Raw genomic sequence first — 56151 nt, 5'->3', positions numbered from 1 at the left:
AGATGCTGGTGCACGGTGGCGGTGACGCCCGGCGGGTTGACGATGTAGCGCAAGCCTGAGGAAGCCTTGTGGTTGTAGGTGTCGGCGATGATCAAGTGACTCAGTTTCGAGCCGGCGTACTTGAGCATCGAGGCGATATCACCCACGCCATCGTCATAGAAAAACGTGTGCGGCGCGGCGTAGAGGTAGTTGATCCAGTCGCGGTCCAGACCGCGAATGATGTCCACCGATTCGTTGTTGCGCTCGCAGAAATCATAAGGATGGGCCTGGATATCGAGCTTGATGCCTTCGCGTTCGAACTCGGGGATCAGTTCGTCCATGGAACGCATGAACTGGTTCTCGCAGACCAATGGGTTGTCCGACTGGCCGGTGAACTCGGTGTTGACCAGCTCGCAGTCCATCTCCACGGCAATCTGGATCGCCCGCTTCCAGTTGCGCACGGCGGCCACGCGCAAACCTTCATCGGCGGCGGCCCAGTGGTACATCGGTAATAAAGAAGAGAGTTTGACCCCGGTGTCGCTCAGGGCTTTGCGAAATTCCTTGATCCGCGCCTTGTCGACCCGCGGGGCTTTGTAGAACGGCAGAAAATCTTCCCGGGGCGACAGCTCGATATGTTCGTAACCGAGCTCGGTGACCTTGTCGACCATCTTGCCCAGGGACAGGTTGCGGTACATGTAGGGGTCTAGTGCGATGCGCATTTTTTCTCCTTAACCAGAGTCGACGCCGTCCCCTGTAGGAGCTGACACCGATTTCAGGGTGAGTGTCAGCGGGGCCGGGGTTGGTTTTAGCCGTAGAAGCGTGGGCGATCCGGTAGGCCGACTTTGACGATCTGGCCGCTGTTCTGCGCCTCGATGCAGGCATCCGCAGCGACGGCGGCGGCGAAACCGTCCCATGCCGATGGCCCGCCGACCTGCCCGGCCCGCACGCCATCGATGAACGCCTGCAACTCGACGTCGTACGCCGCGATGAACCGATCCTTCCAGTCCATCAGAATCGCATTGGACAGTTTCGCTCCGCTGCGCAGCTGAACCTGCGACGGCTCCGGCAGTTTGGCGATGCCCGTCTCCCCTACCACTTCGCACTGGATGTCGTAGCCGTACTGGCAGTTGACGAACACTTCCACGTCGATGCGCGTGCCCTTGGCGGTTTCCAGCAACACGATCTGCGGGTCTTTCAAATGGGCGTGGGCCTTGCTGGTCTTGCGCGGGAACACCACTTGCACCGACACATAGTCGTCGTCGAGCAACCAGCGCAATACGTCCAGCTCATGGATCAGCGTGTCGGTGATCGCCATGTCGGTCTTGTAGTTTTCACCTACGGTCGGGTTACGGTGGGCGCAGTGCAGCATCAGCGGTTCGCCGATCTGGCCACTGTCAATCACCGATTTCAATGCCCGATAACCTTCATCGTACGGGCGCATGAAACCAACCTGCACCAGTCGCTTGCCGTGGGCCACTTCGGCCTCGACGATCTTGCGGCAGCCTTCGGCGGTGACCGCCAGCGGTTTCTCGCAGAACACCGGTTTGCCCGCCGCAATGGCCGCCAGCACGAACTCTTCGTGGCTCGGGCCCCAGGAGGTGACGAGGATTGCGTCGACGTCCGGCGCCTTGATCAGCGCGTGGCCGTCGGGATAGACCTCGGCGGTCAGTTTCAGGTCGGAGACGACCTTGGCCGCTTGCTGCAAATTGATGTCGGTGACCGCGACAACCTGACTGTTGAGCAAGGTCTGGCTGCAACGACGGATATGGTCCTGGCCGATGGCCCCGGTGCCGATGACGCCGATACGCAACGAATTGGAAAGCGAAGACATATAAACACTCCTGTTGTTCGTTTCAGGGCAATCAGTATTGACGGGCCTTGGCCAATCGTTCGTTGAGGGTCTTGGCCACTGCGTCAGTGCGTGCGCTGGTGGAGACTTGCGCCACGCCGACCCGCCACCACGACAGGTATTTGTGAATCATGGTTTTGGGCAGGACCTTGATGTCGATCAGCGTCGACACCGTCTGCAAGCGTGCATCGGCCAACGCGGCTTGCAGCTCCTCGACGGTGTTGACCTTGTAGGTCTTGCAGCCGTAAGCCGCCGCGCTCATGGCGAAATCCACCGGCACGAAACCGCCATCGAGCTTGCTGGTTTCAGGATTGCGGAACCGGAACTCGGTGCCGAAGCTGTCCATGCCGTGTTCCATTTGCAGGTTGTTGATGCAGCCGAAGGTCATGTTGTCCAGCAGCACCACGTTGATCTTGCGTCGCTCCTGGATCGAGGTCGCCAACTCCGAGTGCAGCATCATGTAGGAGCCGTCGCCCACCAGCGCATAGACCTCGCGCTCAGGCTCGGCGAGCTTCACCCCCAGTGCGGCGTTCACCTCATAACCCATGCACGAATAACCGTACTCGACGTGGTAGGTGTTCACACCCTTGCTGCGCCAGCTGCGCTGCAAGTCGCCGGGCAGGCTGCCGGCGGCGGCGACGATCACCGCATCATCGGCCAGGGTTTCATTGAGCACACCGAGCACCCGGCTCTGGGTCAGGCAGGAACCGGTCAGCTCGATGAATTCGCGCAGCACCGCCGGGTCCAGGTGGTCGTTGATTTCCGGGACGAAGTCTTGAGTCTGGTATTCGACCTGATAGATGCGGTTGACTTCCTCGTCCAGCTGCGCCCGGGCCTGTCGGGGTTGATCGCCCCAGCTGGAGCGGTAGTCGCCCAACACAGCGGCCAACGCTTGCAAACCGGTCTTGGCATCCGCCAGCAGTTGCACGCCATCGAGTTTCAGGGCGTCGCAGGGGCTGATGTTGAGATTGAGGAATTGCACATCCGGGTGTTTGAACAAGGATTTCGACGCGGTGGTGAAATCGCTGTATCGGGTGCCGACGCCGATGATCAAATCAGCGTCCCTGGCCAACAGGTTCGCCGCCAGACAACCGGTTTCGCCGATCCCGCCGACGTTCAGCGGATGGCTGGACACCACCGCGCTCTTGCCGGCCTGGGTTTCGGCGAAAGGAATATCGAAGCGCTCGGCAAAGGCCTGCAACGCTGCATTGGCACCGGAATACTTGACCCCGCCGCCGCAGATGATCAGCGGTTTGCGCTTGCCTTTGAACAACGCCACGGCATCGCCGAGCATCGCTTCGGTGGCCGGACGGCGCTCGATGCGGTGCACGCGTTTTTGCAGGAAGTAATCAGGGTAGTCGTACGCCTCGGCCTGCACGTCTTGCGGCAGGGCCAGGGTGACGGCGCCGGTTTCGGCGGGGTCGGTGAGCACGCGCATGGCGTGGATCGCCGCGGTCATCAGTTGCTCGGGACGGTTGATGCGGTCCCAGTATTTGCTCACGGCCTTGAACGCATCGTTGGTGCTGATGCTCAGGTCGTGGAACTGCTCGATCTGTTGCAACACCGGGTCCGGTTGGCGGCAGGCGTAAACGTCGCCGGGCAACAGCAGCAAGGGAATACGGTTGGCGGTGGCCGTCGCGGCAGCAGTCAGCATGTTCGCCGCGCCCGGGCCCACCGATGAAGAACAGGCGTAGATCTTGCGCCGCAGGTGTTGCTTGGCAAAACCGATCGCCGCGTGGGCCATGCCTTGTTCGTTGCGACCCTGATGGACGATCAGGTCGCCGCTGTCCTGTTCCAGGGCTTGCCCCAGACCCAGCACATTGCCGTGGCCAAAAATGGTAAAGATCCCGGCGACGAATTTGCTCTGAACCCCATCGACCTCGATGTACTGGTTATCGAGGAATTTCACCAGAGCCTGGGCCATGGTCAGTCTTGTTGTGGTCATGCTTGCACCTTCCTTTGAAGCTAAATCCGGTGTGTGCTGTGGAATGCAATCCACTGTGGGAGCAGCGGTGCGGCGATCCGACTTGCCCGCGATAGCGATCTACCTGACACATCAATGTTGAATATGCTGCCGCCATCGCGGGCAAGCCCGCTCCCACAGGGTTCTCCATTAACCCAGGGATTTCTGCAGGTGATCCATACTCGCGCCGATCGCTGTCTGGATATCCGCCAGGCCATGGACGCTGTCGGCAAACGGTTCGAACGACAGGTAGCCGCTATAGCCGCTACTGAGCAAGGTGTCGATCTGCGCCGCGTTGCCGAGGATGTCGCCCTCGCCCACCAGCACCCGATGCCCATCACGAATGGTCGCCAGTGGCGCCTCGGCATCTTCGACGCCGGAGATGTGCACCAGCCCGGTCAGCTCAGGGAAGAATTCATGCTCGCTGGCCAGGTGATGGTGGAAGGTGTCATGCACCAGACGGAACACATCCAGCCCACCGATGGCCTTGATCGCATCGACTGCCGTGCGTTTGCGCCGCAGCGAGCACTCTTCGAAACCCAGCGGTTCGATGAAGCCGAGAATGCCGTGATCGCGCAGGATCGGCGCCAGTTCACTCAACGCCGTGCGCAGGCCGGACGCGCGCTGCGCTTCGGTTCGTGGATCGGCGCGGTCGTTCAACGGGCACATCACCAAGCCCCGTGCGCCACAATCACGGGCATAAGCGGCAAGTTTCAGGGCGTGTGCGCGGCGCTCGTCATTCCAGACATCGAACGGATACAGCGCGTTGATCGACAGCACAGTGATGCCTTTGGCGGCACACAATTCACGGACGTGCTCGGGTGCGGTGCCATCCTCAATCTCGATGCCTTTTAGGTCATTGCGGATCTCGATAGCCTCGGCCTTGAGGGTCACCGCCAACTCGATGAACGCCGGCAGGGACAAACGTGGGGCGACCATACGGTTCAAGGCGAAACGCAGGGGTTTGCTCATTTTTTGTTGTTCTCCGCACACGTGAATTATTTGGCTGTCGGCATGCTGAATTCAGGGCCCTTGGCGATGCTGTCGGGCCAGCGCTGCATCACGCTTTTGTAGCGGCTGTAGAAGCGAATGCCTTCTTCGCCATACGCGTGGTGGTCACCGAACAGCGAGCGCTTCCAGCCGCCGAAGGAGTGCCAGGCCATGGGCACCGGAATCGGTACGTTGATGCCGACCATGCCGACCTTGATGCTGCGGGCAAACGAGCGGGCAATGCCGCCGTCGCTGGTGAAACAGGACACGCCGTTGCCGAATTCATGGGCGTTGATCAGCGCCACGGCGCTGGCGAAATCCGGTACGCGCACGATGCCCAGCACCGGTCCAAAGATCTCTTGCTGGTAAATGCTCATCTCGGTCGTGACCTTGTCGAACAACGTGGCGCCGACGAAGAAGCCGTTCTCGGCACCCGGCACCTTGAAGTTGCGCCCATCGACAATCAGCTGCGCGCCCTGGGCCACGCCTTCGCCGATAAAGCCCTCGACCTTGGCCTTGTGTTCGGCGGTCACCAGCGGCCCCATGTCGCTGTCGCCTTGCATGCCATTGCCGACCTTCAATTGATCGATACGCGGCAACAGTTTGGCAATCAACTGGTCACCGACATCACCGACGGCCACGGCAATCGAAATCGCCATGCAACGCTCACCGGCCGAGCCGTACGCCGCGCCGATCAGCGCGTCCGCCGCTTGATCCAGATCGGCATCGGGCATGACGATCATGTGGTTCTTCGCCCCGCCCAGCGCCTGTACGCGTTTGCCGCGCGAGGTGGCTTGCTGGTGGATGTACTCGGCAATCGGCGTCGAGCCAACAAAGGAAATCGCCTCGATGTCCGGGTGTTGCAGCAAGGCATCGACCGCCGCCTTGTCGCCCTGGACCACGTTGAACACACCGTCCGGCAACCCGGCTTCGGTGAGCAAACGAGCCATCAACAAACTGGCGGATGGATCACGCTCAGACGGTTTGAGGATGAAGCAGTTGCCGGTGACCAGCGCCAACGGGATCATCCACAGCGGCACCATCACCGGGAAGTTGAACGGCGTAACGCCCGCGCAGACGCCCAATGGCTGGCGCAGGTTCCAGTTGTCGATGCCACCGCCGATGTTGTCGCTGAAATCGGTTTTCAGCAGGTTCGGCGCACCGCAGGCGTATTCGACGATTTCGATGCCACGGGTCACTTCGCCCTTGGCGTCGGAGAACACCTTGCCGTGTTCGCGGCTGATGATTTCGGCCAGTTCGTTGTGATGACGATCGAGCAATTCCTTGAACTTGAACATCACCCGCGAACGGCGCAGGGACGATTGCTCGGCCCAGGCCGGGAACGCCTTCATGGCCGAAGCGACGGCCTCGTCCACGGTCTTCTGGCTGGCCAGCCCGACCCGCGCCTGAACGCTGCCGGTGGCCGGATTGAAGACATTGCTGAACCGCTCGCTACCACTGTCCTGCACCTGACCGTCGATGTAATGGCCTATGACCGGGGCGTCGCTCATTGTTCTTGTTCTCCGTTCGAATATTGGAATGCAGGCGTTGTAATTCAGAGATCCAGAAGCCAGCTGTGCTGCGGATCGTTATGGAACTGCCAGACGCGTTTCGGGCCGGCCATCACGTTCAGGTAATACGACTCATAGCCGTAGGGCACGCTGACCGGGTGATAACCCTTGGGCACCACAACCAGATCGCTGTTTTCCACCGCCATGGCCTGATCGATACTGCGATCGTCGGTGTAGACCCGCTGGAACACGAAGCCCTGGGGCGGGTTGATCTGGTGGTAATAGGTTTCTTCGAGAAAGCTCTGGTGCGGCAGATCGTCGGTGTCGTGCTTGTGCGGCGGGTAGCTCGACGAGTGACCGGACGGCGTACGCACTTCCACCACCAGCAGCGAATGGGCGGGCTCGGTGTCCGGCAAAATGTCGCAGACATAACGGGTGTTGGCACCCTTGCCGCGCACGCTGCGTTTCATGCTGTCGGGCTTGATCAGCCTTGGGCCGAGGTTTTCGGCGGTGGAACCGGGCGCCGCGCAGACAGCGATTTGCACGTCGCTCAACGCCACCACTTGGGCCTGGCTGCCGGGTGGCAAATACACGGCGAACGGCGATTTGTCTTCGAACACCGACTGACGATCGCCGATGTTGTCCCAGTCGAACGCGCCCTGCCCCGGTGCTTCACCCTTGATGCCGACCCGACCGCTGAGCAGCACCAGGCACAATTCCTTGTCGCCCGCGCTGACCGGAAGGGTTTCGCCAAGACTCAGGCGGTAAGCGGCAAAACCGACGTATTCCAACGCACCCTGACCCAGCTCGACCATGGTCCGACCGCGGGCATTGCTCTTGACCAACAGGCTCATTGCGCGGTCCTCTCGTCGAGCAAGGTCCGCAGGGTGTCGTAGCCTTTTTTGGCGTAGACGTAACTCGGTGCCACCGCCGGATCCTGCTCAGCTTCCACCACCAGCCAGCCGTGGTAATCGGCGCCCAGTAGCACGTCGAGCAAGGCGCCGAAGTCGATGTCGCCATCACCAGGCACGGTGAAGGTGCCGTTGATGATGCAGTCCGGGAAGCTCCAAAGATTGTTGCGCGCCAGTTGCACCACCGGTTTGCGCACGTCCTTGAAATGCACGTGGCAGACCCGTTCGATGTGTTTGCGCAATACCTGCAACGGCTCGCCGCCGCCCATGTAGCAGTGGCCCGAATCGAACAACAGGCCGACTTCGCTGCCGGTCAATGCCATCAGTTTGTCGATGTCGGCCGGGGATTCGACGTAGGCACCCATGTGATGGTGATACGCCAGACGCACACCCTGGGACAGGGTGAAACGCGCCAGTTCGGTGAGTTTGTCGGCGTATTCTTGCCAGGCCTGCTCGGTGTGGAAACGCGGGCGCTCGACCAGTGGAATGCGCTGGCCTTGAATGGAGTCGGCGACTTCGCCATAGACCAGCACCTTGGCGCCGTTCTTCGCCAGCAGCTCGACATGGCTGCCGATGGCGTCGATTTCCTCGGCCACGGAACGGCGGGCCAGACGGCTGGAATACCAGCCCGACACCAGCGCCAGGTCGTAAGGCCGCAGCACATCGCCGACGCCCTTGGCGTCCTTGGGAAACTTGCCGTTGAGTTCGAAGCCCTCGTAGCCGATGTCCTTGCCTTCGCTGAGGGCGGTGCTCAACGGCGTCTCGCCACCGAGGGACGGCAGGTCGTCGTTGCTCCAGGAGATCGGGTTGATGCCAATTCGGATAGCGGGCATGGCTGCACCTTTTATTGTTTTCTCAAAAATGTTCAACCGATCACCTGTGGCGAGGGAGCTTGCTCCCGCTGGACTGCGAAGCAGTCCCGAATCAATCAGCCCGGTGTATCAGGTAAACCGCATTCACAGGTTTGCGACTGCTTCGCAGCCGAGCGGGAGCAAGCTCCCTCGCCACAAAAAGCCCAATCGACCACATAACTTTGTTCAGGCTCGGGCCGTGCGCCAGGCATCGATCAGTTCGACGAAGGTGCCCTGCACCTGGCGAATCAGCGCCTCGTCGTCGATTTCACCGGCCAGCCACGCGCGGCTCGGTTCCTGGAAGATCGTCCGGCCCACGGCGAAACCACGGCAGGTCTGGCTCTGGCTGGCCTGTTGGAACCCTTCGGCCAGGGTCGCCGCCGGGGCATTCAGGCCCAGCAGCACCACGCCACGGCAATACGGGTCGCGTTCCTGGATCAGCTCGTCGAGTTGTTTCCACTCCTCGGCGCTTTGCGCTTCGATCTTCCACCACGCCGGGTAGATGCCCAGGTTGTAGAGGCGCTTGAGGGCGCGATAGAGCACGTCTGGATGCGGTGATGGGTGATCCTTGGGCGGGATGATCTCCAGCAGCAACTCATGCCCGCTGACTTGCGAGGCCTGATACAGGCCCTTGATCTGCGCTTCCTGCTCCAGACGCAGCAGCGGCTCGTCGTCGGGATGGAATTGCACCAGGCACTTGATGATCTGTTCCTGCGGCCAGGCGATCAGGTTGCTGCCGATCGAACGCCCGTGTTCGAACGCCAATGGCCGCGAACCCTGCACTTCCACCGGCCGTGCCACCCACCAGCCGCGACCGGTGGCGGCATTCAGCGAGTCCTGGCCGAAACGTTGATCGGCCAGCAAGCCGACATCGGCGTCGACGCCCTGCTCACGCAAATCCGCCTCGACCCGTTCCACGGCCTTGATAAAGAGTTGTTTGAGTTCGCAGATAGCGCTCAGGTCGCGTCCGCCCTTGTGGGCCAGCTCTACCAGTTGCCCGCGATGATCGAAGGCAAAGATAAACAGTTGCTTCCACTGTTTACGCGGCACGCTGACCTGATGCAGACGCTGCAATGTCACGTCCTGATCCGGCCGGGTGATCGGCACCGGGCTGTTGAACAGGTAATCGAGTTCGGCGCGGGTCGGCATCGCCGGAGCGCAGGCATGGCGCGATACCACCAGACCGCCGCAGGCATTGGCCAACTGGCAGCAGCGCTCGTCGCTGGCGTCCTCCAGCCAGCCACTGAGGAAACCCGACATGAAGGCATCGCCGGCGCCCAACACATTCAGCACTTCGACGCGCACACCGGGATAGATCGCGCCGTCTTCGAGACGCACCGGGATCGCTCCGTGGATCACCGTGCAACCTTGCGGACCGAGCTTGACCACCAGGGTTGCCGCGCTCAGGCGCCGGACATTGCGCAGCGCGGTGAGCAGATCCTCGGCGCCGCCGGCGATCAGGAATTCTTCTTCAGTGCCGACGATCAGGTCGAAACGCGGGAGGATTTTCTGCACGTGCTGGCTGACGTTCTGGTCGGCGACGAAACGGGTTTCGCCGTCTGCCTTGCCGGCCAGACCCCAGAGCACCGGGCGGTAGTCGATGTCCAGCACCCGTTTGACGTTATGCTTTTCGGCATAGTCCAGCGCCTGAATGCTCGCCTTGTAGACGCCGTCGGTGGAGAAATGGGTGCCGGTGATCAGCAGGGCTTTGCTGGAAGCGATAAAGGCTTCGCTGATGTCTTCGGCGCGCAACGCCATGTCGGCGCAATTTTCGCGATAGAACACCAGGGGAAAGGTTTCGCGATCCTTGAGGCCCAGCAGGACCATGGCGGTCAGGCGTTCCGGATCGACCTTGATGCCGCTGACGTCGCAGCCTTCGCGGACCAGGGATTCAACGAGGAAACGGCCCATGTGGTCGTCCCCTACCCGGCTCAGCATCGCCGACTTCAGCCCCAGCCGCGCGGTGCCGAAGGCGATGTTGGCGGACGAACCGCCCAGGTACTTGGCGAAGCTGCTCACATCCTCCAGCCGCGCCCCGACTTGTTGCGCATAAAGATCGACGCCAAGGCGTCCGAGGCAAATCAGATCCAATTGACGCCCACTGGCAAAACGAGTCTGGCCCATGCTGGCTCCTGTTATTTTTATCAGCCTGCGTTCGGGGCGATGAAGGCGCCGAACACTCTTGGTGGATGCAGACTAAAACGACCGGGGCCGAACAATCAATATTTATTCTATATATTTTTTACGTGGAATATTTTTTCCAATAAACTTTGATACAAGCGTTCCAGACACCGTGCATCGTTTCAGCAGACCCCAGGCCGATTGCAAGCTCAAGATTTTATTCCGGCCTACCCTGTAGACTGCGCACAGCCAACCTATTGTCAGGGGATGACGAGAACCGTCATCCCTATAAGAACAAGCCAGAAGGATTTCTTATGTCCCGCACCGATCAGCCGGCTACGACCGAGAGCTCGCCCGACAGCGATCTCGCCAGCCCTCCGATCAATGCCGAGCGTCTGTTGCAGCTGATCACCGAGGAGTACGAAAGTCTGCCGCGCCAGCTCAAACGCATCGCCAGCTACATGAGCCAGCAGAGCGACCGGATCATGGTCGACCGCATCAGCGACATCGCCCGCGAATGCGAAGTGCACCCGTCGGCCATCGTGCGCTTTTCCCAGCGCTTCGGCTTCAGCGGGTTCAGTGAAATGCAGGCGCTGTTTCGCGAGGCCTACACCCACAAGACCACGCCGGTGCAGAACTACCAGCAACGCATCCGCAGCATGATCGCCAACAAGTCGCAGAAGGCCAGCGGCGGCGACCTGGCGCGCGAATGCATCAACGCCACCCTGTCGGGTATCGAGCGTTTGGGGCTGGAACTCGATGACCAGGCTTTCGACAAGGCCGCGGACCTGGTGGTGAATGCCGACAACATCTACGTGGTCGGGGTGCGTCGCTCGTTCGCGGTGGCCGATTACCTGGTCTACAACCTGCAACACACCAACAAGCGCATCCACCTGGTGTCGGGCCTTGGCGGCAGCTACCGCGAGCAGATGCGCAGCGTGCGCGCCAACGACCTGGTGATCGCCATCAGCTTCACGCCCTATGGCAAGGAAACCCAGCACTGCCTGCGCATCGCCCAGCACCATCAGGCGAAAACCCTGATCATCACCGACAGCAACCTCTCGCCATTGGCCAAGCGCGCCAACACCGTGCTGCTGGTCAACGAGGGCAGTTCGTTTGCCTTCCGTTCATTGAGTGCCACCCTGTGCCTGTGCCAGGCGCTGTTCATCGCCGTGGCTTATCGACTGGAATTGAAGGTCGATGAGATTCATGAACAGGCAGGCTTTGAGGATTAGCCTTCGAGGATGAACAATAGGCCTGAGAATTAGCGCGAAACCGCTTGCAGGTCGCTGAACCTCGGCTAAGGTTGTCCCTCCCCAAGGACCGTCTGTAAGGAGAGGCTCAATGAAACTGATCGGCATGCTGGATTCGCCCTACGTGCGGCGCGTCGCCATTTCCGCCAAATGCCTGGGCATCCCGCTGGAACACGCGTCGGTTTCGGTGTTCAGGCACTTCGAGCAGTTCCAGCAGATCAACCCGGTGGTGAAGGCGCCGACGCTGGTGCTGGATGACGGTGAGGTGTTGATGGATTCAACGCTGATCATCGATTACCTCGAAGCCTTGGCCGCTCCGGGTAAAAGCCTGATATCCGACAATCCGGTTCAACGCTTGCGCTCGCTGCGGCTGATCGGCCTGGCATTGGCGGCGTGCGAGAAGTCGGTGCAGCTTTACTACGAACGCAACCTGCGGCCAGCGGAAATTCAGTACGCGCCTTGGGTGAAACGGGTCGAAGGGCAATTGGCGGCAGCGTATTCGGCGCTGGAGCGGGAGCTGGAAAAGCAGCCGCTGAAGACCGATGGCTCGATTGCGCAGGACGGGATTAGCTTGGCGGTGGCCTGGAGCTTTACCAACCTGGTGGTGCCGGATCAGGTGGAGGCCAAGCAGTTTCCACTGATCAACGCGTTTACGGCGTATGCCGAGGGGCTTGAGGTGTTTGTCGATACACCGATCGAGTAGGCGGATGGGTTGCGCCTGAACTGCCGTCTTCGCGGGCAAGCCTCGCTCCTACAGGATTTTGCGCATAACTTGTAGGAGCGAGGCTTGCCTGCGAAGTTTGTCGATCAGCGGGCAGTGTGGCTTATTGCTTGGCCAATTCCATAATCATCCGCGACAGCAAATAAATCCGCGGCGCCACACTTTCTACCTCGGCATATTCCTCGGGCGTATGGATATTGCCGCCGACAATCCCGAACCCGTCCAGCGTCGGCGTACCAACACCCGCGGACAAACTCGCATCTGCCGCCCCGCCGCTGCCTTCTTCCGTCAACTTGCGGCCAATTTCGCCGTAAATGCCTTGAGCCATGGCCATCAAGCGATCCGATTCCGCCGTTTGCGGCATCGGTGGCAAGCCGCGCTTGAGGCTGGTGGTGACTTGCGTATCGGCAATCAGTTTGTCCTTCGACACCCGCGCCAGGTCCTTTTCGATCCGGTCGAACTCCTCCGGCACCGCCGCCCGCACATCAGCCTTGGCCGTAGCCTGATCCGGAATCACGTTGGTGCGGTCGCCGGCCTTGAGCACGGTGAAGTTGATGGTGGTTTTCTTCGCTTCATCGCCCAGTTTGCCGAGTTGCAAAATCTGGTGCGCGGCTTCCATGGCAGCGTTACGCCCCAATTCCGGGGCAACGCCCGCATGCGCAGCCTTGCCTTTGACCTCGACCACGGCAGTGGCGCTGCCTTTGCGCCAGACCACCAGGCCATCGGCCGGGCGGCCCGGTTCGAGGTTGAGGGTCACATCGTGGGCCTTGGCGGTTTTCTTGATCAGGTCGGTGGCGACGTCCGAGCCGGTTTCTTCACTGGCATCGAGCAGGAAGGTGATCTGCGCGTAGTCCTTGAAGTCGAGGTTCTTGAGGATTTTCAGCGCGTAGATCCCGGCGACGATGCCGCCCTTGTCGTCCATCACGCCCGGCCCATAGGCGCGGCCGTCCTTGATGTGGAACGGACGCTCGGCGGCGGAGCCTTCCTTGAACACAGTGTCCATGTGCGCCATCAGCAGGATTTTCGCCTTGCCGGTGCCTTTGAGGGTAGCCAGCACATGGTTGCTCTCGTCCGGGGTGTTGGGCACCAGTTCGATGGTGGCACCCAGTTTCTTCAACTCTTCGATGGCGATGTCACTCACCTGGGTCAGGCCCGGTTCATAGCCGGAGCCGGAGTCGATGTTCACCAGCCGTTCCAGCAGTTTCAGGGCTTCAGCCTTGTACTGTTCAGCATCGGCGAGGACTTGTTTGTGGGGTTCGGCGAAGGCTGCCGGGGTGAAGGTGCCGAGGGCGAGGGTCAGGCCAAGACTGGTGGCCAGGAAGGAACGCGGGAGCTTGAACGTCATGAATCGATCCTTGTTTCGTGTCGGGGTCTTTAGACCCTACCTGACTACGACGCAAGGCTCTACACCGGATGCGACACATACACACTTGATTCACCGAAGAACCAATGTGGGAGCGGGCTTGCTCGCGAAAGCGGTGTATCAGCCAATGATAATGTCGGTTGACACTCCGTCTTCGCGAGCAAGCCCGCTCCCACAGGGGACTTGTGCGATGGGATTAAACAGAGTCGAGCAGCTCTTTATGCGGCTTGCCGTTACTGTGGCAAATGACGCGATTACGTCCGGTGGTCTTGGCTTCGTAGAGCGCCTGATCGGCGTCGTTGAGCCACAGGGTCGCGTCGTCATGGTCCGGGTTGAAGGCCGCCAGGCCGATGCTCAAGCTGACTTTCAGCGCCGGGTTGCGCTCATAACCCAACGTGGCGAATCGGGCACGCAGCGCATCCATCGCCACAGCGGCGCGCTCCAGTGGCAGGTCCGGCAGCAACACGCAGAATTCGTCGCCGCCATAGCGCCCGGCGACATCGGTGGCACGCAGGTTCTGCTTGAGGATTTTGCTCAGCTGACGCAAGACGATATCCCCGGCGACATGGCCATAGGTATCGTTGATGGTCTTGAAATGGTCGATGTCGATCAACGCAATCGCCCCGCCCTGCTGCTGGCGTCGGCAACGCTGAAACTCGATTTCCAGCTGGTCTTTCCAGGCGCCGTGGTTCAACAGGCCGGTCAGGCTGTCGGTGCGGCTCAGGGCCAGCAATTCTCGCTTGTGTTGGCCGAGGGTGTGGGCCTGACGGAAGCAGATCCAGCCCAGGGACAGCGGATAAATCGACAGTAAAGGTAAACAGGCGTATAGCTGAAATGGACTGGTCTGCGGGACAAAAGCCGGCATGAACACCAGCAGCCCGAGGCCTATCCCGAGGATCTGCGCGACGGCGCCCGCCAACAGAAAACGCAAGCCACCGATGGCCACGTTGTGCATCGCCATCATCGACAGCGTGGCCGCGCTGGGCAGCGGATTGAACTGCATGGCGGCCACCCAGAAACCACCGAGAAACGCATCCACCAGGATGTTGCGGTGTTCGGCGTGGTAAGGAACCTTCGCCCGACGTGCCCATTGATAGGCCACATGCGGCCAGATGATGCCATTGAACAGCATCACCACCCAGACCCAGGGCGCCGGGTCGAGTGGATACATCCCCGCACCGACGCACAACAGCCCGAGGGCCAGACCGAGGATGCGCGACCCATAAAGCCTCCTGGCCAATGAAAGTCCCTTTCCTCCCTTTTTTTCCATAGAGGCCTCTGTACTACTGAACCGAGCCTGACAACACATGGGTGAAAGTGTTTGAAGTCTATCAGGGGAACGGCGAATAGCCATCACCGGATGACGGTCTGACAGCTGGTAGCTCCAATAGTGTGGCATCGCGATGAGGCGAGTGCCCAATGTTTGTCTATACATGAAGTAAGGGATCGATAAACCACGATAAACAGGAGGCCGCTGCAGAGGCTCCGCCAACCACCCTCCGTCCTGATCACTGCAAAAGGAATAGCCCGATGCTTTTGTTGGTTGTCGTTATCGCCGTTTTCGTGGCCTGGAGCTGGTTAAGCTATCCGGCCATCGGTTACTGGCTCTATGACTTGAACATGGCGCTGGAGGCCCGGCTGTATCGGTTGCACAAGCTTATCGTGCCGATCACCGAAATGACCGTCTCGACCTGGCAAGGCGGCCCCTACGAAGCCTCCAGCAACATACTGATGCTGCACGGCTACAGCGCCGACAAGAATATCTGGCTGCGCTTCGCCCGGCATTTCGTCAACGACTACCGGGTGATCATCCCCGACCTCGCCGGCCATGGCGAAACCGGCTTCAAGGCCGGTGGTGGCTACGACATTCCGGTCCAGGCCAAACGATTGATCCAGTTGCTCGATGTTTGCGGCGTCGAGAAGGTGCACGTGATCGGCAATTCCATGGGTGGCTACATCGCGGCATGGCTGGCGGTCAATTACCCCGAGCGTATCGTTTCACTGGCGCTGCTCGATCCGGCTGGCGTCACTGCTCCTGAACCCAGCGACATGGAGCGCCACCTGGCTCGCGGCCATAACCCGTTCCTGATTCATTCCCGTGAAGAGTTCCAGCATTTCTACGCCATGACCATGGTTTCGCCGCCATGGGTGCCGGGGATCGTGCTGGACGCCGTCGCCCAGCGCTATGAACAGCAGCGCGACGAGCTGGAAGAAATCTTCAGGGACTTCCGGGCCAGCCCGCCGATGGAGCCAAAACTGCCCGATATCAAATGCCCGGCGCTGCTGCTTTGGGGGCGCAAGGATCGTTTGATCGACGTCAGCAGCGTACCGGTCTGGAGCAAGGGCATCGCCGATCTGCGGGTGGAAATCTGGGACGGTGTCGGCCACATGCCGATGGTTGAGCAGCCGACCAAAACAGCACGCTTGTACCGAGAGTTTTTGCGGGCGCATCACATGACCCCCACCGCCTCATAGCAGCTGCCGAGCCTGCGAGGCTGCGTTCGCCGGTAGCAGCTGTCGAGCTTGCGAGGCTGCGTTCGGCTGCGCAGCAGTCGTGAATCCGGCTGACGCAGTTTGCCTGATGCACTGCAAGCTCTGGTTTTACGACTGCTACGCAGCCGAACGCAACCTCGCAAGCTCGGCAGCTGCTACGGGTTGGCAGATAATTCGGGGGGGATGCTCGGCGATTCATACGAGGCGCGATTGATGAACATTCTTTACGACGAACGCATCGACGGCGCCCTGCCCAATGTCGACAAGGCCGTGTTGCTCAAGGCCTTGCAACAGCAGGTGCCGGACCTGGACATCCTCTGGCGCGAGGAAGAACTCAAGCCCTACGAATGCGACGGTCTCTCGGCCTATCGCACCACGCCGATGCTGGTGGCCCTGCCCCGGCATCTGCAACAGGTGCAGGCGCTGCTCAGGCTGTGCCATGCCCGGAACGTGCCGGTGGTGGCGCGCGGGGCCGGCACCGGGTTGTCCGGCGGTGCGCTGCCGCTGGACAAAGGCGTGTTGCTGGTGATGGTGCGATTCAACAACATCTTGCACATCGACCCCGCCGCCCGCACCGCACGGGTCCAGCCAGGGGTGCGCAACCTGGCGATTTCCCAGGCAGCGGCGCCCTTCGGTTTGTATTACGCACCGGACCCGTCCTCGCAAATCGCTTGTTCAATCGGCGGCAACGTCGCGGAAAACGCCGGTGGCGTGCATTGCCTCAAGTACGGCCTGACCGTGCACAACCTGCTGAAACTCGAAATTCTGACCCTTGAAGGTGAACACCTGACCCTCGGCGCCGACTCGCTGGACGCGCCGGGGTTTGACCTGCTGGCGCTGTTCACCGGCTCCGAAGGCTTGTTGGGGATCATCACCGAAGTCACGGTCAAACTGCTGCCCAAACCCCAGGTCGCCAAAGTCCTGCTGGCCAGTTTCGATTCCGTGGAAAAGGCCGGTCGCGCGGTGGCCGAGATCATCGCCGCCGGGATCATTCCCGGTGGCCTGGAGATGATGGACAACCTGGCGATCCGCGCCGCTGAAGACTTCATCCACGCCGGTTACCCGGTGGATGCCGAAGCGATCCTGCTGTGCGAACTGGACGGCGTCGAAGCCGATGTCCATGACGATTGCGAACGAGTCCGCGAGGTCTTGCAACAGGCCGGCGCCAGCGAGGTGCGCCAGGCCCGGGACGAGGCCGAGCGTGTGCGGTTCTGGGCCGGGCGCAAAAACGCCTTCCCGGCCATCGGCCGTCTCTCGCCGGATTACTACTGCATGGACGGCACCATCCCCCGTCGCGAACTGCCCGGCGTACTCAAGGGCATCGCCAACCTGGCGCAAGAATACGGCTTGCGGGTGGCCAACGTGTTCCACGCTGGCGACGGCAACATGCACCCGCTGATCCTGTTCGACGCCAACCAGCCCGGCGAACTGGAACGGGCCGAAGCCCTTGGCGGCAAGATCCTCGAACTGTGCGTGAAAGTCGGCGGCAGCATCACCGGCGAGCACGGCGTGGGCCGGGAGAAAATCAATCAGATGTGCGCGCAGTTCAACAGTGATGAGTTGACCTTGTTTCACGCGGTGAAAGCCGCGTTCGATCCGCAGGGTTTGCTCAACCCCGGCAAGAACATCCCGACCCTCCACCGCTGCGCGGAATTCGGCGCGATGCACATTCACGCAGGAAAACTGCCGTTCCCTGAGCTGGAGCGTTTCTGATGGCGGATTTCGATGCCAGTGAAGCCCTGCTCGATCAGGTCAGGCAGGCGCTGGAAAACGCCACGCCGCTGCGTATTCAGGGGGGTAACACCAAAGCCTTTCTTGGCCGTGAAGTGGCCGGCGAAGTGCTCGACACCCGCGCCCACTGCGGCATCGTCAGCTATGACCCGACGGAACTGGTGATCAGCGTTCGCGCCGGCACACCGCTGAGCGAACTGTTTGCCGCGCTGGATGCCGCGGGGCAAATGTTGCCCTGCGAGCCGCCGTCGTTCGGCGAAGGCGCCACGGTCGGCGGGATGATCGCGGCGGGGCTGTCCGGGCCACGGCGCCCGTGGGCCGGCTCGGTGCGGGACTTTGTCCTCGGTACGCGGGTGATCAGCGGTCTGGGCACTCACCTGCGCTTTGGCGGCGAAGTGATGAAAAACGTCGCCGGTTATGACCTGTCGCGCCTGATGGTCGGCAGTTACGGCTGCCTTGGCGTGCTGACTGAAGTCTCGCTCAAAGTGCTGCCCAAACCCCGGCAATGCCTGAGCATCAGCCTGGACATCGACTGCGCCCGCGCCTTGGCCAATCTGGCGCAATGGGGCCAGCAACCGCTGCCCATCAGCGCTGCCAGCCACGATGGCCAGCGTTTGTACCTGCGCCTGGAAGGCGGCGAAGGCTCGGTCGCGGCGGCCCATCAACGGCTCGGCGGCGAGCCGCTGGACTCGGCCTATTGGTCCGACCTGAACGAACAACGACTAGACTTTTTCAATGAAGGCCTGCCGTTGTGGCGCTTGTCATTGCCCAACAACCTCGGGCCACTGGACTTGCCCGGCGAGCAGTTGATCGACTGGGGTGGCGCGCAACGCTGGTTGAAATCAGCAGCCGATAACATTCAATCACTGGCTCAGCAGCACGGCGGCCACGCCACCTGCTTCAGTCATGGCGTCACAGAAACGCCTTTCCAGCCCCTGGCCCCGGCGCTGCTGCGCTATCACCGGCAACTCAAGGCGCAACTCGACCCCCAAGGGCTGTTCAACCCCGGCCGGATGTACGCGGAGTTGTAAGATGCAAACCAATCTCAGCGAAGAGGCCCGACAACTGCCCCGCGCCGAAGAAGCGGACAAGATCCTGCGCACCTGTGTGCACTGCGGTTTTTGCAACGCCACCTGCCCGACCTACCAACTGCTCGGCGACGAGCTGGACGGACCGCGCGGGCGTATCTACCTGATCAAGCAAGTGCTCGAAGGCGCCCCCGCCACGGCCCAGGCCCAATTGCACCTGGATCGCTGCCTGACCTGCCGCAACTGTGAAACCACCTGCCCGTCCGGGGTGGATTATCACAACCTGCTGGACATTGGCCGCGCCGTGATCGATCAAGCAGTGCCGCGCCCGGCCAGTCAACGGCTGTTGCGTCAGGGCCTGCGGGCACTGGCGCCGAACCCGAACCTGTTCAAGACCCTGCTGCAGATCGGCGCCACTTTCCGGCCGTTGTTGCCACGGGGGGTAGAGGCGAAGTTACCCCACGACCTCCCTGCTCCGGGCGAACGCCCTGTCCCTCGGCATGCTCGCCGGGTGTTGATGCTCGAAGGCTGCGTGCAGCCCGGCCTGTCACCAAACACCAACGCCGCGACGGCGCGGGTGCTGGATCGGTTGGGAATCAGTGTGATTGCGGCGCCTGAAGCCGGTTGTTGCGGCGCGCTGGACTATCACCTCGACGCCCAAGCCATGGGCCTGGACCGCGCCCGACGCAACATCGACGCCTGGTGGCCGCACCTGGAAAGCGGCGCCGAAGCCATCGTGCAAACCGCCAGCGGCTGCGGCGCATTCATCAAGGATTACGGGCATCTGCTGGAGCGCGACCCGGTTTATGCGGCCAAGGCCCGGCGAGTCAGCGAAATGGCCCTGGACCTGGTGCAAGTGCTGGCCGATGAGCCGTTGGAGCGAGTCTGCGCCGCCACCGACCGACGGATCGCCTTTCACTGCCCCTGCACCTTGCAGCACGCACAGAAACTCGGCGGCGCGGTCGAGGCCGTGCTGACGCGGTTGGGCTTCAATCTCACAGCTGTGCCCGACAGTCATTTGTGCTGCGGCTCGGCGGGCACCTATTCGATCACCCAACCGGAGCTGGCCCGGCAACTGCGCGACAACAAACTCAACGCCCTGGAAAGCGGCCACCCCGACGTCATCGCCACCGCCAACATCGGCTGCCAGAGCCACCTCAACAGCGCCGGACGCACCCCAGTCAGGCACTGGATCGAATTGGTGGACCAAGTGCTGCGTTGACCGAACACTTCCGCGTTGCAAGAACAGTCCTTGGCAGAATGAAGTTCGTCAGAAACTTCGTTTGTCGGCGCCGCCGAAGGCTGCGATCTTTTCCGGCATCCGTTACGTCACTGCGCCAGGAATTTTTTTCATGAGCCACCCGAATTTCGTCAGCCCTGACCTGATCCGCCAACGCTTCTCCAAAGCGATGTCCGACATGTACCGCGAAGAAGTGCCGCTGTACGGCGCGCTGATGGAACTGGTGGAACAGACCAACCGCCACGTGCTGGACAGCGACCCGCAAATCGCCCGCCAGCTGCACAGCACCGGGGAAATCCAGCGACTGGACCTGGAACGCCACGGTGCAATCCGCGTCGGCACCGCCACTGAACTGGCAACCCTCGCCCGCCTGTTCGCGGTGATGGGCATGCAACCGGTGGGCTATTACGACCTGACCCCGGCCGGCGTGCCGGTGCATTCCACCGCGTTCCGTGCCGTGCATGAGGCGGCGTTGCAAGTCAGCCCGTTCCGGGTGTTCACCTCGCTACTGCGCCTGGAACTGATCGAAGACACCGAACTGCGGGCCTTTGCCCAATCAGTGCTGGACCAGCGTTCAATCTTCACCCCGGCTGCGCTGACGCTCATCGAGCGCGCCGAAACCCAGGGAGGGCTGACCGAATACGAGGCGCAGGACTTCGTCGCACAAGCCTTGGAAACCTTCCGCTGGCACCACAGCGCCACCGTCACCGCCGAGCAGTACCAACAACTCAGCGCCCAGCATCGACTGATCGCCGACGTGGTGGCGTTCAAAGGCCCGCACATTAACCACCTGACGCCGCGCACCCTGGACATCGACATCGTCCAGGCACAAATGCCCGCCCATGGCATTACCCCCAAAGCGGTGATCGAAGGCCCACCCCGCCGCCAATGCCCGATTCTGCTGCGTCAAACCAGCTTCAAGGCGTTGGACGAGCCGATTGCTTTTACCGATCAAGCCGAGATGCGTGGCAGCCACAGCGCCCGCTTCGGTGAAATCGAACAGCGCGGCGCAGCGCTCACGCCTAAGGGCCGGGCGCTTTACGACCGTTTGCTCAACGCTGCCCGGGATGAGCTCAAGGAGTTCCCCAACGAAGCCAATGCCGCACGCTACAATGCGCTAATGACGCAGCATTTTGGCGAATTCCCTGACACCGTAGAAGAAATGCGCCAACAGGAACTGGCGTACTTTCGCTACTTCGTGACCGAAAAAGGCCTGGCGGCGGATGGGCTGAAAGACGCGTCTCTGGAGGATTTGCTCCGCGACGGGTATGTGCGGGTTGAACCGCTGGTGTACGAAGATTTCCTGCCGGTCAGTGCGGCGGGGATTTTTCAGTCGAACCTGGGGGACGCGGCGCAAACCCACTATGGTGTGCACTCGAACCAACAGGCGTTCGAAAAGGCGCTGGGACGGTCGACGATTGATGAGTTGGGCTTGTATGCCGAGACGCAGCGGCGATCGATCGAACAGTGTTTTGCAGCATTGGGCTTGAAGGTTACCGATTAGGCGTTATGGCCGCGAAAAGATCGCAGCCCTGCGGCAGCTCCTGCAGAAATACGTATTTCATGCAGGAGGGGCCGCCCCGTCGTTCGTCGCGTCGTTGCCGGCACGGCACGTTTTCGACCTTTTAAGCCGCACCGCCCTTGGCCTGTTGCTCCAGGTGCAGTTGCAGCTCTGGATCGATCTTCAGCGCAGCGGCCAGTTCGTCCAGATAATTGCGCTCGGCATCCTGCTGATCGTCCACCAGCATCACGCTGGCCAGGTACATCTCGGCGGCCATGCCCGGGTCCTGGGCGGACTGCGCCACATCGGCGGCATCCAGCGGCCGGGCGACTTCGTCATCGAGCCATTGTTGCAGTTGCGGGTCGTCGGTATGGCGGCCGATTTCAGTGCTGATCATTTGTTTCTCGGCGTCGTCGATACGGCCGTCGGCCTTGGCGGCGGCGATCAAGGCGCGAAGGATGGCGTGGCTGTGGTCTTCGATTTCCGGACCGGACAACAGATCAACGGTACGCGGCGCCTGTTGGGGTGCCGAAGCCTGGCTGCGTTGCCATGCCTGATAGGCCTGGAACGCCATCATCCCCAAAGAGGCCAACGCCGCATAGTTGGTGCCGCCCGAGCGCGTTTGGCTTGAACCGCCCGAAGGGGAACCGCCGCCCAACAGACCACCGAGCAAACCTCCCAGACCTCCGCCGCCAGCACCTCCACGCGCGCTGCCACCCAACAGGCCACCGAGCAAGCCACCCAAATCGCCCAAGCCGCCTTGAGTCGACGCCGCACCACCACCTTGTTGCGACAACGAGCCCTGGCCGGCCCGCAGTAATTGCTCAAGCAAATCGCTGGTGTTCATGACGACGTCCTCATTGATGGGCAGAAACCAAGTCAGGCAACGATAGTCCTCGCCGGACATTCCGCCAACTCCGTCTGGCTGACGTCAAAAGGTGCCCCTTCACACTCCTGACAGAAACTGACAGCGCCTCCTTTTATGCTGCGTCCACCTTCTAATGGAGCAACCCCATGATCACTCCCCGTTTCATTTTGCTTTTCGTGGACAATCCCGCCGTCAGTGCACGGTTTTATGAGTTTCTGCTGGAGCGCAAGCCCGTGGAAGAGTCGCCGACCTTCGCCCTGTTTGTCCTGGACGACGGCTATAAATTGGGGCTCTGGTCGCGGCATACCGCCGAACCTGCAACGACTGTAACGGGCGGCGGAACCGAGCTGGCGTTCCCGGTGGAGTCCGCCGAGCAGGTCGATGCACTGTTTGCCAAGTGGAGCGCCCTGGGGCTGACCATGCTGCAAACACCGACCGAACTCGATTTCGGTCGCACCTTCGTCGCCCTTGACCCGGATAGCCATCGGCTGCGTGTGTTCTTTCCTCATTAAGCTGACAACACAGGCAGACAACGCTCATGACGTACCCCGGATATTTCCGGGGTATTTTTTTGCGCGGCGTCTAAGATTCAAAGGTGGTGAACCTTATCCCCGAAAATCCGGTCGATACCTGCAACCCGATCCGGTTTGCCGACGCCCTCAATAGCAGGGTGATAACTGGCTTGCTTCATTTTCTGGAGAACGCCCCCGTGATATCCACCGTACACATCGCCAGGCTCAAAGCATGGGGCGCCCATGGTTTTACCGCCACCGGCGTGGTCACTGCTTTCCTCGCGACCCTCGCCCTGCTGGAGAACCAGCCCACCCATTGCCTGCTGTGGCTGGGCGTGGCGCTGATCGTCGACGGGCTGGACGGCGCGCTGGCACGCAAGGTCAATGTGCAATCGGTGCTGCCGAGTTTCGACGGCTCGATCCTCGACCTGGTGATCGACTACCTGACGTATGTGTTTATCCCGGCGCTGTTCATCTACCGTTACATCCCGTTGCCGGACTACACCCTGCTGCTGACCGTGTCGCTGATTCTGGTGTCGTCGCTGTTCTGCTTCTGCAACGTCAACATGAAGAGCAAGGACAACTACTTCCAGGGCTTCCCCGCTGCGTGGAACGTGGTTGCGCTGTGCCTGTACATCATCGGTCCGTCGCCGTGGATCACGTTGCTCACCGTGATCGGCCTGGCGCTGTTGACCGTGACTCGAATGAAATTCCTGCACCCGTTCCGCGTGCGCCGCTTCATGCCGATCAACATTGCCGTGACGGCCATCTGGTTGCTGTGCAGCTTGTCGCTGGTGCTCAACCATCCGGTCATCAATCCACTGGTGATGGGCCTGTGGCTGCTGATGTCGGCGTACTTCCTGGGGATCTGCATCTGGCGCACGGCGCTGGAGTGGTTCGACGGCTCGCGGCTCAAATAGGCACTACGATCATGCCCATCCATATCGTGCGACTCGGCTCACCCCGCACCGCAAATGAAGGCCTGCGCCTGGGCACGGTACGCCGCCCGCCCCGTGGCGTACCGAAGGCCGAATTCGCCAGCCGTGATTTCTATGATGTGTGGCAACCGCTGCTGTCCCCCAGCCCCGAACTGGTGGCCGAAGCCAAAGCGGCAGAAGATGCCAAAGCCTGGGAGAACTTCAAGCGCAAGTTCAAGGCCGAGATGAACCATCCCGCGCCCAGTCAGCTACTGGACCTGTTGGCCGCCCTCTCCCATCAAACCTCACTGGCCGTGGGGTGTTACTGCGAAGACGAGGCGCACTGCCATCGCTCCGTATTACGGGAGTTACTGGAGGCTCGGGGCGCAAAGGTTGTTTAGATAAAAAGAACACCAAAATCCCCCTGTGGGAGCGGGCTTGCTCGCGAAGGCTGTCTGTCTGGCACATCGATGTTGGATATGCCGACGCCTTCGCGAGCAAGCCTGCTCCCACATTAGAACCGGACGAGGGGTTGATCATGGTCAATAATCAAAGGATTGAGATGTATTGAACGACCACCGTCTGCTCGTTTACCCACGGGAGGTTTGTCATGTCTGGTCAACCGCGCTTCATGCTGGTCGCCTCACCGCTGATGGAACACAGCCCCGCCTTCGACCGGGCCGCGATGCTGGCCAAGGCCGAGGGGGCGGCCCTGCACATCGTGGCCTTCGACTATCTGGAAGGCCTGGCGACCGCCAGCCTGGTCAACGAAAAGGCCATGGAGCAGATGCGCTTGGGCTATGTCGAGCGCCACCGCCAGTGGCTTGAAGAACAGGCCCACCCCTTGCGCAAGATAGGTGTGAACGTCACCACCGAGGTGGCCTGGGTCGAGAATCCGCTGGAGGAGATCCTGATTCACCTCAAAGAGCAGCCGATGGACGTACTGATCAAGGCGCTGGATCATCCATCGCGGCTGTCGCGGCTGGTGTTTACCCCCCTCGACGTGCATTTGTTGCGTGAATGCCCGGTGCCGCTGCATTTCGTCAGCCATGCCACTCGCGCGTTGCCGCGTAAGATCGTCGCGGCGATCGACCCGTTTCACCGCGATGATCAATACAACAGTTTCAACGACCGGATCCTTCACGAAGCCTCAAAACTGGCGAGCGCCTGCAATGCCGAACTCGATGTGGTCTACGCCTATGACCTTTCATCCATCAGCGCGGACGAGTTCAACTTCTATAACGGTTCGGCGCTTTTCTCTTCGGACCAGGTCAAGACCCTGTTCGACCTCCAGGAGAATGCCTTCAACGAACTGGCCGCGCGCAACGGCATCGCGCCGGAGCAGCGGCACATGATCATGGGCAACCCCACCAAGGTACTGACCCACTACACCGAGACCCATGATGTGGATGTGATCGTCATGGGCAGGATCGGCCATCGCGGCATGGGCCGGTTGATCGGCAGCACGGTGGAGCATGTGCTGTACAAAATGCCATGCAGCGTGTGGGTGGTGTATACCGAATCACTGGATGAGTGACAATGCCATTAAGTTAAGGCACAGAGCCTGTAGGAGCGAAGCTTGCCCGCGAAGAATACACCGCGGTTTTTCAGGTATTACGCGTCATCGTTCTTCGCGGGCAAGCCTCGCTCCTACAGGATTTTCGTCGCTCCGTTCCCGGTTCAACGCCGGGTGATCACCACCTCCAGGTATTCGCTTGGCACCACCAACGACCGCTCCCCCGCTCGGTTCAGGCGCTTGAGCAGTTCCGTCAGGTCGTTTTCCAGGGCGGCGGCCCCTTCAGGTGGCAGGGTCGCAAAGGCCTTGTGAACCGGGCCATACCAGGTGCGGAAGGTGTCGATGAAATGAGCCGCCGAGCGATAGCGGAAATTGAACAATCGCCGCGCTACCTGAAGCACAAAGTCACGCTGGTCGAACTGTGAGTGCAACCATGCTTCGGAGCCCCAGTTTGAAGGCGGTTGCGCGCCCACGGGTGGCGGCATGTGGCGCCCCAGCACCTTGAACATCTGCCCGACAAAGCCTTCGGGCGTCCAGTTGGCAAGGCCGATCCGGCCTCCCGGGCGGCACACCCGCGCCAATTCCGCGGCAGCCTTTGGCTGATCCGGGGTAAACATCACCCCAAAGGTCGAGAGCACGGCATCGAAACTGGCATCCTCGAAAGGTAGCGCCTCGGCGTCGGCCACCTGAAAGGTCACGTTCAGGTGTTCCGCCCGTGCCCGGTCTTCGCCGCGCTCAAGCAGCTTGGCCACATAGTCGGTGGACGTGACCTTACAGCCCCGGCGCGCAGCGGCAAGCGTGGCATTACCGTTGCCCGCAGCGACGTCCAGCACGAGCTCATCGCAAAGCAGGTCGCAGGCTTCAGCCAGTTGTTCGCCGACGATCTGTAACGTGGTGCCGATCACGGCATAGTCGCCGCTGGCCCACGCAGTCATCTGACGGTTTTTCAGGGCGGTGAGGTCAATGGGTGTACTCATGAAGTCTGCTCCGCTGCGGGTTGTAACGGGTCCCGGCTCACTCCGCCGTGGTGGGGTCGATGATGCTCATGACTCGGGAGACGCTGTTGATCGGAAAGCCACCTTGTTTGGCATGCTCCCTGATGAGTTCCTCACTCGGCGCGATATAAACGCAGTAAATCTTGTCGCCCGTGACATAACTCTGCTGCCATTGCACTTCTGGCCCTAACCCGCGCAATACATCGCAGGATTTTTGCGAGATCGCTTTGAGTTCCTGTTGTGGCAGTGCGCCGGCTCCCGGAAGCTCGCGTTCAATAATGAACTTAGGCATAACCCTCTCCCTTTCATGATCGTGATGGCAGGGTCGCAAGTGACCCCGTCCACAAACTAAAGCTCCCGGATAGGTATCCGTCCTGCCCGGTCGTCCGGCAGACTCACGAAATGCAACGATCTCCGATGCATGGTCATGCATCTGTAACACCGGATTAACACCCCGGAACCCGGAATTGCCGATGCGCCCTGAATCAGCTCTTATGGGCCACCGTTTTTTGAAAGGATTCCCCCATGCCTCACCTGGACTGGCTCGCTCACCACATGCACCACAGCGACATCTTTGCTTCATGGATTCACCAACAATTCCACTATGAATACGCCGACCAGCCCTTGCCTCAGTGGCAACGGGAATTCGCTGACGGCCAATTAGACGGCACGTGGCAATGTTTGATCGCCCTGGATGAAGACCGCCTGCTGGGTGGTGCGGCACTGGCCGCCGCCGATCTGACTCAACGGCCTGACCTCGGTCCTTGGCTGGCCTGTGTGTTCGTCACACCCCAAGCGAGAGGAAAAGGATTGGCGGAGCGATTGATTGAGGGGATATGCGCGCAGGCCAGGGAACGTGGCGTGGCGAAGATCTATTTGCACACCCGGGACCAGAGCGATTACTACGCCAGACGCGGGTGGACAGTGCTGGAGCGTTTTCAGGCCTGGGAAAACGATCAATGGCTCATGGTGCGCAACCTGTGAGCCATTGATTGAAAAGGTTACGCTGCAGGCGCCTTGGCCTCTTCCAACAGCTGCCGGATCATCTGCTCCTGAGTCTCGTAGCGACCCTCGCCAAAGTGGCTGTAACGCACCTGCCCCTTGGCATCGATCAGGTAGTGAGCCGGCCAGTATTGGTTGTCGAAGGCGCGCCAGATCGCGTAGTTGTTGTCGATCGCCACTGGGTAGGTGATGCCGAGCTTTTTCACCTGATCGCGAACGTTGTCGAGGATGCGTTCGTAACCGTATTCCGGGGTGTGCACGCCGACCACCACCAGGCCGTCCTTTTCATATTTTTTCGCCCAGTCCTTCACGTAGGGCAAGGTGTGCTGGCAGTTGATGCAGTCATAGGTCCAGAAATCCACCAGCACCACCTTGCCGCGCAGGGAGTCGTTGCTCAGCGCTGGCGAGTTGAGCCATTCGACTGCGCCGGAGAGTGACGGCATCGCACCTTTGGCCGCGTCCATCGGGTCGGCCTTGACCTTGCTGACCAGGTAATCGACCACTTTCGGCACGGTTTCCAGCACCTGCTGTTCCACCGAGGTAACACCTTCGGAGGAGGTGCCAGCGAGCAATCTGTTATCGGTTCCGGTGGCGATGACCGCCGCCGCGACCAACACCCCAGCACCGGCGCCGCGACGCAGCCAACCGGTGACCGGAATCGACGGTTTCAAGCGATTGACCAAGCCGCGACCGGCGAAGATCAAGGTGCCCAGTGACAACGCGCTGCCCAGGCCATACGCCACCAGCAGCAAGCTGGTCTGGGCATTGGCGCCTTGCAGCATGGCGCCGGTGAGGATCACCCCGAGGATCGGCCCGGCACACGGTGCCCAGAGCAGCCCTGTGGCGACACCGATCATGAGCGAACCCAGCGGGCCGGACATTTTGCGGGTGTTGGGGTCGAGGCGATTGCCCAGCAACACGAACGGCCGCGCCAGCCAGCCGCCAATACGGGCGGAGATCAGCGACAGCGCAAACAGCACCATCACGATCAACGCCACATGGCGACCGGTGTTGTTGGCTTGTATCACCCAATCGCTGCTGACCACGGCCAGGCTGGAGATCAGGGCGAAGGTCAGGGCCATGCCGCCGAGGGTGAGCAGGATCGAGGTGCGTGTGCGTTTAACACCGGCAAACAAAAACGGCACGACCGGGAGGATGCAGGGGCTGAGGACGGTCAAAATGCCGCCCAGGAATGCGATGAGAAACATGGGTTCACCTTGAGAATACAAGTCCCATGTGGGGGCTAGCCTGCTCCCACACTGGGAATATTGAGTTCATCAGAACAGTGCCTGGCTTCAAGCCATCTGGTTTTCCAACTGCTGGCCCTGTGGCGTCCGGCTGTAACCGTTCTCTGCAAGCAATTGCCCCTGCGGTGTGCGGCTGGAACCATCCTCAGCCACCAGCGGCGTCAGTTGGAAGCAGGTGCTGCTGCCACAGCTGCTCTGTTCAACAGCCGCGTTGGCATGGGCGGCGACGCCGGCTACGGAGAAAACGATGGCGGTTAAAAAGCGGGTGACGTTGTTCATGGGGTTCTTCCTGTTTCAAAAAAAGGAATTGAGAACGGGTGAGCAAGGGACTCAGTTGTCTTCGTTGCAGTTGTCCGCGAATTTGCTGTAATTCAGGGCTTGGGTTTTGCCTTGGGAATCCAGGTAGGTCATCCGCGCATTCACAATCCCGCAGGAAGGCGTGGCGTCCTCTTTCATCGACAGCACTTTCTGGATGTCCAGGTGCGTGCCATAGGTGTAGGTTTGCGGGGTGACATTGGCTTCGGCCCGGGCCGACAAGGTGCAGATGTTCAGGGCTGCAAACAGGCAGGCGGCGTAGACGGCTTTGGTATTCATGGTGGTTTCCTCGGGGCTTCAATGGGTCAATCGTTGCCAAATCGTTGATGGGGCCGAGGCGGTTTGGGTTTGCCTCGATGGAAGCCATTAGAAGCCCGCGAGGTATCCCGTCTGTGTCTGGAACAGGCGCGAGTAAATTGCTATGTATCAGCACCGGCCGGCGATACACAGCGATACAAAACCCCTGAAACCGGCTGTTTTTGCGTCCCCGTGTATCCGCCGACAGGCCAGATACACTGCAATACAAACCGCTGCGGGCGAGCGAGCCTTGACTCGGTAGACTGCGCGAAAACTCCTACTCAAGAGGCATGGCGACCATGGAACACGTCGATCACATTCTCATCGTGGACGATGACCGCGAGATCCGGGAACTGGTAGGCAATTACCTGAAGAAGAACGGCCTGCGCACCACCGTGGTGGCGGATGGACGGCAGATGCGCGCGTTTCTGGAGACCACGCCGGTGGACCTGATCGTGCTCGACATCATGATGCCGGGCGACGATGGCCTGCTGCTCTGCCGTGAGCTGCGCGCCGGCAAACACAAGGCCACGCCGGTGCTGATGCTCACCGCCCGCAACGATGAAACCGACCGCATCATCGGCCTGGAAATGGGCGCCGACGACTACCTGGTCAAACCGTTCGCCGCCCGTGAACTGCTCGCCCGGATCAACGCCGTGCTGCGCCGTACGCGGATGCTGCCGCCGAATCTGGTGATCACCGAAAGCGGTCGCCTGCTGGCGTTCGGTCGCTGGCGCCTGGACACCTCGGCCCGGCATCTGCTGGATCAGGATGGCACCATGGTCGCCCTCAGCGGCGCGGAATACCGTTTGCTGCGGGTGTTCCTCGATCATCCTCAGCGGGTGCTCAATCGCGACCAGTTGCTCAACCTGACTCAAGGGCGCGACGCCGATCTGTTTGACCGCTCCATCGATTTGCTGGTCAGCCGCTTGCGTCAGCGCCTGCTGGACGACGCCCGGGAACCGGCCTACATCAAGACCGTACGCAGCGAAGGCTATGTGTTTTCCCTGCCGGTGGAAGTGCTCGGTGCGCCGTCATGAACCTTGCGCTGCACTGGCCCCGCACGCTGGCCTCGCGGCTGTCGCTGATTTTCCTGATCGGCCTGATCCTCGCCCAGGCGCTGTCCTTTGGCGCGCAGTACTACGAGCGTTATGAAAGCGCGAAAAATACGATGTTGGGCAATCTGGAAACCGACGTTTCGACCTCCCTCGCCATCCTCGACCGCTTGCCTGCCAACGAACGAGCGAGCTGGCTGCAGCGCCTGGAACGCACCAACTATGGTTATCTGCTGAATGAAGGTTCGCCCGGCACACCGATGGCGCCCAGCGATGTGCCGATTGCAGTCCCCTCGATTCAGGACGCCATCGGCCATGAATATCCGCTGACTTTTACCGACATCCCCGGCCCGAAGAAACACTTCCAGGCCCATCTGAAACTGAAGGACGGCAGCCCCGTCACCATCGACGTGCGACCCGCGATGGTGCCTTTGTCCCCGTGGTTACCGGCGGTATTACTGGGGCAACTGGCGCTGCTGATCGCCTGCACCTGGCTGGCCGTGAGAATCGCCATCCGCCCGCTCACCCGCCTCGCCCAAGCCGTGGAAACCCTCGACCCCAACACCCACGCCGTGCACCTCGATGAAAAAGGCCCGACCGAAGTCGCCTACGCCGCCAGGGCATTCAATGCCATGCAAGCGCGTATCGCGGCGTATCTCAAGGAACGCATGCAACTGTTGGCGGCGATTTCCCACGACCTGCAAACCCCGATCACGCGCATGAAACTGCGTGCCGAATTCATGGACGACTCCAGCGAAAAAGACAAACTGTGGAATGACCTCGGCGAGATGGAACACCTGGTGCGCGAAGGCGTGGCCTACGCCCGCAGCATCCATGGCGCCACCGAGGAAAGTCGCCGCACCGATCTGGATTCGTTCCTCGACAGCCTGGTGTTCGACTATCAGGACATGGGCAAAGACGTGCAGCTGGGCGGCAAAAGCGCCGCAGTCATCGACACCCGGCCCCATGCCTTGCGGCGAGTGCTGGTGAACCTGGTAGACAACGCGCTGAAATTCGCTGGCGCGGCTGAGTTGTGGGTGGAAACGAAGGCGGATGGCAGCTTGTCGGTGAAGGTTATGGACCGAGGGCCGGGGATTGCCGAAGAGCAATTGGCCCAGGTGATGCAGCCGTTCTACCGCGTGGAGAATTCGCGTAATCGCAGCACCGGCGGGACCGGCTTGGGGTTGGCGATCGCCCAGCAGTTGGCGCTGGCGATTGGCGGGTCACTGACTCTGAGCAATCGCGTGGACGGAGGGTTGTGTGCGGAACTCAGGTTACCGAAGCCCCAATAAACACCACCCATCCAATGTAGGTGTGGTGTTTGGGGGATTGTGTGCAGTCAGGCCCTTGTGGCGAGGGAGCTTGCTCCCTCGCCACAAAAGCCGCGCTAGACGCTACTCCGAAGGCCGAGCCCGCAACCGCCGTCCAATGACATCCAGCACATCGCAGCCATCGCGCAATGGAATGGCACAGAGCAAAGCAAAATCACTGAGAATGAAGGATTCGCACTCGACTGAACCGCGCATCGACATGTTCTCAAGCACCTGAGTAACTGCGCGAATTCGATAGCTGGCAGTGTCATACAAAACATCGATCGGCGCGTGGGTATCGACGAACAGGGTGGGCATGTCGGTGCAGTTGCCGGTGAGGGCCATGAAGCGGTTTTTGGGGTGGGGGATTGGTTTTTCGTAGGGTGGATCTGGCGTTAGCGTCGTCATTTGTAATTTCCATGAGTATGAATATGAGCTGCCAACGCACCCTCCTACAGGTTTGGGTGGCAGCCATGCGCAGGAGTAGGAGTACCGAGCACTCATGAACCTCGGCCACGCCGAAGCGTGTCCCGCGCACAGCCGCCGCGAACGATCTTACGGACACACATTAAGTGCCGCAATCAAACGACAAAGCTGTTGCACCATGAGAGAGGGCTCCTACACCCTGCCACTGAAATATCAGTGACCGCCAAAGACTATCGACGGAGCGCATCTCGCACCAGTTCATGGAAACCGCTACAACTTGAAGGAAACTTCCGACGACTTTGCCCAGAAATTTCGCACCTCCGTAAGAAATGATCTATTCAGACACCGGTGGGAAATAAGGTAATTTTCTTAAATTCCAGATCTACAAATACTGGAATATCCCCAGTGAATCCAACTACCTCAAGAAGCACGACTGATCCGTCTAAATCGACAGCCGCAACTCCATCCGCATCAATAGACATTATTCTTCCTGTCAAATTTATAAAGCCGTTTACTACTTCAATCGAATACACATCTTTCAACGCGCGATGAGCATTCACCCCCCAAATAACCTCCTCCATAACTTCTAACTCGACATCATAAAGCTCGCCTAATTTTGGTGTTCCGGCATTCCAAGCTGCTATCGCCGAGCCGAGTACGGTTGAAAATTCCACAAAATTCTCATTTTTTATGAGAATCATTTTATTTATGGTCACATTCATTTTGGTTTCTTCGGCAATGGAACTCGGACTACGGTGCTTTCAACATTCATCACATTTTCCTTTAGTTCGAGTATCCACTTTTCCTCATGGTAATGATGCTTACTCGGGTTGCCTCCCATTTCATGAGCTCCATAGCGGATACTTCTTTTCCCATCTGCCGACACCAATCTGTCAGGATCCGGACTCCTCGTTCGGGGATGACTATGTGTGTACGGACCATCACCTAAAAACTCTTCCCATTTATTAGTGGCATCCTGCGGTTTAACTGGCTTATTAGCATAGGTTTCTTTGTGATATCCCGCCTGGGGCGTATTCCGAGACACCTCTGGTATTTGAGGTTCTCCGTCAGTCGCTGCCGCCTTGCCCGAAGGTTCTTGCCCACCGATAGACGGTTTCCTACATTTATCTCCATCGGGACAGGTACTCAACCCCAACGGATCAACCCACCCCGTCGGATTCGGCGTGTACTGGTACTGGTTCAGCCCACCGGCTAGCTTGATCGGATCCGGCGTCAGATACCGACCCACCTGCGGATCATAGTACCGATGCCGGTTGTAGTGCAGACCACTCTCGGCGTCGAAGTACTGCCCCTGAAACCGTAACGGTTGTTCAAGTTGCTCGCCCCCGCCGAACGTCTGGTGAGTGACTTTGCCGTAGGCGTTGTACTTCGCCGACCAGACAATCTCGCCACCGAAATCCGTCAGTTCCTGCGGTGTGCCCAGGTGATCGAGCTGGTAGTAGAACGGGCAGGCCTTTTTCGGGCCTTTGCCGTCGAGCATGGCCAACGGGCGGAAGCTGCCCGGCTCGTAGACGTAGCTGCGGTAGTGCTCTTTGCTGCTTTCGGCGACGACTTGGTCGCCCTGCCAGAAGAACTCGGTGGTTTGGCCGTCGATGGTTTTGGCGATGCGACGGCCGAAGGCGTCGTAGCGATAGCTCGCGCAACTTCCATCCGGCAACGTGACGCCGACCAGCCGATGCTGGCAGTCGTAGCGGTATTCGGTGACGAGTTTCTGCCCGGTGCCACGGCGTTCGCGGATCAGGTTGCCGAAGGCGTCGTAGTCGTAATGGCGGTCGCCTTGCATCAACAGGCGATTGCCTTTGACGGCCGTCGGGCCGGGGCGGTCCTGCATCAGCAGGTTGCCGGCCGGATCGTGGGCGTAGCTTTCCGGCTGTTGGTCGCGGGTGTGACGGACGCGGGTCAGCCGGTTCAGCGCGTCGTACTGGTAGCTGCGCTGGCCGTGGCGGGTGTCGGCGATATGATCGAGATTGCCGTTGAGGCTGTAGGCATAGTCGCGGCGGTACAGGCTTTTTTGCTGTTGGCTGACGGCGTGGGACTTCAGACGGCCCTGTTCGTCGTAGGCATATTCACTGAGCAGCAGGCCTTGTTGACGGTTTTGTTCGCGACCGGCGAGGAACGTATGCGAGGTCAGTCGTGCGCCATTGAGGTCGATGGCCGTCAGCGCACCGCCCTTGGCGTGGTGGTAGTCGAGTTTGCTGCCGTCCGGCAGACGCAGGCGGTTGAGCTGGCCGCAGGCGTCGTAGCCATAACGCAACGTGCCCCAGCCCTGATGTTCGGTGATCAGCCGGTCCTGCTGGTCGTACTCGAATTCCAGCGGGTGATCGTGGCCATCGTCGACGCTGGTCAGCCGGCCCAGCGAGTCGTAGCGGTATTCGACCTGGGTGCCGTCGGGCAACGTTTTGACCAGCAAGCGCCCGGCCGAATCCCGCTCGTAAGTCGTCACCAGCTGCGAGCCGTCATCACCGAACTCGGTTTTCTCCAGCAGGTGCCCATTGAGGTCGTAGGCGTACGCGGTACGACGGCCGTCGAAGCCGGTTTCCTGTCGGATCAAGCCGTTGGGCGTGTAGTCCAGTCGATAGTGTTCGCCGGATTCGTTTTCGATTTCCGTCAGCAGCAGCTGCGCATTGTCATAGCGGTACTGGAGCTGGGTGCCGTCGGGGTTGATCCGGCGGCTGACCAGGTGCAGGTCGTCGACGTATTCATAGCGGGTGATGCGGCCCAGTTCATCGCGTTCGGCAGTGATCTTGCCGTAGGCGTTGTAGCTGAACCCACGGGTGGCCCCGCTAGGCAATGTCGTCTGGATCAGTCGGCCAACGGCATCCCATTGATACTGGGTAACCGCACCGTGTTCGTCCTGACGGGTCGTCTGCCGTCCCAGTGCATCGTAGGAAAACGCTCGCTGACCACCGTCCGGCAGCGTTTCCTCAAGCAACTGGCCCAGGGCATTCCAGACAAAGACATGGCGACTAGTGTCCGGGTAGCGGATCGACAGTAGCCGGCCTTGTTCGTCGTAGTGGTAATGGGTGACCTGACCGTCCGGATCGGTGGCTTCGGTGACGTCACCCTGAGCATTGCGCTGATATTTCCACACCGCCTGACCGCGATAGCGCGCATGCAGGAAACCGTTGCGATACTCGTAGGCCGTTGGCTCGTCGTCCGGTGGAATCAGCGCCACCAACCGTCCGACTTCGTCGTAACGGTATTCGGTGACGGCCCCCAGCGGATCCTGCTCGGCGACCAACCGGCCCTGCTCGTCGTAGGCCTTGAGCTGTTCGCCGCCATCCAGCCCGACCCGGCGTACCAGTCGCGCCCGGTTGTCGTGGACGTAAACCTCTTCACTGCCGTCGATGTTCCGGACCGTGACGCTGCCCTGGTCATCCCAGACATAGCGCGTGTCCATCTGCGCAAACGATGCCCAATGCCGCACGCAACGCGCCGCCTTGCCGGAGCGCTCCCACTCCCAGAAGAAACTTGCGCCACCGGCCAGTTGCCGCTGCAAAATTACGTACTGCTCGTCGTAGTCGTAACGCTCGCTTTCGCCGGCGGCGTTGCTCGCTTCGATCAGTTGATCGCGTTCGTCGTAGTGATAGCTGACCAGCGTCTGCTCGGTGTGCCAAGCCTCGGCGAGGGTCTGGGCCGGGCGGAAACACTGGTAATCGACAGCGATCAGGTGGGCGCGGTCGTAGCGCAACAGCAAGGCACGACCGGCTCCGTTGTCGAGGCGCTGGATGCGTTCCTGACGGTCGCGGGTGATGCGCAGGCGGTTATCGTAGGCGTCGCTAATGGCCGTCAGCCGACCGTTGTGAAAGTGGTAGAACCGTGTGTCGTCGCCGGCCTGGGCGAGGATCAGTTCTTCGGGGTCATTGCCGAGGTAAATCGCCGCGCGGGACAGGCTGTTGTGGATGGCCGGGCGTTCGTGATTCGGCAGCGGGAACGTGGTGCGGCGGTTTTCGTGGTCGATCCAGATAGCCTGGTCGCCGTCGATTTCCAGCCGATGGGCGAGCGAATGACTCCAGCCAAAGCCGAGGCCGCAGTCGATCTCGGCGGCGCTGGTGCGATAGAGTCGGGTGAAGTCGAACGGCAGGATGCCGTCCAGCGCACCGTCGGTGAGGGTCAGCAGTTCTTCGCCGGTGACCATCGACACCGGGCATTTGTTGGTCGCGGTTTTATCGACTGAGTCGGCGCTGTCGCCGTTGGGGTTTTTCGCCTGATCCGGGGCGTCGTCGCGGTGTTCGCTTTGCTTGAGCGTGGTGTTGCGCCTGGCATCCCAACGCAGTTGCATCCGACCTTTCTTCAGCCCTGCGGCGATACCGCGGGCGGCGACTTTTTTGTAGCGGTCGACGTAGCCGATGAAGTTATTGATGATCGTGAAAATCGCCTTCACGAGACGCACAACGGCACTGATCAACTGCGCAGCTCGATCAGCCAAACGCATCGTCAGATAGGCGATGCCGGCGCCCGCCCCGGCGAACGTCAGGACGAGGCCAATCAGGATATCAATCAGCAGCTGCACCACCACCATCGACACCGCTTCGGCGGTTTTGCCGGCAATTTCGCTGGGTGGCAGCATGTCGAGCCAGAGGCTGGCGCAGCGCACCAGCAGACACAGCGCCGCTTCGTCACTGACTAGCAACTGGGCTTTTTCCATGACATCCGGTGCGGCTTTGGCGAGCTTCTCCAGCTCTGCGGCGCTTTCGCCCAACCGCTCTCCAAACTTCGCCGGATCCTTGAGAATGTCCGAAAGCAGGCCGATGCCGTCCCACACGCCTTCAATTGCCGCCCAACTTCCCGCGAGCATTCCATTGCCTACAGCAACCGAAGACGATTCCGACCACTTCGGTTTGAACGTCTGCCATTCATCACGCAGCCAGCTGTCGAGCTCCTTCGTCAGGCCGTCGTACGAGGAAAACAGCTTATGTACCTGATCCGGGGTGACTTCGTTGTGAACATGAACACGGTAGAACTTGCCGGGTGTACCGGTGAACTCTCCCTTGCCACGTTCATTGAGCGTCACAGGCGTCGACTTACCGCCATCCACCGCAATGACATCGACCTGAATATCCCCCAGCGGGATGTCATAAACCGATTCGAACTTGCTCTCGATCTGCAGAATCCCGCCGTCGGGACACTGCGCAACGCTGGAGAAAAAATCGTCATCACGACTGCTGACTGACTTGCTGGTATTACCCAGCTTGATCACCCGTTCCATGTCCATCAGCGAGGGCAAGTCAGCGGCACGGCTGGCCATGTCCGCCGTTTGGTTGAACCAACGCTTAAGCTGTTTGCGGTAGAGCGTCAGGGAGTCCGGAAAACGGTCTAGCTCCTGCTCGATACGGGCGATGTGCTCCATCAACGCACCGAAAAGCAGGCAGCGACTGGAGAAAAGGAGTCGAACATAAGCAATCCCTTGCGCAGAAAATTAGGCGCGAGGACTTTGCGGGGGATCAATCAGGAAAGAAGTCAGGAAAGGTGGAAATGGATGTAGGGTGATTCGCTGATTAGCAGCGACTAAAGGCCGCTATGCCGATTACCCCCTCCCCATGCATCTGCCGCAACAACGCCACCCCGCTGTCGATGAACTCCAGCGACCCGGCCATCCCCGCCTCCACCGCCAGCCCTTCCAGTTGCGACCGGCCATCGAGTTGAGGAAATTCCCCGATCCGCTGCAACAATCGCCACGCCAACGGGCTCAGTTCGGAGAAGTGCACACTCCAGTCCTCGGCCCGACGCACCAACAGCAACGTCGGCTGAGCCGGTGGCACTTGCGGCCGATAATCCGGCCCCACTTTTTGCACCGGCCAGCCATAGGCCAACGGCCAGGCCAGTGGCGAAACCTGCAACGGTTGATCCAGCAGCAGCCCTGTATCACCGGCGGGTAGTGGCTCGGCGTCGGATTGTTGCAGGGCCATTTCGACCCATTCGTAATGCGCCAGTTCGACCATGAACGGTGGCCACGGCCCATCGTTCAGCGCCTGGGGTTCAGAGGCGAGGAACGCGACAAACTCCTGGGCGATCTCGCCGAATTTTGGTGTTTGAGCGCGGTGGTCCCGCAGGAAGATCCGCACCAGAGCATGCCAGTCACTGTCGCCCAATATCTTCACCAACACCGGAAAGGTGCCACTGAGCAACGACGACAGGTTCGAGAACACCAGGTTGCGATAAACCTGCGCCCGCGCCACGTCCATCCCGGCGGGCGGTGCACAGTGATCGGGATCGCGCAGGTAACGAGTCAAGGTGTCTTGTTGCTGATACAGCGTCGGCTTATCCATGGTTAGCCTCCTGCTGCAGTCGGCGAATGCTCTGCAACTCGCTCACCAGTTCAGAGAACGCCGGGTAATTGAAGTCCCGTTCAAGCAGCGTCGGCTGTACGCCGAACCGCGCATATGCCTCGGCCAGCAACGACCAGACCACTGGTTTGACCGAGGCGCCGTGGGTGTCGATTTTCAGGGTGTCGGATTCGTCGAAATGCCCCGCCACATGCATCGCGACCACCCGCCCCGCGTCGATACCCGCCAGAAACGCCTGCGGATCGAAACCGTGATTGATCGAGTTGACGTAGACATTGTTGACGTCCAGCAGCAGGTCGCAATCGGCTTCGCGCAGCACTGCGTTGGTGAACGTCAGTTCGTCCATGTCCTGCTGCGGCGCGGCGTAGTACGAGACGTTTTCCACCGCCAGGCGCCGACCGAGAATGTCCTGGGTCTGACGAATTCGGGTGGCGACGTGGTGCACCGCTTCCTCGGTAAACGGCAACGGCAGCAGATCGTAAAGATGCCCGTCATCGCTGCAGTAGCTCAGGTGTTCGCTGTACAGCGGCACTTTGTAGCGATCGAGGAAAACCCGCACTTCTTGCAGGAAGCCTACGTCCAGCGGCGCCGGCCCGCCCAACGACAAGGACAAGCCGTGACAGGACAACGGATAACGTTCGGCCAGGGCACGAAACGCCGCGCCATGCGCGCCGCCGATGCCGATCCAGTTTTCCGGCGCGACTTCCAGAAAATCGAAAGCGTCCGCCGGGGCTGCTTGAAGGTCCTTCATCAACCCGCGGCGCAAGCCTAACCCGACGGTCGCCTGCGCTGATATGAGGGGAGTTTGCATGGTGTCGATCTCATCCTGGGATCCGGTCTCCAGCGCCTGAAAATCAGTGCCGGCCGGCAGGCCCAGTCAAGCGCCTCGGTGTGTCGGGTCTGTGTGCGCAAACACCCCTCTTCTCAGCGCACTGTATCGGACAGGCAGCCGGATACAGTGGGATACACGAACTAGACTTGTTGATTACCCCCCCCTTAGGGGGGGAGCCAGGACGCGGTTATCGTCCTGTTCATTCCCACGATCACCACCCACAGGTGCACGCCTCGATAAACAATGCCTGCGGGCCGTGATCCTGCTGAAGGAGCACACATGATGGACGAGGCCAGACTCAATGATTTCATGGGCAAACTGGTGAGTGACATGGGCGGCGCGGCGATGCTCGCCAACGTCATCCTCGGCGAAGAACTCGGCCTGTACCGGGCCATGGCCGACAGTCAGCCAGTCACCCCCGAAGCACTCGCCGAGAAGACCGGCTGCAACACCCGCCTGCTGCGTGAATGGCTCAGCGCCCACGCCGCCTCCGGTTACATGGAACACCGCGACGGCCAGTTCCGCCTGCCTGAAGAGCAAGCCCTGGCGCTGGCGATCGAAGACTCACCGGTTTATGTGGCTGGCGGCATGGCAGTGGTTGCGTCGTTTTTTCATGACAAGGACAAACTGGTCAACGCCATGCGCGGCAACGGCGCCCTGCCGTGGGGCGATCACCATCCGTGCATGTTCAGCGGCACCGAGCGGTTCTTCCGCCCAGGCTACAAGGCGCATCTGGTCAGCGAGTGGCTGCCGGCGCTCGACGGGGTAGTCGCCAAACTGGAGGCTGGTGCGAAAGTGGCAGACATCGGCTGCGGCCACGGCGCCTCGACCGTGATCATGGCCCAGGCTTTCCCCGAGTCGCGGTTCGTCGGTTTCGATTACCACGCGCCCTCGATCACCGTCGCCACCCAGCGCGCCGAAGAAGGTGGCGTGTCCGGACGGGCACGGTTCTTCCAGGGCACCGCCAAGAGCTATCCGGGCGACGACTATGATCTGATCTGCTATTTCGACTGTCTGCACGACATGGGTGACCCGGTGGGCGCGGCACGGCATGCCTATGAATCGCTCAAGCCCGACGGCACGGTGCTGTTGGTTGAGCCCTTCGCCAACGACACGCTAGACGAGAACGCCAACCCGGTGGGACGGCTGTTCTATGCCGCCTCGACCTTTATCTGCACACCCAACTCGCTGTCCCAGGAGGTCGGCCTCGGGCTCGGTGCCCAGGCAGGCGAGGCACGGTTGCGCAAGGTCTTCACCGAGGCGGGCTTCACCCAGTTCCGACGGGCCACGGAAACGCCGTTCAACCTGATTCTGGAGGCGCGTAAATAAGGGCAGGCACATAACCGGGCAGGTTGACCTGCCCGGATGCAACTGACGAAACCGGACCCTGTGGGAGCGGGCTTGCTCGCGAAGGCGTAGTGTCAGGCGACATCGATGCTGACTGTTCCGCCCCCTTCGCGAGCAAGCCCGCTCCCACAGGTGACCGTGATCAGTTCAGACGCTCTCCCAGGTTTTCGGCCTTGAGAATATCGAACAGCGCCTGCGCCGCCGCCGACAGTTCTTGCCCCGTCGTCAGCACCCCGATCGCCCGTTCCACCACCGGGTCGCGCAAGGTGATGCAACGCGCGCCCAACTCGCGCATCTGCCCGGCGCACAACGCTGGCACCGCGCTTACGCCCAGTCCGCTGGCCACCATCCGCCCGACCGTTGCCAACTGATGACTTTCAAACTCCACCGGCAATTTCATGCCCCGCGCCTGCAAGTGCTCTTCGAGCATCACCCGCACCGTGGACGGTCGCTGCAGGGTTATGAACGGTTCCTTGAGCAACGTTTGCCAATCGATATCGCCCAGGTCCGCCAGCGGTGAATCAAGCGGCACCACCGCCACAAACCGGTCGATGTACAACGGGGTGAATTGCAGCGACGAACTCTGGGTCGGCTCAAACGCCACGCCCAATTCCACCTGACGGTCGCGGACCATTTCCAGCACCTGCTCGTTGATCACGTCGTTCACCGTGACGTTGACCTTGGGATAACGCGCGCGGAAGGTCTTGAGGATCGGCGGCAGCAGGTTGCCGGCAAACGACGGCATCGCCGCCAGCGTCACGCGGCCACGCTGAAGGGTGAAGCGTTGGCGCAGCTCATCCTCGGCATTGTCCCAATCCGCAATCAACCGACGGGCCAATGGCAGCAGCGATTCACCTTCCGCGGTCAGCGCGACGTTACGGGTATTGCGGGTGAACAGGCGCCCGCCCAGGCCGTCCTCCAGCGCCTTGATGGTCAGGCTCAGCGCCGATTGGGACAGGTGCAGCCGCTCGCAAGCCACGGCAAAGCTCAAACTCTGGGCCACGGCCAGGAAAGCGCGGATCTGTTTAACGGTCATGGCCACTGTCTCCAACGTAGCGCGCACTCATTGGTGAGTTTTATCTATTAATCAACCTTAAAAATCAACTTAACAAATAAATCCTGTGGCGAGACACTCCCTCCCCATCCGGCTAGCCAGCCGCCCACAAAGAATAAAAGAGGTGCATATGGCAGGGTTCGACAAGCGCGTGTATTCCTATGAGGAAGCGATGGCCGGTCTTGAAGACGGCATGACCGTGATCTCCGGCGGCTTCGGCCTGTGCGGGATTCCGGAAAACCTCATCGCCGAGATCCAGCACCGGGGCACCCGTGATCTCACCGTGGTCTCCAACAACTGCGGCGTCGATGGGTTCGGTCTCGGCGTGCTGCTGGTGGACCGGCAGATCCGCAAAGTGGTGGCCTCCTACGTCGGCGAGAACAAACTGTTCGAAGACCAACTGCTTAAAGGCGAAATAGAAGTCGTCCTGACCCCCCAAGGCACCCTCGCCGAGAAAATGCGCGCAGGCGGTGCCGGCATCCCGGCGTTCTTCACCGCCACCGGCGTCGGCACTCCAGTCGCTGAAGGCAAGGAAGTGCGCGAATTCAAGGGCCGCCAGTACCTGATGGAAGAATCCATCACCGGTGACTTCGCCATCGTCAAAGGCTGGAAAGCCGACCATTTCGGTAACGTGGTCTATCGCCACACCGCCCAGAACTTCAACCCGTTGGCCGCCACCGCCGGCAAGATCACCGTGGTCGAAGTCGAAGAAATCGTCGAACCCGGCGAGCTGGACCCGTCGCAGATCCACACCCCTGGCATCTATGTCGACCGGGTCATTTGCGGCACGTTCGAGAAGCGCATCGAACAGCGCACCGTGCGTAAGTGATCCCCTGCCCCCGGACCGAATGAAGGAATAACAACAATGGCACTTTCCCGCGAACAAATGGCTCAGCGCGTCGCCCGCGAAATGCAGGACGGCTACTACGTGAACCTCGGCATCGGCATTCCGACCCTGGTCGCCAACTACATCCCCGAAGGCATGGAAGTCATGCTGCAATCGGAAAACGGCCTGCTCGGCATGGGCGCCTTTCCGACCGACGCCGAAGTCGACGCCGACATGATCAACGCCGGCAAGCAAACCGTGACCGCGCGTATCGGCGCGTCGATTTTCTCCTCCGCCGAATCGTTCGCGATGATCCGCGGTGGCCACATCGACCTGACCGTGCTCGGTGCGTTCGAAGTGGACGTCGAAGGCAACATCGCCTCCTGGATGATCCCCGGCAAACTGGTCAAGGGCATGGGCGGTGCGATGGACCTGGTGGCCGGTGCGGACAACATCATCGTCACCATGACCCACGCCTCCAAGGACGGTGAGTCGAAACTGCTGCCCCGCTGCAGCCTGCCGCTGACCGGCGCCGGTTGCATCAAACGCGTACTGACTGACCTGGCCTACTTGGAAATCCACAACGGTGCGTTCATTCTCAAGGAACGCGCACCAGGCGTGAGCGTTGAGGAAATCGTCGCCAAGACCGCCGGCAAACTGATCGTGCCTGACCACGTCCCGGAAATGCAGTTCGCTGCCCAGTGAGGAATCCGTCCATGCAAGACGTTGTGATTGTTGCTGCCACTCGCACTGCCATCGGCAGTTTCCAGGGCGCGTTGGCCAATGTGTCCGCGGTTGATCTCGGTGCTGCGGTGATCCGCCAGTTGCTGGCGCAAACCGATCTGGACCCGGCGCAGGTCGATGAAGTGATCATGGGCCAAGTGCTGACCGCCGGCGCCGGACAAAACCCGGCACGCCAGGCCGCGATCAAGGCCGGCCTGCCTCACGCAGTACCGGCCATGACGTTGAACAAGGTCTGCGGCTCGGGCCTGAAAGCGCTGCACCTGGCGGCGCAGGCGATTCGCTGCGGCGATGCCGAGGTGATCATCGCCGGCGGCCAGGAAAACATGAGCCTGGCCAATTACGTGCTGCCCGGCGCCCGCACCGGTCTGCGCATGGGCCACAGCCAGATCGTCGACACGATGATCAGCGACGGTTTGTGGGATGCGTTCAACGATTACCACATGGGCATCACCGCCGAGAACCTGGTGGACAAGTACGGCATCAGCCGTGAAGCCCAGGACGCCTTCGCTGCCGCCTCGCAACAGAAAGCCGTGGCCGCCATCGAAGCCGGGCGTTTCGTCGATGAAATCACCCCGATCCTGATCCCCCAACGCAAGGGCGATCCACTGGCCTTCGCCACCGATGAACAGCCGCGAGCCGGCACCACCGCCGAGTCCCTGGGCAAGCTGAAAGCGGCCTTCAAGAAGGACGGCTCGGTGACCGCCGGCAACGCCTCTTCGCTGAACGACGGTGCGGCGGCGGTGATCCTGATGAGCGCCGCAAAAGCCAAAGCCCTCGGCCTGCCGGTGCTGGCGAAAATCGCCGCGTACGCCAACGCGGGCGTCGACCCGGCGATCATGGGCATCGGCCCGGTCAGCGCCACCCGTCGTTGCCTGGACAAGGCCGGTTGGTCCATCGATCAACTGGAGCTGATCGAGGCCAACGAAGCCTTCGCCGCGCAAGCTCTGGCGGTGGCCAAGGACCTGGAATGGGACCTGAGCAAGGTCAACGTCAACGGTGGCGCGATTGCCCTGGGTCATCCGATTGGAGCCTCGGGTTGCCGGGTGCTGGTGACCTTGTTGCACGAGATGATCAAGCGTGACGCCAAAAAAGGCCTGGCCACCCTGTGCATCGGGGGTGGTCAGGGCGTGGCGTTGGCCATCGAGCGCTAGCCCGAGACCGCGTTATCGTTCATCGCGAGCAGGCTCGCTCCCACAGGTGACCGCATTCTCCCGAGAGCACTCGGTTACCTGTGGGAGCGTGGCTTGCCCGCGACGACGGCGGCACAGTCAACATTGATGTCGCCTGACACACCGCTTTCGCGGGCAAGTCCCCTCACCACAACGGCTGGAAACCTCTGGCCCTCAGGCAAATTTCACCAGGTTCAAGACCGGCAACGGACCGCCCGGGAACTGCACCAGCCGCGCCCCGACACTCAGTTCGCCCAGATCGATTCCAAAGAAGCCCAATCGCTCGATCAGCGCTGCCACTTGAGCCTTGGCCTCGGCATCGTCACCAGAAAGAAACAACACTCGCCGCCCACCCTCCGCCGCCGGATCACTCTCAAGCAGATGCGCTTGAAGGTGATTGAAGGCCTTGACCACCCGCGCGCCAGGTACCCATTCGGCAAACACTTCACTGGACGGACGGCCCTGCAAATCCACCGCTTTGAACGATGGCGCCTCGATCGAATTGTTCGCGTCGATGACAATCCGCCCGCCGAAATCCGGCAATCCGGCCAGTGCCGTTGGCAATTTCGACCAGTTCACCGCGACCAGAACGATCGGCTGCGCGGCCGCTTCTTCACGGGTGCCGGCCCGCGCCGTCGGCCCGAGTTCTTCCACCAGTGAGGCCAGGGTTTCCGGGCCGCGGCTGTTGGCGATGACGACTTCAATGCCCTGACGGGACAATGCTTTGGCGAAGGCTGTGCCGATGGCGCCGGCGCCGATGATTCCGATAGTGCTCATGGTGTTCACTCCGTAGTGGGTTGGTGGAGTGAATACTGCGCTTGCCATTACCACTTTATTAGACGGTAATGAGTTGAATGATCTTCAAGTATTAATATCAGGTGTCTGAGATGGAAACACTCGCCAACCTCGAATCTTTCGTGCGCAGCGCTGAAACCGGCAGCTTCTCCGCCGCCGCACGGTTGCTCGCACTGACGCCCGCCGCCGTCAGCCGCAACGTGGCGATGCTTGAACGCAATATCGGTGTGCGGCTGTTCCAGCGCTCGACCCGCAAGCTGTCACTGACCGAAGCCGGCGAACGCTTTCTGGCCAGCATCGGCGGCAATCTGCAGGCGCTGCAGACGGCGATCAGTGCGGTGTCCAGTGATCGCGGGGAGCCGGCGGGGGTGCTCAAGGTCAGCTTGGCGCCGACGTTCGGCATTGACCACGTGTTGCCGCTGTTACCGGAATTTCTGGCGCGCTACCCGCTGATTCGCTTGGAATGGCACTTTGAAAACCGCCAGGTCGATCTGATCGCCGAAGGGTATGACGCCGCTATCGGCGGCGGTTTCGAGCTGACACCCGGGGTCGTCTCGCGGACGTTGGCAGCGGCGGATGTGGTGGCGGTGGCCTCACCGGCGTACATGGCCGGACGCACCCTGCCCAGCAGCCCGGCGGACCTGGCTCAGTACAACGGCATTGTGATGCGCGGCATTCGCACCGGGCGGGTGCGCCAATGGGTGATGCGGGATAGCGTGGGCAATGAAGCCAGCGCCGAGCTGAGTGAAAACATCGTGCTCAATGACCCTGCCGCCATGCGTGAAGCGGCCCTGCTCGGCCTTGGTGTGACGCTGCTGGTGTCGCCCGATGTCATCGCCCATATCCAGCACGGCGAACTGCTGCGCTTGTTGCCGGACTGGCATGCCGACGCGGGATCGATCTCGCTGTATTACCCGAGCCGCACGTTGATGCCGGCCAAGACCCGGGTGTTTATCGATTATCTGGTTGAGGCGTTTGAGCGGGGGTGAAGATCAAAAGAATGACTCAGCCCACAAACTGCAAAATCAACCAGCTGTTGGCCGCACTGATTACCGTAAACAATCCCCACGCCAACACCCGAGTTGGCAGCCGATTCACAAACGGCCCCATGAGCGTCTGATCGTTGGTCATGCGAATCAATGGGTACAACGCGAATGGCAGTTGCAGGCTGAGTACCACCTGACTCAACACCAGCAGTTTGCCGATTGCCCCGTCGCCCATCAGCCACACGCCGATAAACGCCGGGATCAGCGCCAGCCCGCGAGTGATCAAGCGCCGTTGCCAGCAGGGCAAGCGCAGGTTCAGGTAGCCCTCCATGATCACTTGGCCCGCGATGGTGCCGGTGAAGGTCGAGCTCTGCCCCGACGCCAGCAACGCCACACCAAACAACACACTGGCCAACGCCCCGCCCACCAATGGATCGAGCAAGTGATAGGCATCCTGGATGTCCACCACGTCGGTGTGCCCGGTCTTGTGGAAGGCCGCGGAAGCAAGAATCAGGATCGCCGCGTTGACCAGCAGTGCCAGGGCCAGGGAGCCGATGGTGTCGATGCGCGCCAGTTTGACCGCGTCCTGCTTGCTGGCCAGGTCTTTGCCGATCATCCGCGTCTGCACGATCGAGGTATGCAGGAACAAGTTATGCGGCATCACCGTGGCCCCGAGAATACCGATGGCCAGGTACAACGGCGCCGCATCGCCGATCACCGAAAGTGACGGTGTGAAACCGCGAGCGACATCCGGCCAATAGGGTTTGATCAGCAGCAGTTCGACGAAGAAACACGCGCCAATAGTGCCCACCAGCACCAGCATGATCGCCTCCAGCCGACGAAAGCCGCGATTTTGCAGGGCCAATACCAGCAACGTGTCGAACGCGGTGAGCGCGATGCCAAACGTCAGCGAACAACCCAGCAGCAAGTGGAACGCCAAGGCGCAGCCAAGCACTTCGGCAAGGTCGGTGGCGATGATCGAAATTTCCGCCAGCAGCCACTGGGTCCGTGCGGTCCGCGTGCTGTAGCGCTCCCGGCATAACTGCGCCAGGTCGCGCCCGGTGGCGATACCCAGACGCGAGCACAAACACTGCACCACCATCCCCGCCATGCTCGCCAGCAACACCACGAACAACAGGCTATAGCCAAACCGCGAACCGGCCTCGATGGCCGTGGCCCAGTTGCCCGGGTCCATGTAGCCGATGGACACCAGCAAACCGGGGCCGGCAAAACGCAGAACGCGCTTGTAGAACGAAGCACCAGGGTCAACGGCAACCGTGCCGGCCACTTCCGGTGGGCAAAACGGCGCGGTGCCGACTTTGGGCAAACTGAATTTCACGCAAGCATCCGTCAACAGGTGGGAGCGCGCAGCTTAGACGTTTCGCGCACCCGGGTGTAGGCGCTCAACGCTTGCGCAGAGACCGCCTTAAGCAATCCATCGCCCGCAATGCTAACGTGACCGGCACACACAAATGGAGATGCGTGCGTGCTGATGCTCAAGCTGCTGGTGATCCCGGGGTTTCTGCTGCTGATTTCCCTGGCCGGTAAACGCTGGGGACCAAGCGTGGCCGGTTGGCTGTCGGGGTTGCCGGTGGTGGTCGGGCCGATTCTGTTGTTCCTCGCCATCGAGCAAGGCCATGTGTTCGCCGCTCAAGCGGCAACGGCGGCGCTGTCAGCCATGTTCGCGATGATTGCCTTCTGCGTGACGTATGCCCAGGTCGCACAACGCTTGAGCTGGCCGTGGGCGCTAACGATGGCGCTGCTGGTCTGGGCGTCGGTGGCTGTTGTGCTGTCGCTGATCCCGCCATCGCTGGCGCTCTCGGTGATCGCCGCCACCACCGCGTTGCTGGCCGCGCCGTACCTGTTTCCCTCGGTGCAACCCGTCGTTTCAGGCCCGGCGCCCAAATCCGACAAACTGCTCCTGCGCATGATGGCTGGCGCCCTGCTCACGTTGGCCGTGACGGTGCTGGCCAGCACCGTCGGCGAGCGTTGGAGCGGGTTGCTTGCAGTATTCCCGGTGCTGGGCAGTGTGATGGCGGTGTTTTCCCAGCAGACTCGCGGTCCGGCATTTACGGCGGCGTTGCTCAGGGCCACGGCAACCGGGATGTATTCGTTCGCGGCGTTTTGTCTGGTGCTGGCGTTGGCATTGCCCAGGTTTGGCTGGATGGGATTTGCATTGGGGATAGGCGCGTCGTTGGGGATGCTGTTGGTGACTAAACAACGGGCATTGCGCCCAATACCTTATCGTTTCAACGAACGGCAACCATGATCACCCTGCACGCTGTTCGCGATCCATGGGATGATCGCCGTCATAGCACGACCATCCCACGGAGAGTTTGAATGTCATTGTTGAGTAAAAAAGCCGTTGTTCTGCTGCTGACAGCGGCTGCCAGCCTGGGAGCCTTGAATGCGCAGGCGGCCAAGGCCACTACCAGCGACAAAGCGCCGACCCAGAAGGTCTCGATGCTCGGCGGCAAGTTCACCTTCACCCTGCCCAAGGGCTTCATCGCCAATCCGCTGCCGGCCGGCGACGCGGCCACCGGCACCGCTGGGGCGACGGGCACGATGTACACCAACCAGACCAGCAAAACCGTGGTGATCGCCGCCGAAAACACCATTCCCGGCGGCGCCAACGTCAAGGACAACGACGGTGAGTTCCTCGACGCCACCGCGTCCGCCTTCGCCACCGAGCAACGCAACGCCTTGCCGGACTTCAACAAGTTGAGCGAAAAAAGCCTGACCCAGAAAGGCACGGGGCTGGGCCTGCGACAGATCGACAGCACCGCCACCCAGGGCGGTGGCATGACCCTCGATACCTCGCTGATGGCCGCCTCCGGCACGCGCATGGCCATCATTCAGGTCATCTCCCGCCCCAACGACAAAACCGGCCACGAAACGCTGGTGAACCAGATCATCACCGGCAAATAAACCCGACCGGCTCAGGGATTGAGGCGCTGCAACCAGGCGCTCAAATCCTGCATCTCGGTGGCGCTGATACTGTGGCCGACACCTTCGTAGGCATGAAACTCGGGCTTGAGTGACAGCCGTTGCAACAGGCTGTCGGCCTCGGTGCCGTCGTTGTAGGGCAGGCGTTTGTCGGCGGTGCCATGACCGATGAAAATCGCCAGCGACTGGCGTTTTTCATCCGGTTTGAGTTCGGACTTGAGTACCGGCAGGATGCGCCCGCTCAACGCCGCAATGCCGCCCACCGCCTCGGGATGACGCAATGCAACCTCGTAGGACATGATCGCGCCCTGGCTGAAACCCACCAGGAAAACCTTGTCCGTTTCGGTGTGATACTTCTTTGCCGCTTGTGCGACGAAATCCAGCAACACCTGGCCGCTGGCCTTCAGGTCGTCCGTCTCGCCGTTATAGGCACCCTCGCCCTTTTTGCGAAACCATTGGTAACTACCCTCTTCCAACGTCATCGGCGCCCGCACCGACAGATAGTTGTACTGCGGCGGTAATTCATCCTTGATACCGAACAGGTCCTGCTCGTTGCTGCCGTAACCGTGCAGGAAAATCACCAGGGGCTGGTTACGGGATTCAACGTTGGCCTGTTCCAGGTATTTGAGTGGCAGATCGGTGTGCAACGGGGTTTGGGCGTGGACGGCGGTGGACGCCAGGAGCGTGAGCAGAGCGAGAAACTTCAACATAAACCTTCCTTCACAGTGCGCAGGATTCGGGGCAGAGCCTAACACTGTAAAGCGGGGTGTCGATGATGGCCCAGGCATCTTCGCCGCTTTTGAGGCCGTCTTCGCAAGCAAGCCCGCTTCCACATTAAATCGCAGCCTGATTTAGATCGAATAAAAAAATGGCCACCGCATCAACGGTGGCCACTTTTTTCTACGGCGTATTAATGGCCGTAAACATCGAAGTTGAAGTACTTGTCCTGCACTTGCTTGTACTTGCCATTGGCACGGATTTCAGTGATGGCGGTGTTGAATTTGTCTGCCAGTTCTTTATCGCCCTTGCGCACGGCGATGCCGGCACCGCCGCCGAAGTACTTGGCGTCTTCGTAGGTCGGGCCGACAAACGCGAAGCCTTTACCGGCATCGGTTTTCAGGAAACCGTCGTCCAGGTTGACCGAGTCGGCCAGCATCGCGTCAAGGCGACCGGCAACCATGTCCAGGTTGGCTTCCTGCTGGGAACCATAACGCACCAGGTCGATGCCGGCCGGCACCAGCACTTCGGTGGCGAAGCGGTCATGGGTACTGGCGCGCAGTACACCCACTTTCTTGCCCTTGAGCTCGGTCAGTGGATCCTTGACGTTGGTGCCTTCCTTCATCACGAAGCGCGCCGGGGTGTGGTAGTACTTGATGGTGAAATCGACGTTCTTCTTGCGGTCGTCGGTGATGGTCATGGACGACAGGATCGCGTCGATTTTCTTGACCTTCAGGGCCGGGATCAGGCCATCGAACTCTTGCTCGACCCAAGTGCACTTCACTTTCATCTGTTCACACAGCGCGTCACCGATGTCCACGTCGAAACCGGTGAGTTTGCCGTCGGGGGTTTTCATCGAGAATGGCGGGTAGCCGGCTTCGATCCCGAGGCGAATCGGTTTGGCGTCTTCGGCCACGGCGGTCAGGGACAACATCGACAGTGCCAGGGCACCGAACATCACTCGCTTCTTCATTTATAACTCCTGTGTGCGGAGGCTTTTATTGGCAGCTTTCGATTGGCAACTTTCGGCCAGTGAAGACCGAAGTGGCCGGCAGTCTAGAGCGGCTACAGGAGGGCAAATTGTGTTTAGGCGACAAATACTTATAGAAAAGAAGCCGAGGGATTCGAGGCACTTGAAGTGTGCTCCGAGGTGGTGCAAGGACTGTAGGACAATCCTTTGCTTCAGACAAAACCTACACGTTTTCGGGTACTGATCCGATCAAAGCGTCGCACTGGCGATGAACCATTTTTTGCCTCACATTGACCCACCAACCGCCCCCACAAGAGAAACGTGATGCCCGCGCTGAATCTGATCCAGCACCATCCTGCCGAAGGCCCCGGCGCCATTGCCGAATGGGCCCGGTCCCGAGGCATTACCCTGAACGTGTTTCGCGCCGACCTCGGTCAGTTGCCGCCGGTGAGCGCGGCACCGCTGATTCTATTGGGTGGGCCTTATGAATCAGGTGCCGGGCCGGCATGGCTGAAAACAGAGCGTCAGTGGTTGGCGGGCAGCCTGGATCAGGGCGCGGCGGTGTTCGCGATTTGCCTGGGGGCGCAGTTGCTGGCGCTGAGCCTGGGCGGCAATGTGCGGCGGATGGCTCACACCGAAACCGGCTGGACTACCGTGACCTTTACCGATGGCCAGACGCTGAAGGTGCTGGAGTGGCATGAAGACGCGATCGATCTGCCCCCCGCTGCGCAGTTGCTGGCCAGCAGCGAGGTTTGTGAGCAGCAGATGTATCGCGTTGGCCCGACGCGGGTGGGGTTGCAGTTCCACCCGGAATGGAATGCTGAATCGGTGGCGATCCTCAATGAGCACTTTGGCGAGGAATCACCGCTGCCCCGGGAGCCACAGGACAGCGTCGCTTATGCAGCGGTGTTTGACTGGTTGCAGGTGACGCTGGATGAGTGGTGGACAGTATCCTGTGGCGAGGGGGCTTGCCCCCGTTGGGTCGCGAAGCGGCCCCAAACCAGTCACCGCGATCCCCAAGGATTTACGACTGCTTCGCAGCCGAACGGGGGCAAGCCCCCTCGCCACATTTGATCACCTGTACCTGAACATCAGCATTCGCAACCAATGACTGTCTTGGCGGTGCGAGCCACCGCAACACTCAACTCGAATCCTTCATCCAGCCACCCGGTCACCCCGCCGATCATCTCCTTGACCGGGTAACCCAGCGCCGCCAGTTTCACCGCGGCCTTGTTGGCGCCGTTGCAGTGAGGTCCGGCGCAATAGACCACAAACAACGTGGACTTCGAATGGGCCGCCAGAGTGTCAGCTGTGATCAACCGACTCGGGATGTTGATCGCGCCCGGCACATGTCCGCGTTCAAACGCCAACGGTCCGCGCACGTCCACCAGAACAAAATCCACCTCGCCGGCTTCTTGGCTGCTGTAGACGTCGGAACAATCGGTCTCGAAAGTCAGACGATTGCTGAAGTGCATCAGGGCGATGGCGGACGGGGCTGCGGGAATCTCGCGAACCAGGCTAGGCATGGGCTGTACTCCAAAGTCTCAGTGGGTGTGAGAAAACTTTATCTGCTCCGGCCTTGCCGCTACAGTGGCGTACAAGACACTCACCGGGAACTTTCCGCCAAATGCAGCACACCCCAGGTTTAGTCGCGATTCTGGCCTACGACGGCCTCTGCACCTTCGAATTCGGCATTGCCGTGGAGATCTTCGGCCTGGCGCGGCCAGAGTTCGATTTCCCTTGGTACGAGCACCGCATCGTCGCCGTCGACCAAGGGCCGATGCGCGCCATGGGCGGCATTCAGGTGCTGGCCGACGGCGGGATGGAACTGCTTGAGCGCGCCCGAACCATCATCATCCCCGGCTGGCGCGACCGCAGCGCGCCGGTGCCGGAGCCCTTGCTCGCCACCCTGCGTCAGGCTCATGCCCGAGGCGCGCGGTTGCTGTCGATCTGTTCCGGGGTATTCGTACTGGCGGCCACCGGTTTGCTGGACGGTCACGGCGCCACCACCCATTGGCGCTACACCACTGAACTGGCCGAGCGTTTCCCGAACATTCTGGTGGACCCGGATGTGCTGTATGTCGATTCGGGTCAGTTGATTACCTCGGCCGGCAGCGCCGCCGGCATTGATGCCTGCCTGCATCTGGTCGCGCGGGATTTCGGCACGCAGGTGGCCAACTCGGTGGCGCGGCGGTTGGTAATGTCGCCGCAACGCACCGGTGGCCAGGCGCAATTCATTCCGTCACCGGTCAGCCCGACGCCGCGCAGCGACCTGTCGCGGGTCATGCAGTGGGCACGGGAACGTCTGCATGAACCGCTGGAGGTTCGCGACCTCGCCAGCGAGGCGGCCATGAGTGAGCGCACGTTCCTGCGACGGTTCACCGAAGCCAGTGGTATGCCGCCCAAAGCGTGGCTGCAACATGAACGCCTGGCCCGGGCCCGCGAGCTGTTGGAGAGTACGAATCAAAACACCGATCAGATTGCCCAACACTGCGGTTATCGCTCAGTGGAAAGTTTCCGGGTGGCATTTCGCAGCGTGGTCGGAGTACCGCCTTCGGTGTATCGAGAACGGTTCGGGCGCAAGGTCAGTGCTGTTTGAATCCATCACTCATTATCAATGGCGATAACAACAATAATGAATGATGAGAAAGCGCGTTAATCTATCGCCATTCTTAATATCAAACACTTCATACCCAAACGCGTCGCTATTAATAAAATAATATTAAACATTACTCCGGTGCAGTCCATTGCATATTTATCGGCGCCTGCTTAACTGCAAAAACTGCTGATGACAGCAGTGCCCGCAAACACCACGGAAGGAATCGTTATGAGCACTTCAACTCGCCATAGCATGCCCCCCTATGGGGTGGCCATCCAAGGCGCGATCAAGGCAGGCGACCTGCCGCAAATGAAGACGCTGTTGAAACAACGCGATGCATCCAAGCCAGAAAATAAAGAGCTAAATGCCGCTTACGAGCAGTTGGCCAAGGAAGTCGCACGCCTGGAAAAGCACTAAATAGCTATTTCCGCTCCCCTTATTGCAATGGAGGCAATAATTATGTCTGGTTCTAATCAGCAACCTGTCGGCCTGTTCCCACTCTGCTACCGAATTGGTACTTCGGCACCGGGCGCACAAAGTCTGGCACTTAATCTTCTGGTCTTTACCCCTGACCAAATAGTAAACGGCACTGCCGCCATCACTCAGGCCACCAACCCGCCGCTGGATGTGCACTCCGATGTCTGGGGCGAATATACCTACCTGACGGTTATGAAACCTGGCGTCAGCAAGATCCTGATTACCGTTCAAGGCAATAATGGCGGCCCAGGCTCGAACTCCGTCGTGAATTTCAAGTTGCATCTGGTGGTCGGTAGCGACTGGAGAGAAGGCGTCGCCAATTACGAGTACTTCAATGGTCAGCGGTGGGTCCAGGTCAATGCTCCCGCCCATCTCGTCGAGTCTGTACCCTCCAACGCTTATAAATCAGTGCCTTTGGAGCCCGGCCCGGTCATTCTGCCGTATCCACCGATCATGCCGCTGTACGCCGCGCCGATTCAAAGTGCCATTGCCAGCGGTGACCTGGCCCAGATGAAAAACCTGGCGCGCCTGGCTCAACAACAACTGGATCAGCAACCCCAGCTGCAAAGTGCGCTCGAAACGGCCAAGGGTGAAATCAGCCGGCAGGAACGCCGTTGATCTACCCACGAAACATGCCCGAGTTGTCCAGAATACAAATAAGGGAGTAGCACCATGTCAATCGGACTTTTTCATACCCGCCTGAATGTCAGCAATCATCTACTGGGCGCACCGGTTTTAACCCTGGATCTGCTGGTGGATACCGTCAACAAGAAAGTCAGCGGAATGGCCAGCATTTATCAAAGTACCTACCCTCCACTCAACTTCCGTGCCCGTGTCTGGGGTAGTTACTCCGAGGCAAAACTGATTCCCGAGGCGGAAAGCCATATCCTCCTCTCCCTGGATGGCAGCCCTAGTGGCCCTTACAGCCAGATCGCCCAGACCTTCGACCTACGGGGCATTTTAGGTGGTGATTGGGCCAGCGGTTTTGCCGACTACAAGTACTTCGATCAGGATCACTGGACTACCGTAAGACACGCCGCCGTCAGCCAGGCCCCCGTGATTGAGCGCCCAGAGCATCCGCACCATGCGGTACCGCTCTATGCCGTCGCGGTACAGCAAGCGCAAACCAGCGGTGACCTGGCGCAACTGAAGTCCGTGGTGAGCCAGGGTGAACAGCAATTGGCCAACAGCGGTGCCCTGCGCAGCGCGCTGGAGCAACTGAAGGCTGAAATCGCCCGCCTGGAGGCCCGCTAACCCCCAGTCAGTTAAGCGCAAACCCCTGTGGGAGCGGGCAAGCCCGCACCTACAGGGTCCGCGCTATTGACCTACAACAAAAGGTAAATCCGGTCGCGCCATTGACTCAAGGAAGGCGCGAACACTTCGATGGATTCGTGCCGCGCACGCGTTGGTGCGCAAGGATTTCCCATGTCAGACAGTCGCCCTGCCCGCTACCTCAGTGAAACCGACCTCAAACGCTACGTGCCGGTGCATGTGGTCTGGGAAATCACTCTGGCCTGCGATCTCAAATGCCTGCATTGCGGCTCACGCGCCGGCCATCGACGCCCCGATGAACTGAATACCCGGGAATGCCTGGACGTCATCGATTCCCTGGCAGCACTCGGCACCCGCGAGATCACTCTGATCGGCGGCGAAGCGTATTTGCGCAAAGACTGGACCCAACTGATCCAGGCCATCCACGATCACGGCATGTATTGCGCGATACAAACCGGTGGGCGCAACCTGACGCCCGCGAAAATGCAGGCAGCGGTGGACGCCGGACTCAATGGCGTCGGTGTGTCACTGGATGGACTGGCCCCACTGCATGACGCAGTGCGCAATGTTCCGGGCTCGTTCGACAAGGCGGTGGACACCCTGCGACGCGCCAAACAGTCCGGGCTTGCAGTGAGCGTCAACACACAAATCGGCGCGGCCACGTTGCCCGACCTGCCCGAGCTGATGGACCTGATCATCGACCTCGGCGCCACTCACTGGCAGATCCAGCTGACGGTCGCCATGGGCAATGCCGTCGATCACCCGGAGCTGTTGTTGCAACCCTACCAACTGCTGGAAGTGATGCCATTGCTGGCGCGCCTCTACCGCGAAGGGGTCGATCGCGGCCTGCTGATGAACGTGGGCAACAATATTGGTTACTACGGCCCTTACGAGCACATGTGGCGTGGTTTCGGCGACGAGCGCGTGCACTGGAGTGGCTGCGCCGCCGGCCAGACCGTGCTGGCGCTGGAAGCCGACGGCACGGTAAAGGGTTGCCCGTCGTTGGCCACGGTGGGGTTTTCGGGCGGCAACGTACGCAACATGAGCTTGCACGATATCTGGCACTACAGCGAAGGCATGCACTTTGGTCGCCTGCGGGGGGTCGACGACCTGTGGGGCTACTGCCGAAGCTGCTATTACAACG

53 protein-coding genes and 1 pseudogene (2 of these 54 running past the window's edge) are annotated in these 56151 nt (G+C 60.6%); 27 read left to right on the top strand and 27 right to left on the bottom strand.

Annotation, left to right across the window (positions count from 1 at the left end; translation table 11 throughout):
* From AC30D7_RS17895 to AC30D7_RS17860, 8 genes are all read right to left on the bottom strand, one after another.
* On the bottom strand, positions 1–698 hold the 5' portion of the coding sequence (locus AC30D7_RS17895) for a sugar phosphate isomerase/epimerase family protein (RefSeq protein WP_490134940.1). Its footprint begins 163 nt before the window's first position; the window shows 698 of its 861 coding nt (coding positions 1–698); its start codon is at positions 696–698; its stop codon lies off the left edge, out of view.
* 86 nt (positions 699–784) lie between these two features.
* Positions 785–1810: a bifunctional inositol 2-dehydrogenase/D-chiro-inositol 1-dehydrogenase gene (gene iolG / locus AC30D7_RS17890; RefSeq protein ID WP_064617029.1), complete on the bottom strand. Its 1026-nt coding sequence runs from the start codon at positions 1808–1810 to the stop codon at positions 785–787.
* 31 nt (positions 1811–1841) lie between these two features.
* Complete coding sequence (iolD, locus tag AC30D7_RS17885; RefSeq protein WP_490134939.1) at positions 1842–3773, bottom strand: 3D-(3,5/4)-trihydroxycyclohexane-1,2-dione acylhydrolase (decyclizing); 1932 nt, start codon at positions 3771–3773, stop codon at positions 1842–1844.
* Between the two features lie 168 nt (positions 3774–3941).
* Positions 3942–4763 (bottom strand): TIM barrel protein, encoded by an 822-nt coding sequence (locus AC30D7_RS17880; protein ID WP_490134938.1) that lies wholly within the window; start codon positions 4761–4763, stop codon positions 3942–3944.
* Between the two features lie 26 nt (positions 4764–4789).
* A complete protein-coding gene (locus AC30D7_RS17875; RefSeq protein WP_086945491.1) occupies positions 4790–6292 on the bottom strand; it encodes a CoA-acylating methylmalonate-semialdehyde dehydrogenase in 1503 nt (500 codons plus the stop codon).
* Between the two features lie 44 nt (positions 6293–6336).
* Positions 6337–7146 carry a 5-deoxy-glucuronate isomerase gene (gene iolB / locus AC30D7_RS17870; protein WP_490134937.1) on the bottom strand — a complete coding sequence of 270 codons (810 nt, stop codon included), beginning with the start codon at positions 7144–7146 and terminating at the stop codon, positions 6337–6339.
* Positions 7143–8036, bottom strand: coding sequence for a myo-inosose-2 dehydratase (gene iolE / locus AC30D7_RS17865; protein WP_490134936.1), 894 nt, complete (start codon positions 8034–8036; stop codon positions 7143–7145). Before iolE ends, iolB begins: the two co-directional genes overlap by 4 nt.
* Positions 8037–8240: 204 nt before the next feature.
* Complete coding sequence (locus tag AC30D7_RS17860) at positions 8241–10178, bottom strand: bifunctional 5-dehydro-2-deoxygluconokinase/5-dehydro-2-deoxyphosphogluconate aldolase (protein ID WP_490134935.1); 1938 nt, start codon at positions 10176–10178, stop codon at positions 8241–8243.
* A gap of 311 nt (positions 10179–10489) precedes the next feature.
* Here AC30D7_RS17860 and AC30D7_RS17855 point away from each other — a divergent pair, with 311 nt between their 5' ends.
* Together AC30D7_RS17855 and AC30D7_RS17850 are read left to right on the top strand one after the other, a co-directional pair.
* Complete coding sequence (locus AC30D7_RS17855; protein ID WP_490134934.1) at positions 10490–11410, top strand: MurR/RpiR family transcriptional regulator; 921 nt, start codon at positions 10490–10492, stop codon at positions 11408–11410.
* Between the two features lie 109 nt (positions 11411–11519).
* A complete protein-coding gene (locus tag AC30D7_RS17850) occupies positions 11520–12131 on the top strand; it encodes a glutathione S-transferase (RefSeq protein WP_490134933.1) in 612 nt (203 codons plus the stop codon).
* Between the two features lie 121 nt (positions 12132–12252).
* Here the strand turns inward: AC30D7_RS17850 and AC30D7_RS17845 are convergent, their stop codons facing one another.
* Both AC30D7_RS17845 and AC30D7_RS17840 read right to left on the bottom strand, forming a co-directional pair.
* Positions 12253–13494 carry a M20/M25/M40 family metallo-hydrolase gene (locus AC30D7_RS17845; RefSeq protein ID WP_490134932.1) on the bottom strand — a complete coding sequence of 414 codons (1242 nt, stop codon included), beginning with the start codon at positions 13492–13494 and terminating at the stop codon, positions 12253–12255.
* 214 nt (positions 13495–13708) lie between these two features.
* The gene (locus tag AC30D7_RS17840) at positions 13709–14782 is read right to left on the bottom strand and encodes a diguanylate cyclase (protein ID WP_490134931.1); all 1074 of its coding nucleotides are present in this window, start codon (positions 14780–14782) and stop codon (positions 13709–13711) included.
* Positions 14783–15042: 260 nt separating this feature from the next.
* Here AC30D7_RS17840 and AC30D7_RS17835 point away from each other — a divergent pair, with 260 nt between their 5' ends.
* The 5 genes from AC30D7_RS17835 to hglS all read left to right on the top strand — a co-directional run bounded on the left by AC30D7_RS17835 (position 15043) and on the right by hglS (position 21508).
* Positions 15043–15987: an alpha/beta fold hydrolase gene (locus tag AC30D7_RS17835; protein ID WP_490134930.1), complete on the top strand. Its 945-nt coding sequence runs from the start codon at positions 15043–15045 to the stop codon at positions 15985–15987.
* A 231-nt stretch (positions 15988–16218) separates the two neighbouring features.
* The gene (gene glcD, locus AC30D7_RS17830) at positions 16219–17718 is read left to right on the top strand and encodes a glycolate oxidase subunit GlcD (RefSeq protein WP_490134929.1); all 1500 of its coding nucleotides are present in this window, start codon (positions 16219–16221) and stop codon (positions 17716–17718) included.
* Positions 17718–18767, top strand: a complete 1050-nt coding sequence (glcE, locus tag AC30D7_RS17825) for a glycolate oxidase subunit GlcE (protein WP_490134928.1) — start codon at positions 17718–17720, stop codon at positions 18765–18767. Before glcD ends, glcE begins: the two co-directional genes overlap by 1 nt.
* A 1-nt stretch (position 18768) precedes the next feature.
* The gene (glcF, locus tag AC30D7_RS17820; RefSeq protein ID WP_490134927.1) at positions 18769–19986 is read left to right on the top strand and encodes a glycolate oxidase subunit GlcF; all 1218 of its coding nucleotides are present in this window, start codon (positions 18769–18771) and stop codon (positions 19984–19986) included.
* 130 nt (positions 19987–20116) lie between these two features.
* A complete protein-coding gene (hglS, locus tag AC30D7_RS17815) occupies positions 20117–21508 on the top strand; it encodes a 2-oxoadipate dioxygenase/decarboxylase HglS (protein WP_490134926.1) in 1392 nt (463 codons plus the stop codon).
* 121 nt (positions 21509–21629) lie between these two features.
* On the opposite strand, the gene AC30D7_RS17810 is transcribed toward hglS, so the two are convergent.
* A complete protein-coding gene (locus tag AC30D7_RS17810) occupies positions 21630–22412 on the bottom strand; it encodes a tellurite resistance TerB family protein (protein WP_490134925.1) in 783 nt (260 codons plus the stop codon).
* A gap of 107 nt (positions 22413–22519) precedes the next feature.
* On the opposite strand from AC30D7_RS17810, the gene AC30D7_RS17805 reads away from it, so the two are divergent.
* The 4 genes from AC30D7_RS17805 to AC30D7_RS17790 all read left to right on the top strand — a co-directional run bounded on the left by AC30D7_RS17805 (position 22520) and on the right by AC30D7_RS17790 (position 25339).
* Complete coding sequence (locus tag AC30D7_RS17805) at positions 22520–22885, top strand: VOC family protein (RefSeq protein ID WP_018928044.1); 366 nt, start codon at positions 22520–22522, stop codon at positions 22883–22885.
* A gap of 197 nt (positions 22886–23082) precedes the next feature.
* On the top strand, positions 23083–23805 hold the full coding sequence (pcsA, locus tag AC30D7_RS17800) for a phosphatidylcholine synthase (protein WP_018928045.1): 723 nt from the start codon (positions 23083–23085) through the stop codon (positions 23803–23805).
* Between the two features lie 11 nt (positions 23806–23816).
* On the top strand, positions 23817–24203 hold the full coding sequence (locus AC30D7_RS17795) for a DUF488 domain-containing protein (protein WP_019582703.1): 387 nt from the start codon (positions 23817–23819) through the stop codon (positions 24201–24203).
* 209 nt (positions 24204–24412) lie between these two features.
* Positions 24413–25339: a universal stress protein gene (locus AC30D7_RS17790; RefSeq protein WP_490134924.1), complete on the top strand. Its 927-nt coding sequence runs from the start codon at positions 24413–24415 to the stop codon at positions 25337–25339.
* Positions 25340–25482: 143 nt separating this feature from the next.
* On the opposite strand, the gene AC30D7_RS17785 is transcribed toward AC30D7_RS17790, so the two are convergent.
* A complete protein-coding gene (locus AC30D7_RS17785) occupies positions 25483–26295 on the bottom strand; it encodes a class I SAM-dependent methyltransferase (protein WP_490134923.1) in 813 nt (270 codons plus the stop codon).
* Positions 26296–26332: 37 nt separating this feature from the next.
* Positions 26333–26605 (bottom strand): DUF4242 domain-containing protein, encoded by a 273-nt coding sequence (locus AC30D7_RS17780; RefSeq protein WP_105349015.1) that lies wholly within the window; start codon positions 26603–26605, stop codon positions 26333–26335.
* A gap of 233 nt (positions 26606–26838) precedes the next feature.
* Between AC30D7_RS17780 and AC30D7_RS17775 the strand changes: the two genes are divergently transcribed.
* Positions 26839–27297: a GNAT family N-acetyltransferase gene (locus AC30D7_RS17775; RefSeq protein WP_490134922.1), complete on the top strand. Its 459-nt coding sequence runs from the start codon at positions 26839–26841 to the stop codon at positions 27295–27297.
* Between the two features lie 17 nt (positions 27298–27314).
* On the opposite strand, the gene AC30D7_RS17770 is transcribed toward AC30D7_RS17775, so the two are convergent.
* From AC30D7_RS17770 to AC30D7_RS17760, 3 genes are all read right to left on the bottom strand, one after another.
* Positions 27315–28523: a cytochrome c biogenesis protein DipZ gene (locus AC30D7_RS17770; protein WP_490134921.1), complete on the bottom strand. Its 1209-nt coding sequence runs from the start codon at positions 28521–28523 to the stop codon at positions 27315–27317.
* A gap of 87 nt (positions 28524–28610) precedes the next feature.
* Positions 28611–28841, bottom strand: coding sequence for a hypothetical protein (locus AC30D7_RS17765; RefSeq protein WP_086945476.1), 231 nt, complete (start codon positions 28839–28841; stop codon positions 28611–28613).
* 51 nt (positions 28842–28892) lie between these two features.
* Positions 28893–29156, bottom strand: coding sequence for a DUF2790 domain-containing protein (locus AC30D7_RS17760; protein ID WP_019582709.1), 264 nt, complete (start codon positions 29154–29156; stop codon positions 28893–28895).
* A gap of 317 nt (positions 29157–29473) precedes the next feature.
* Between AC30D7_RS17760 and AC30D7_RS17755 the strand changes: the two genes are divergently transcribed.
* Positions 29474–30214 (top strand): response regulator, encoded by a 741-nt coding sequence (locus AC30D7_RS17755; RefSeq protein ID WP_026286577.1) that lies wholly within the window; start codon positions 29474–29476, stop codon positions 30212–30214.
* Positions 30211–31521 (top strand): ATP-binding protein, encoded by a 1311-nt coding sequence (locus AC30D7_RS17750; RefSeq protein WP_138867212.1) that lies wholly within the window; start codon positions 30211–30213, stop codon positions 31519–31521. Before AC30D7_RS17755 ends, AC30D7_RS17750 begins: the two co-directional genes overlap by 4 nt.
* A gap of 102 nt (positions 31522–31623) precedes the next feature.
* Here the strand turns inward: AC30D7_RS17750 and AC30D7_RS17745 are convergent, their stop codons facing one another.
* From AC30D7_RS17745 to AC30D7_RS17725, 5 genes are all read right to left on the bottom strand, one after another.
* Positions 31624–31947 carry a hypothetical protein gene (locus AC30D7_RS17745; protein ID WP_490134920.1) on the bottom strand — a complete coding sequence of 108 codons (324 nt, stop codon included), beginning with the start codon at positions 31945–31947 and terminating at the stop codon, positions 31624–31626.
* Positions 31948–32303: 356 nt separating this feature from the next.
* Entirely contained in the window at positions 32304–32687 is a 384-nt protein-coding gene (locus tag AC30D7_RS17740; RefSeq protein WP_064617008.1) for a hypothetical protein, read from the bottom strand.
* The gene (locus AC30D7_RS17735) at positions 32684–37336 is read right to left on the bottom strand and encodes an RHS repeat-associated core domain-containing protein (protein ID WP_490134919.1); all 4653 of its coding nucleotides are present in this window, start codon (positions 37334–37336) and stop codon (positions 32684–32686) included. Before AC30D7_RS17735 ends, AC30D7_RS17740 begins: the two co-directional genes overlap by 4 nt.
* A gap of 148 nt (positions 37337–37484) precedes the next feature.
* On the bottom strand, positions 37485–38255 hold the full coding sequence (locus tag AC30D7_RS17730) for an HvfC family RiPP maturation protein (protein ID WP_490134918.1): 771 nt from the start codon (positions 38253–38255) through the stop codon (positions 37485–37487).
* Positions 38248–39084, bottom strand: coding sequence for an HvfB family MNIO-type RiPP peptide maturase (locus tag AC30D7_RS17725; RefSeq protein WP_490134917.1), 837 nt, complete (start codon positions 39082–39084; stop codon positions 38248–38250). The genes AC30D7_RS17730 and AC30D7_RS17725 overlap by 8 nt, the downstream gene beginning before the upstream one ends.
* A gap of 303 nt (positions 39085–39387) precedes the next feature.
* Here AC30D7_RS17725 and AC30D7_RS17720 point away from each other — a divergent pair, with 303 nt between their 5' ends.
* On the top strand, positions 39388–40434 hold the full coding sequence (locus tag AC30D7_RS17720) for a class I SAM-dependent methyltransferase (RefSeq protein WP_028940388.1): 1047 nt from the start codon (positions 39388–39390) through the stop codon (positions 40432–40434).
* 160 nt (positions 40435–40594) lie between these two features.
* Here the strand turns inward: AC30D7_RS17720 and AC30D7_RS17715 are convergent, their stop codons facing one another.
* Positions 40595–41488 (bottom strand): LysR family transcriptional regulator, encoded by an 894-nt coding sequence (locus AC30D7_RS17715; RefSeq protein WP_490134916.1) that lies wholly within the window; start codon positions 41486–41488, stop codon positions 40595–40597.
* Between the two features lie 148 nt (positions 41489–41636).
* Between AC30D7_RS17715 and AC30D7_RS17710 the strand changes: the two genes are divergently transcribed.
* Genes AC30D7_RS17710 through AC30D7_RS17700 form a run of 3 tightly spaced genes read left to right on the top strand, consistent with a single transcriptional unit; the run spans position 41637 to position 44227 of the window.
* A complete protein-coding gene (locus tag AC30D7_RS17710) occupies positions 41637–42335 on the top strand; it encodes a CoA transferase subunit A (RefSeq protein WP_018928063.1) in 699 nt (232 codons plus the stop codon).
* 36 nt (positions 42336–42371) lie between these two features.
* Complete coding sequence (locus tag AC30D7_RS17705) at positions 42372–43037, top strand: CoA transferase subunit B (protein ID WP_018928064.1); 666 nt, start codon at positions 42372–42374, stop codon at positions 43035–43037.
* An 11-nt stretch (positions 43038–43048) separates the two neighbouring features.
* Positions 43049–44227 (top strand): acetyl-CoA C-acetyltransferase, encoded by a 1179-nt coding sequence (locus AC30D7_RS17700; RefSeq protein ID WP_490134915.1) that lies wholly within the window; start codon positions 43049–43051, stop codon positions 44225–44227.
* Positions 44228–44419: 192 nt separating this feature from the next.
* Here the strand turns inward: AC30D7_RS17700 and AC30D7_RS17695 are convergent, their stop codons facing one another.
* Positions 44420–45022, bottom strand: a complete 603-nt coding sequence (locus AC30D7_RS17695; protein ID WP_018928066.1) for an NADPH-dependent F420 reductase — start codon at positions 45020–45022, stop codon at positions 44420–44422.
* Between the two features lie 110 nt (positions 45023–45132).
* On the opposite strand from AC30D7_RS17695, the gene AC30D7_RS17690 reads away from it, so the two are divergent.
* Entirely contained in the window at positions 45133–46029 is an 897-nt protein-coding gene (locus AC30D7_RS17690; protein ID WP_018928067.1) for a LysR family transcriptional regulator, read from the top strand.
* Between the two features lie 16 nt (positions 46030–46045).
* Here the strand turns inward: AC30D7_RS17690 and AC30D7_RS17685 are convergent, their stop codons facing one another.
* On the bottom strand, positions 46046–47365 hold the full coding sequence (locus tag AC30D7_RS17685) for an Nramp family divalent metal transporter (RefSeq protein WP_086945471.1): 1320 nt from the start codon (positions 47363–47365) through the stop codon (positions 46046–46048).
* A gap of 147 nt (positions 47366–47512) precedes the next feature.
* On the opposite strand from AC30D7_RS17685, the gene AC30D7_RS17680 reads away from it, so the two are divergent.
* Positions 47513–48295 (top strand): hypothetical protein, encoded by a 783-nt coding sequence (locus AC30D7_RS17680; protein ID WP_490134914.1) that lies wholly within the window; start codon positions 47513–47515, stop codon positions 48293–48295.
* Positions 48296–48366: 71 nt separating this feature from the next.
* Complete coding sequence (locus tag AC30D7_RS17675; RefSeq protein WP_490134913.1) at positions 48367–48954, top strand: DcrB/PsbP domain-containing protein; 588 nt, start codon at positions 48367–48369, stop codon at positions 48952–48954.
* A gap of 11 nt (positions 48955–48965) precedes the next feature.
* Here the strand turns inward: AC30D7_RS17675 and AC30D7_RS17670 are convergent, their stop codons facing one another.
* A complete protein-coding gene (locus AC30D7_RS17670; protein WP_490134912.1) occupies positions 48966–49682 on the bottom strand; it encodes an alpha/beta hydrolase in 717 nt (238 codons plus the stop codon).
* 200 nt (positions 49683–49882) lie between these two features.
* Positions 49883–50662 carry an ABC transporter substrate-binding protein gene (locus AC30D7_RS17665; RefSeq protein WP_018928073.1) on the bottom strand — a complete coding sequence of 260 codons (780 nt, stop codon included), beginning with the start codon at positions 50660–50662 and terminating at the stop codon, positions 49883–49885.
* Positions 50663–50983: 321 nt separating this feature from the next.
* Between AC30D7_RS17665 and AC30D7_RS17660 the strand changes: the two are divergent.
* A pseudogene (locus tag AC30D7_RS17660) lies at positions 50984–51613 on the top strand (type 1 glutamine amidotransferase); the annotation flags it as partial.
* Between the two features lie 137 nt (positions 51614–51750).
* Here the strand turns inward: AC30D7_RS17660 and AC30D7_RS17655 are convergent.
* Complete coding sequence (locus tag AC30D7_RS17655; protein WP_490134911.1) at positions 51751–52185, bottom strand: rhodanese-like domain-containing protein; 435 nt, start codon at positions 52183–52185, stop codon at positions 51751–51753.
* Between the two features lie 101 nt (positions 52186–52286).
* Between AC30D7_RS17655 and ftrA the strand changes: the two genes are divergently transcribed.
* From ftrA to AC30D7_RS17630, 5 genes are all read left to right on the top strand, one after another.
* A complete protein-coding gene (gene ftrA, locus AC30D7_RS17650) occupies positions 52287–53258 on the top strand; it encodes a transcriptional regulator FtrA (RefSeq protein WP_490134910.1) in 972 nt (323 codons plus the stop codon).
* Positions 53259–53486: 228 nt separating this feature from the next.
* Positions 53487–53675, top strand: coding sequence for a DUF1843 domain-containing protein (locus AC30D7_RS17645; protein ID WP_490134909.1), 189 nt, complete (start codon positions 53487–53489; stop codon positions 53673–53675).
* A gap of 42 nt (positions 53676–53717) precedes the next feature.
* A complete protein-coding gene (locus tag AC30D7_RS17640; RefSeq protein ID WP_490134908.1) occupies positions 53718–54353 on the top strand; it encodes a DUF1842 domain-containing protein in 636 nt (211 codons plus the stop codon).
* A gap of 54 nt (positions 54354–54407) precedes the next feature.
* Positions 54408–54989, top strand: a complete 582-nt coding sequence (locus AC30D7_RS17635) for a DUF1842 domain-containing protein (RefSeq protein WP_490134907.1) — start codon at positions 54408–54410, stop codon at positions 54987–54989.
* A 171-nt stretch (positions 54990–55160) separates the two neighbouring features.
* Positions 55161–56151: the 5' portion of a GDL motif peptide-associated radical SAM/SPASM maturase gene (locus tag AC30D7_RS17630; protein ID WP_490134906.1), read on the top strand. The gene runs 473 nt beyond the window's last position; 991 of the gene's 1464 nt are visible here — the first part of the coding sequence; it begins with the start codon at positions 55161–55163; the stop codon falls past the right edge of the window.

This window comes from Pseudomonas sp. DF5, assembly GCF_058148225.1.
Note: the sequence above shows the minus strand (reverse complement) of the source record. Positions and strands in the feature narration are given on the sequence as shown.

What these genes read in the sequence shown, in the direction of transcription:
- iolG (WP_064617029.1), bottom strand. Translation starts at nt 1,810, where the DNA reads ATGTCTTCGCTTTCCAATTCGTTGCGTATCGGCGTCATCGGCACCGGG.
- iolD (WP_490134939.1), bottom strand. Translation starts at nt 3,773, where the DNA reads ATGACCACAACAAGACTGACCATGGCCCAGGCTCTGGTGAAATTCCTC.
- AC30D7_RS17880 (WP_490134938.1), bottom strand. Translation starts at nt 4,763, where the DNA reads ATGAGCAAACCCCTGCGTTTCGCCTTGAACCGTATGGTCGCCCCACGT.
- AC30D7_RS17875 (WP_086945491.1), bottom strand. Translation starts at nt 6,292, where the DNA reads ATGAGCGACGCCCCGGTCATAGGCCATTACATCGACGGTCAGGTGCAG.
- iolB (WP_490134937.1), bottom strand. Translation starts at nt 7,146, where the DNA reads ATGAGCCTGTTGGTCAAGAGCAATGCCCGCGGTCGGACCATGGTCGAG.
- iolE (WP_490134936.1), bottom strand. Translation starts at nt 8,036, where the DNA reads ATGCCCGCTATCCGAATTGGCATCAACCCGATCTCCTGGAGCAACGAC.
- AC30D7_RS17860 (WP_490134935.1), bottom strand. Translation starts at nt 10,178, where the DNA reads ATGGGCCAGACTCGTTTTGCCAGTGGGCGTCAATTGGATCTGATTTGC.
- AC30D7_RS17855 (WP_490134934.1), top strand. Translation starts at nt 10,490, where the DNA reads ATGTCCCGCACCGATCAGCCGGCTACGACCGAGAGCTCGCCCGACAGC.
- AC30D7_RS17850 (WP_490134933.1), top strand. Translation starts at nt 11,520, where the DNA reads ATGAAACTGATCGGCATGCTGGATTCGCCCTACGTGCGGCGCGTCGCC.
- AC30D7_RS17845 (WP_490134932.1), bottom strand. Translation starts at nt 13,494, where the DNA reads ATGACGTTCAAGCTCCCGCGTTCCTTCCTGGCCACCAGTCTTGGCCTG.
- AC30D7_RS17840 (WP_490134931.1), bottom strand. Translation starts at nt 14,782, where the DNA reads ATGGAAAAAAAGGGAGGAAAGGGACTTTCATTGGCCAGGAGGCTTTAT.
- AC30D7_RS17835 (WP_490134930.1), top strand. Translation starts at nt 15,043, where the DNA reads ATGCTTTTGTTGGTTGTCGTTATCGCCGTTTTCGTGGCCTGGAGCTGG.
- glcD (WP_490134929.1), top strand. Translation starts at nt 16,219, where the DNA reads ATGAACATTCTTTACGACGAACGCATCGACGGCGCCCTGCCCAATGTC.
- glcE (WP_490134928.1), top strand. Translation starts at nt 17,718, where the DNA reads ATGGCGGATTTCGATGCCAGTGAAGCCCTGCTCGATCAGGTCAGGCAG.
- glcF (WP_490134927.1), top strand. Translation starts at nt 18,769, where the DNA reads ATGCAAACCAATCTCAGCGAAGAGGCCCGACAACTGCCCCGCGCCGAA.
- hglS (WP_490134926.1), top strand. Translation starts at nt 20,117, where the DNA reads ATGAGCCACCCGAATTTCGTCAGCCCTGACCTGATCCGCCAACGCTTC.
- AC30D7_RS17810 (WP_490134925.1), bottom strand. Translation starts at nt 22,412, where the DNA reads ATGTCCGGCGAGGACTATCGTTGCCTGACTTGGTTTCTGCCCATCAAT.
- AC30D7_RS17805 (WP_018928044.1), top strand. Translation starts at nt 22,520, where the DNA reads ATGATCACTCCCCGTTTCATTTTGCTTTTCGTGGACAATCCCGCCGTC.
- AC30D7_RS17795 (WP_019582703.1), top strand. Translation starts at nt 23,817, where the DNA reads ATGCCCATCCATATCGTGCGACTCGGCTCACCCCGCACCGCAAATGAA.
- AC30D7_RS17790 (WP_490134924.1), top strand. Translation starts at nt 24,413, where the DNA reads ATGTCTGGTCAACCGCGCTTCATGCTGGTCGCCTCACCGCTGATGGAA.
- AC30D7_RS17785 (WP_490134923.1), bottom strand. Translation starts at nt 26,295, where the DNA reads ATGAGTACACCCATTGACCTCACCGCCCTGAAAAACCGTCAGATGACT.
- AC30D7_RS17780 (WP_105349015.1), bottom strand. Translation starts at nt 26,605, where the DNA reads ATGCCTAAGTTCATTATTGAACGCGAGCTTCCGGGAGCCGGCGCACTG.
- AC30D7_RS17775 (WP_490134922.1), top strand. Translation starts at nt 26,839, where the DNA reads ATGCCTCACCTGGACTGGCTCGCTCACCACATGCACCACAGCGACATC.
- AC30D7_RS17770 (WP_490134921.1), bottom strand. Translation starts at nt 28,523, where the DNA reads ATGTTTCTCATCGCATTCCTGGGCGGCATTTTGACCGTCCTCAGCCCC.
- AC30D7_RS17765 (WP_086945476.1), bottom strand. Translation starts at nt 28,841, where the DNA reads ATGAACAACGTCACCCGCTTTTTAACCGCCATCGTTTTCTCCGTAGCC.
- AC30D7_RS17760 (WP_019582709.1), bottom strand. Translation starts at nt 29,156, where the DNA reads ATGAATACCAAAGCCGTCTACGCCGCCTGCCTGTTTGCAGCCCTGAAC.
- AC30D7_RS17755 (WP_026286577.1), top strand. Translation starts at nt 29,474, where the DNA reads ATGGAACACGTCGATCACATTCTCATCGTGGACGATGACCGCGAGATC.
- AC30D7_RS17750 (WP_138867212.1), top strand. Translation starts at nt 30,211, where the DNA reads ATGAACCTTGCGCTGCACTGGCCCCGCACGCTGGCCTCGCGGCTGTCG.
- AC30D7_RS17745 (WP_490134920.1), bottom strand. Translation starts at nt 31,947, where the DNA reads ATGACGACGCTAACGCCAGATCCACCCTACGAAAAACCAATCCCCCAC.
- AC30D7_RS17740 (WP_064617008.1), bottom strand. Translation starts at nt 32,687, where the DNA reads ATGAATGTGACCATAAATAAAATGATTCTCATAAAAAATGAGAATTTT.
- AC30D7_RS17735 (WP_490134919.1), bottom strand. Translation starts at nt 37,336, where the DNA reads ATGGAGCACATCGCCCGTATCGAGCAGGAGCTAGACCGTTTTCCGGAC.
- AC30D7_RS17730 (WP_490134918.1), bottom strand. Translation starts at nt 38,255, where the DNA reads ATGGATAAGCCGACGCTGTATCAGCAACAAGACACCTTGACTCGTTAC.
- AC30D7_RS17725 (WP_490134917.1), bottom strand. Translation starts at nt 39,084, where the DNA reads ATGCAAACTCCCCTCATATCAGCGCAGGCGACCGTCGGGTTAGGCTTG.
- AC30D7_RS17720 (WP_028940388.1), top strand. Translation starts at nt 39,388, where the DNA reads ATGGACGAGGCCAGACTCAATGATTTCATGGGCAAACTGGTGAGTGAC.
- AC30D7_RS17715 (WP_490134916.1), bottom strand. Translation starts at nt 41,488, where the DNA reads ATGACCGTTAAACAGATCCGCGCTTTCCTGGCCGTGGCCCAGAGTTTG.
- AC30D7_RS17710 (WP_018928063.1), top strand. Translation starts at nt 41,637, where the DNA reads ATGGCAGGGTTCGACAAGCGCGTGTATTCCTATGAGGAAGCGATGGCC.
- AC30D7_RS17705 (WP_018928064.1), top strand. Translation starts at nt 42,372, where the DNA reads ATGGCACTTTCCCGCGAACAAATGGCTCAGCGCGTCGCCCGCGAAATG.
- AC30D7_RS17700 (WP_490134915.1), top strand. Translation starts at nt 43,049, where the DNA reads ATGCAAGACGTTGTGATTGTTGCTGCCACTCGCACTGCCATCGGCAGT.
- AC30D7_RS17695 (WP_018928066.1), bottom strand. Translation starts at nt 45,022, where the DNA reads ATGAGCACTATCGGAATCATCGGCGCCGGCGCCATCGGCACAGCCTTC.
- AC30D7_RS17690 (WP_018928067.1), top strand. Translation starts at nt 45,133, where the DNA reads ATGGAAACACTCGCCAACCTCGAATCTTTCGTGCGCAGCGCTGAAACC.
- AC30D7_RS17675 (WP_490134913.1), top strand. Translation starts at nt 48,367, where the DNA reads ATGTCATTGTTGAGTAAAAAAGCCGTTGTTCTGCTGCTGACAGCGGCT.
- AC30D7_RS17670 (WP_490134912.1), bottom strand. Translation starts at nt 49,682, where the DNA reads ATGTTGAAGTTTCTCGCTCTGCTCACGCTCCTGGCGTCCACCGCCGTC.
- AC30D7_RS17665 (WP_018928073.1), bottom strand. Translation starts at nt 50,662, where the DNA reads ATGAAGAAGCGAGTGATGTTCGGTGCCCTGGCACTGTCGATGTTGTCC.
- AC30D7_RS17655 (WP_490134911.1), bottom strand. Translation starts at nt 52,185, where the DNA reads ATGCCTAGCCTGGTTCGCGAGATTCCCGCAGCCCCGTCCGCCATCGCC.
- ftrA (WP_490134910.1), top strand. Translation starts at nt 52,287, where the DNA reads ATGCAGCACACCCCAGGTTTAGTCGCGATTCTGGCCTACGACGGCCTC.
- AC30D7_RS17645 (WP_490134909.1), top strand. Translation starts at nt 53,487, where the DNA reads ATGAGCACTTCAACTCGCCATAGCATGCCCCCCTATGGGGTGGCCATC.
- AC30D7_RS17640 (WP_490134908.1), top strand. Translation starts at nt 53,718, where the DNA reads ATGTCTGGTTCTAATCAGCAACCTGTCGGCCTGTTCCCACTCTGCTAC.
- AC30D7_RS17635 (WP_490134907.1), top strand. Translation starts at nt 54,408, where the DNA reads ATGTCAATCGGACTTTTTCATACCCGCCTGAATGTCAGCAATCATCTA.